The 56,875-nt window shown below is 61.9% G+C and carries 51 protein-coding genes and 3 pseudogenes (1 of these 54 running past the window's edge); 32 read left to right on the forward strand and 22 right to left on the reverse strand.

Annotation, left to right across the window (positions count from 1 at the left end; genetic code table 11):
* Positions 1-647 carry the 5' portion of an FUSC family protein gene (locus PQR27_RS28525; protein ID WP_408526938.1) on the reverse strand. 523 nt of this gene lie to the left of the window's left edge, so only the first 647 of its 1,170 coding nucleotides appear in the window; the start codon lies at positions 645-647; its stop codon lies beyond the left edge, outside the window.
* Between the two features lie 230 nt (positions 648-877).
* Positions 878-1,507 (reverse strand): TetR/AcrR family transcriptional regulator, encoded by a 630-nt coding sequence (locus PQR27_RS28530; protein ID WP_408526939.1) that lies wholly within the window; start codon positions 1,505-1,507, stop codon positions 878-880.
* Positions 1,508-1,750: 243 nt separating this feature from the next.
* Here PQR27_RS28530 and PQR27_RS28535 point away from each other — a divergent pair, with 243 nt between their 5' ends.
* On the forward strand, positions 1,751-2,152 hold the full coding sequence (locus tag PQR27_RS28535; protein ID WP_408526940.1) for a nuclear transport factor 2 family protein: 402 nt from the start codon (positions 1,751-1,753) through the stop codon (positions 2,150-2,152).
* A 30-nt stretch (positions 2,153-2,182) separates the two neighbouring features.
* A complete protein-coding gene (locus tag PQR27_RS28540; protein WP_408526941.1) occupies positions 2,183-2,929 on the forward strand; it encodes an SDR family oxidoreductase in 747 nt (248 codons plus the stop codon).
* A gap of 111 nt (positions 2,930-3,040) precedes the next feature.
* Here PQR27_RS28540 and PQR27_RS28545 read toward each other — a convergent pair whose 3' ends face one another.
* The 7 genes and pseudogenes from PQR27_RS28545 to PQR27_RS28575 form a co-directional block, all read right to left on the reverse strand.
* A complete protein-coding gene (locus PQR27_RS28545) occupies positions 3,041-3,412 on the reverse strand; it encodes a hypothetical protein (protein WP_408526942.1) in 372 nt (123 codons plus the stop codon).
* 247 nt (positions 3,413-3,659) lie between these two features.
* Positions 3,660-4,259, reverse strand: coding sequence for an NAD(P)H:quinone oxidoreductase (gene wrbA / locus PQR27_RS28550; RefSeq protein ID WP_408526943.1), 600 nt, complete (start codon positions 4,257-4,259; stop codon positions 3,660-3,662).
* A gap of 1,099 nt (positions 4,260-5,358) precedes the next feature.
* Positions 5,359-5,490, reverse strand: a pseudogene (locus tag PQR27_RS28555) (SDR family NAD(P)-dependent oxidoreductase); the annotation flags it as partial.
* A gap of 261 nt (positions 5,491-5,751) precedes the next feature.
* Positions 5,752-6,606 (reverse strand): 3-hydroxybutyryl-CoA dehydrogenase, encoded by an 855-nt coding sequence (locus tag PQR27_RS28560; protein WP_408526944.1) that lies wholly within the window; start codon positions 6,604-6,606, stop codon positions 5,752-5,754.
* Positions 6,607-6,638: 32 nt separating this feature from the next.
* A complete protein-coding gene (gene bktB, locus PQR27_RS28565) occupies positions 6,639-7,835 on the reverse strand; it encodes a beta-ketothiolase BktB (RefSeq protein WP_408526945.1) in 1,197 nt (398 codons plus the stop codon).
* Positions 7,836-7,863: 28 nt separating this feature from the next.
* The gene (locus PQR27_RS28570; protein ID WP_408526946.1) at positions 7,864-9,561 is read right to left on the reverse strand and encodes an electron transfer flavoprotein-ubiquinone oxidoreductase; all 1,698 of its coding nucleotides are present in this window, start codon (positions 9,559-9,561) and stop codon (positions 7,864-7,866) included.
* Positions 9,562-10,106: 545 nt separating this feature from the next.
* Entirely contained in the window at positions 10,107-11,057 is a 951-nt protein-coding gene (locus PQR27_RS28575; protein WP_408526947.1) for a LysR family transcriptional regulator, read from the reverse strand.
* Positions 11,058-11,331: 274 nt separating this feature from the next.
* Here PQR27_RS28575 and PQR27_RS28580 point away from each other — a divergent pair, with 274 nt between their 5' ends.
* The 4 genes from PQR27_RS28580 to PQR27_RS28595 are packed head-to-tail and all read left to right on the forward strand — an operon-like array spanning position 11,332 to position 16,031.
* Positions 11,332-13,404, forward strand: coding sequence for an FUSC family protein (locus PQR27_RS28580; protein ID WP_408526948.1), 2,073 nt, complete (start codon positions 11,332-11,334; stop codon positions 13,402-13,404).
* Positions 13,394-13,603, forward strand: coding sequence for a DUF1656 domain-containing protein (locus PQR27_RS28585; protein ID WP_408526949.1), 210 nt, complete (start codon positions 13,394-13,396; stop codon positions 13,601-13,603). Before PQR27_RS28580 ends, PQR27_RS28585 begins: the two co-directional genes overlap by 11 nt.
* Positions 13,600-14,505, forward strand: coding sequence for an efflux RND transporter periplasmic adaptor subunit (locus PQR27_RS28590; protein ID WP_408526950.1), 906 nt, complete (start codon positions 13,600-13,602; stop codon positions 14,503-14,505). The genes PQR27_RS28585 and PQR27_RS28590 overlap by 4 nt, the downstream gene beginning before the upstream one ends.
* Entirely contained in the window at positions 14,502-16,031 is a 1,530-nt protein-coding gene (locus PQR27_RS28595; protein ID WP_408526951.1) for an efflux transporter outer membrane subunit, read from the forward strand. The genes PQR27_RS28590 and PQR27_RS28595 overlap by 4 nt, the downstream gene beginning before the upstream one ends.
* A 239-nt stretch (positions 16,032-16,270) precedes the next feature.
* Here PQR27_RS28595 and PQR27_RS28600 read toward each other — a convergent pair whose 3' ends face one another.
* Entirely contained in the window at positions 16,271-17,143 is an 873-nt protein-coding gene (locus tag PQR27_RS28600) for a LysR family transcriptional regulator (protein WP_408526952.1), read from the reverse strand.
* 251 nt (positions 17,144-17,394) lie between these two features.
* Here PQR27_RS28600 and PQR27_RS28605 point away from each other — a divergent pair, with 251 nt between their 5' ends.
* The 3 genes from PQR27_RS28605 to PQR27_RS28615 are packed head-to-tail and all read left to right on the forward strand — an operon-like array spanning position 17,395 to position 21,106.
* Entirely contained in the window at positions 17,395-18,720 is a 1,326-nt protein-coding gene (locus PQR27_RS28605; RefSeq protein ID WP_408526953.1) for an MFS transporter, read from the forward strand.
* Positions 18,721-18,760: 40 nt separating this feature from the next.
* A complete protein-coding gene (locus PQR27_RS28610) occupies positions 18,761-19,954 on the forward strand; it encodes a M20 aminoacylase family protein (RefSeq protein ID WP_408526954.1) in 1,194 nt (397 codons plus the stop codon).
* Positions 19,955-19,996: 42 nt separating this feature from the next.
* Positions 19,997-21,106, forward strand: coding sequence for a M14 family metallopeptidase (locus PQR27_RS28615; protein WP_408526955.1), 1,110 nt, complete (start codon positions 19,997-19,999; stop codon positions 21,104-21,106).
* Between the two features lie 324 nt (positions 21,107-21,430).
* Here the strand turns inward: PQR27_RS28615 and PQR27_RS28620 are convergent, their stop codons facing one another.
* Positions 21,431-22,327 carry a LysR family transcriptional regulator gene (locus PQR27_RS28620; RefSeq protein WP_408526956.1) on the reverse strand — a complete coding sequence of 299 codons (897 nt, stop codon included), beginning with the start codon at positions 22,325-22,327 and terminating at the stop codon, positions 21,431-21,433.
* A gap of 112 nt (positions 22,328-22,439) precedes the next feature.
* Here PQR27_RS28620 and PQR27_RS28625 point away from each other — a divergent pair, with 112 nt between their 5' ends.
* Positions 22,440-23,861, forward strand: a complete 1,422-nt coding sequence (locus PQR27_RS28625; RefSeq protein WP_408526957.1) for an aldehyde dehydrogenase family protein — start codon at positions 22,440-22,442, stop codon at positions 23,859-23,861.
* A 127-nt stretch (positions 23,862-23,988) separates the two neighbouring features.
* On the opposite strand, the gene PQR27_RS28630 is transcribed toward PQR27_RS28625, so the two are convergent.
* On the reverse strand, positions 23,989-24,666 hold the full coding sequence (locus PQR27_RS28630; RefSeq protein ID WP_408526958.1) for an RraA family protein: 678 nt from the start codon (positions 24,664-24,666) through the stop codon (positions 23,989-23,991).
* Positions 24,663-24,965 (reverse strand): annotated as a pseudogene (locus tag PQR27_RS28635) (RraA family protein); the annotation flags it as partial. The pseudogene PQR27_RS28635 and the gene PQR27_RS28630, both read right to left, overlap by 4 nt.
* Between PQR27_RS28635 and PQR27_RS28640 the strand changes: the two are divergent.
* Complete coding sequence (locus PQR27_RS28640; protein WP_408526959.1) at positions 24,901-25,320, forward strand: porin; 420 nt, start codon at positions 24,901-24,903, stop codon at positions 25,318-25,320. The pseudogene PQR27_RS28635 and the gene PQR27_RS28640 overlap by 65 nt on opposite strands.
* A gap of 136 nt (positions 25,321-25,456) precedes the next feature.
* On the opposite strand, the pseudogene PQR27_RS28645 reads toward PQR27_RS28640, so the two are convergent.
* Positions 25,457-25,632: pseudogene (locus PQR27_RS28645) on the reverse strand (ISKra4-like element ISBte2 family transposase); the annotation flags it as partial.
* Between the two features lie 914 nt (positions 25,633-26,546).
* Between PQR27_RS28645 and PQR27_RS28650 the strand changes: the two are divergent.
* Together PQR27_RS28650 and PQR27_RS28655 are read left to right on the forward strand one after the other, a co-directional pair.
* Positions 26,547-26,849, forward strand: a complete 303-nt coding sequence (locus PQR27_RS28650; RefSeq protein WP_408526960.1) for an ArsR/SmtB family transcription factor — start codon at positions 26,547-26,549, stop codon at positions 26,847-26,849.
* An 84-nt stretch (positions 26,850-26,933) separates the two neighbouring features.
* Positions 26,934-27,995, forward strand: coding sequence for an alkene reductase (locus PQR27_RS28655; RefSeq protein WP_408526961.1), 1,062 nt, complete (start codon positions 26,934-26,936; stop codon positions 27,993-27,995).
* Between the two features lie 152 nt (positions 27,996-28,147).
* Here the strand turns inward: PQR27_RS28655 and PQR27_RS28660 are convergent, their stop codons facing one another.
* Positions 28,148-28,675: a GNAT family N-acetyltransferase gene (locus tag PQR27_RS28660; RefSeq protein ID WP_408526962.1), complete on the reverse strand. Its 528-nt coding sequence runs from the start codon at positions 28,673-28,675 to the stop codon at positions 28,148-28,150.
* 120 nt (positions 28,676-28,795) lie between these two features.
* Between PQR27_RS28660 and PQR27_RS28665 the strand changes: the two genes are divergently transcribed.
* Positions 28,796-29,446: a VTT domain-containing protein gene (locus PQR27_RS28665; RefSeq protein ID WP_408528329.1), complete on the forward strand. Its 651-nt coding sequence runs from the start codon at positions 28,796-28,798 to the stop codon at positions 29,444-29,446.
* A 41-nt stretch (positions 29,447-29,487) separates the two neighbouring features.
* On the opposite strand, the gene PQR27_RS28670 is transcribed toward PQR27_RS28665, so the two are convergent.
* Complete coding sequence (locus PQR27_RS28670) at positions 29,488-31,428, reverse strand: hypothetical protein (protein WP_408526963.1); 1,941 nt, start codon at positions 31,426-31,428, stop codon at positions 29,488-29,490.
* A 398-nt stretch (positions 31,429-31,826) separates the two neighbouring features.
* On the opposite strand from PQR27_RS28670, the gene PQR27_RS28675 reads away from it, so the two are divergent.
* The 6 genes from PQR27_RS28675 (at position 31,827) to PQR27_RS28700 (ending at position 38,987) form a co-directional block, all read left to right on the forward strand.
* Complete coding sequence (locus tag PQR27_RS28675; RefSeq protein WP_408526964.1) at positions 31,827-33,095, forward strand: TIR domain-containing protein; 1,269 nt, start codon at positions 31,827-31,829, stop codon at positions 33,093-33,095.
* Positions 33,096-33,135: 40 nt separating this feature from the next.
* Positions 33,136-33,627, forward strand: coding sequence for an RT0821/Lpp0805 family surface protein (locus PQR27_RS28680; protein ID WP_408526965.1), 492 nt, complete (start codon positions 33,136-33,138; stop codon positions 33,625-33,627).
* A 65-nt stretch (positions 33,628-33,692) separates the two neighbouring features.
* Entirely contained in the window at positions 33,693-34,424 is a 732-nt protein-coding gene (locus tag PQR27_RS28685) for a S1 family peptidase (protein ID WP_408526966.1), read from the forward strand.
* A gap of 145 nt (positions 34,425-34,569) precedes the next feature.
* Entirely contained in the window at positions 34,570-35,775 is a 1,206-nt protein-coding gene (locus PQR27_RS28690) for a multidrug effflux MFS transporter (protein ID WP_408526967.1), read from the forward strand.
* A gap of 63 nt (positions 35,776-35,838) precedes the next feature.
* A complete protein-coding gene (locus PQR27_RS28695) occupies positions 35,839-37,224 on the forward strand; it encodes a hypothetical protein (RefSeq protein ID WP_408526968.1) in 1,386 nt (461 codons plus the stop codon).
* Entirely contained in the window at positions 37,221-38,987 is a 1,767-nt protein-coding gene (locus PQR27_RS28700; protein ID WP_408526969.1) for a tetratricopeptide repeat-containing protein, read from the forward strand. The genes PQR27_RS28695 and PQR27_RS28700 overlap by 4 nt, the downstream gene beginning before the upstream one ends.
* Positions 38,988-39,023: 36 nt before the next feature.
* Here PQR27_RS28700 and PQR27_RS28705 read toward each other — a convergent pair whose 3' ends face one another.
* Both PQR27_RS28705 and PQR27_RS28710 read right to left on the reverse strand, forming a co-directional pair.
* The gene (locus tag PQR27_RS28705) at positions 39,024-39,485 is read right to left on the reverse strand and encodes a VOC family protein (protein ID WP_408526970.1); all 462 of its coding nucleotides are present in this window, start codon (positions 39,483-39,485) and stop codon (positions 39,024-39,026) included.
* A gap of 143 nt (positions 39,486-39,628) precedes the next feature.
* Complete coding sequence (locus PQR27_RS28710) at positions 39,629-41,005, reverse strand: MFS transporter (RefSeq protein WP_408526971.1); 1,377 nt, start codon at positions 41,003-41,005, stop codon at positions 39,629-39,631.
* A 135-nt stretch (positions 41,006-41,140) separates the two neighbouring features.
* Here PQR27_RS28710 and PQR27_RS28715 point away from each other — a divergent pair, with 135 nt between their 5' ends.
* From PQR27_RS28715 to PQR27_RS28730, 4 genes are read left to right on the forward strand one after another with little or no spacing between them, the layout of a single operon-like run.
* The gene (locus tag PQR27_RS28715) at positions 41,141-41,893 is read left to right on the forward strand and encodes an ArsR/SmtB family transcription factor (RefSeq protein WP_408526972.1); all 753 of its coding nucleotides are present in this window, start codon (positions 41,141-41,143) and stop codon (positions 41,891-41,893) included.
* 54 nt (positions 41,894-41,947) lie between these two features.
* Positions 41,948-42,406 carry a MarR family winged helix-turn-helix transcriptional regulator gene (locus tag PQR27_RS28720; protein WP_408526973.1) on the forward strand — a complete coding sequence of 153 codons (459 nt, stop codon included), beginning with the start codon at positions 41,948-41,950 and terminating at the stop codon, positions 42,404-42,406.
* Between the two features lie 16 nt (positions 42,407-42,422).
* Entirely contained in the window at positions 42,423-42,995 is a 573-nt protein-coding gene (locus tag PQR27_RS28725; protein WP_408526974.1) for an isochorismatase family protein, read from the forward strand.
* A 52-nt stretch (positions 42,996-43,047) separates the two neighbouring features.
* Positions 43,048-44,373: an MFS transporter gene (locus PQR27_RS28730; protein WP_408526975.1), complete on the forward strand. Its 1,326-nt coding sequence runs from the start codon at positions 43,048-43,050 to the stop codon at positions 44,371-44,373.
* 59 nt (positions 44,374-44,432) lie between these two features.
* Here PQR27_RS28730 and PQR27_RS28735 read toward each other — a convergent pair whose 3' ends face one another.
* Positions 44,433-45,956, reverse strand: a complete 1,524-nt coding sequence (locus PQR27_RS28735) for a CoA-acylating methylmalonate-semialdehyde dehydrogenase (RefSeq protein WP_408526976.1) — start codon at positions 45,954-45,956, stop codon at positions 44,433-44,435.
* A gap of 317 nt (positions 45,957-46,273) precedes the next feature.
* Entirely contained in the window at positions 46,274-47,230 is a 957-nt protein-coding gene (locus tag PQR27_RS28740; RefSeq protein WP_408526977.1) for a LysR family transcriptional regulator, read from the reverse strand.
* 272 nt (positions 47,231-47,502) lie between these two features.
* Here PQR27_RS28740 and PQR27_RS28745 point away from each other — a divergent pair, with 272 nt between their 5' ends.
* The 3 genes from PQR27_RS28745 to aroQ are packed head-to-tail and all read left to right on the forward strand — an operon-like array spanning position 47,503 to position 50,503.
* A complete protein-coding gene (locus PQR27_RS28745; protein ID WP_408526978.1) occupies positions 47,503-48,909 on the forward strand; it encodes an MFS transporter in 1,407 nt (468 codons plus the stop codon).
* A 40-nt stretch (positions 48,910-48,949) separates the two neighbouring features.
* Positions 48,950-50,014: a Gfo/Idh/MocA family protein gene (locus PQR27_RS28750; protein WP_408526979.1), complete on the forward strand. Its 1,065-nt coding sequence runs from the start codon at positions 48,950-48,952 to the stop codon at positions 50,012-50,014.
* A 51-nt stretch (positions 50,015-50,065) separates the two neighbouring features.
* Positions 50,066-50,503: a type II 3-dehydroquinate dehydratase gene (gene aroQ / locus PQR27_RS28755; protein ID WP_408526980.1), complete on the forward strand. Its 438-nt coding sequence runs from the start codon at positions 50,066-50,068 to the stop codon at positions 50,501-50,503.
* A gap of 56 nt (positions 50,504-50,559) precedes the next feature.
* On the opposite strand, the gene PQR27_RS28760 is transcribed toward aroQ, so the two are convergent.
* Positions 50,560-51,633 (reverse strand): hypothetical protein, encoded by a 1,074-nt coding sequence (locus tag PQR27_RS28760; RefSeq protein WP_408526981.1) that lies wholly within the window; start codon positions 51,631-51,633, stop codon positions 50,560-50,562.
* A gap of 198 nt (positions 51,634-51,831) precedes the next feature.
* On the opposite strand from PQR27_RS28760, the gene PQR27_RS28765 reads away from it, so the two are divergent.
* The 3 genes from PQR27_RS28765 (at position 51,832) to PQR27_RS28775 (ending at position 54,694) form a co-directional block, all read left to right on the forward strand.
* On the forward strand, positions 51,832-52,737 hold the full coding sequence (locus PQR27_RS28765; protein ID WP_408526982.1) for a LysR family transcriptional regulator: 906 nt from the start codon (positions 51,832-51,834) through the stop codon (positions 52,735-52,737).
* A 129-nt stretch (positions 52,738-52,866) separates the two neighbouring features.
* Positions 52,867-53,553, forward strand: coding sequence for an HAD family hydrolase (locus PQR27_RS28770; protein WP_408526983.1), 687 nt, complete (start codon positions 52,867-52,869; stop codon positions 53,551-53,553).
* A 4-nt stretch (positions 53,554-53,557) separates the two neighbouring features.
* Positions 53,558-54,694 carry a DSD1 family PLP-dependent enzyme gene (locus tag PQR27_RS28775; RefSeq protein ID WP_408526984.1) on the forward strand — a complete coding sequence of 379 codons (1,137 nt, stop codon included), beginning with the start codon at positions 53,558-53,560 and terminating at the stop codon, positions 54,692-54,694.
* Between the two features lie 46 nt (positions 54,695-54,740).
* On the opposite strand, the gene hpaR is transcribed toward PQR27_RS28775, so the two are convergent.
* Positions 54,741-55,148 (reverse strand): homoprotocatechuate degradation operon regulator HpaR, encoded by a 408-nt coding sequence (gene hpaR, locus PQR27_RS28780; protein ID WP_408528330.1) that lies wholly within the window; start codon positions 55,146-55,148, stop codon positions 54,741-54,743.
* Between the two features lie 179 nt (positions 55,149-55,327).
* Between hpaR and PQR27_RS28785 the strand changes: the two genes are divergently transcribed.
* Positions 55,328-56,098 carry a fumarylacetoacetate hydrolase family protein gene (locus PQR27_RS28785; RefSeq protein WP_408526985.1) on the forward strand — a complete coding sequence of 257 codons (771 nt, stop codon included), beginning with the start codon at positions 55,328-55,330 and terminating at the stop codon, positions 56,096-56,098.
* On the forward strand, positions 56,095-56,853 hold the full coding sequence (locus PQR27_RS28790; RefSeq protein ID WP_408526986.1) for a fumarylacetoacetate hydrolase family protein: 759 nt from the start codon (positions 56,095-56,097) through the stop codon (positions 56,851-56,853). Before PQR27_RS28785 ends, PQR27_RS28790 begins: the two co-directional genes overlap by 4 nt.
* Positions 56,854-56,875 lie beyond the last annotated feature (22 nt).

The raw sequence follows: 56,875 nt of genomic DNA on the forward strand, positions 1-56,875 counted from the left end.
GGAGACGGCGGCAGAACTGCTGCGTCAGGCGCCTCGGATTCGACGTTTGCGTGAGCGGTTGCAGGCACCGATGGCGGCCCGTTCTTCCCATACCACTTCGGCCCGAAGTGAAACACGCTCGCCACGAACAGGCAAGCGAGCGTTCCAACCATGACCTCGGCAACTCGCAGCGCGGCAAATAATGCCGTTGATCGGACTGACACGAGCCCATGCGCTTCGTACGTCACCATCAGGGCAGTCACTCCGCCCAGGACCCAGGCGTACGCCGCTCGGGAGCCGTTGGCCTGATAGATCGCTACACCGCCGATCGCCCCCAATGCGGGCACAAACAGCCACGGCCGGTCGCCGATCCAGGGCCCCACCATGGTTCCAAGCGCGGCACCGATCAGTGTGCCCACAATGCGGTGTGCGGCACGCTGCACGGAGCCGGCGAAACTCGTTTGCATGACGGCGAAGCCGCTGATTGCGGCCCACCATGTGTCTGAAAGATGCAATGCGTTTGCGAGCGCCACCGACAGCGCGACTGACAACATCGCTTCCGCACCAAATGTCGCGCGCTCACTGGAAGGCTTCCAGGCCGCCAATTCACGTCCGAGCGACGATATGGCCATCCGGCAGGTCTGAGCAAGCGTGCCCACGAGCATCATCCACACCTCCGCAGTCTCGTGCGGGTAAAGCGAGGGACCTGGACCAGCGGATCTGCCAGCCCAATGAGCAAGCCTAAGCAGCGGATCATCGGTGACCGTCGTCGCTGAGTTCCACGTTTCGTTCGTGTGCCGTCATATCCATTTAGCGAGGTGTTGGCCGGAGGTCTACGGTGTCGCCCGCCGATTGTCGGCGATCCTGGCAGATGTGTCGAATGCCCGAAATCTCCGCTTCAGCGCCTGCCCTGCCCCACCTCCAGTGCGAAATTCCTGAGCAGCATCTCACGGCTCGCGTTCAATATTTCCTCTCCGAGTTGGGGATTGGCATCGGCTACCGCCCGCGACAGGATGAGCGCGCCGACCATCTCGCTGTAGAAAGCGATCGCCTCCCGGCGCGCTTCGTGCGTCTCTCCGGATTCGCCGCGTTGTTCGGCGACGAGGCCGGTCAACGTTTCAATCATCGTCTGCAGGCCGCTTGCAAAATGCAACTGCGCCTCATGGCCGAGGCGGCGCACGTCCGCGGTGAGGCCGGCCACTGCGCAACCCTGCTCGATGTCGCCGCAATGCGTGCCGGACAGGTAAAAGTCCACCTGTCGCTTCAGGCGGTTCCCGCCCGGCTCAAGCGGCGCGGCAACCGCTTCCTTCAGGTCGCCGTTGGCCTTGTCCATCGCCGTCGCCACGACTTCAGCGGCCAACGCCTCTTTCGATTCGAAATGGTTGTAGAACCCGCCCTGCGTAAAGCCGGCGGCTTTCATCAGCGCGCTCAGGCCGACGCCATCGATTCCATGCTCACGGAACAACTTCTCCGAGGCGGCAACGATGGCCCTGCGGTTCTCCAACGTCTGCTGTTTCGAGACTCCCATCGTTCAATGCTCCACGCCGTTGTTAGGCCGATTATAGCCGTTTGCGGAAAACACAATGGTGATTGACATTGACTTTCCAGAATCGACCTGCCAAACTCAATGTCAATCACCATTGTGATTCGGTGAATCGGTAATTTCGTAGGAAGATTTCATCAACGTCGAGAGCAATCAGCCTGTGCTCCCGCCTTTCAGGCTGTGCCGGCATCACGCGCCGCCGCGCCACTCAAATCACAGGAAGCCATCATGACCCGCACCACCGACGACGCCAACAAGGCCCTCGTGCTCGAAGCGTTCGATACGCTCTTTAACCAACGCGACTACGCCGCCGCCGAGCGTTTCTGGTCGCCCGACTATATCCAGCACAGCGCACATATCGCGCCGGGGCGCGACGGTCTGTTCGACCTGATCAAAAGCCTGCCCCCGACCTTGCGATACGAGCCCGGCGTGATCGTCGCGAATGGCGATTACGTGATCGTTCATGGGCGCTTTTCAGGCAATGGACGCCCTGCCGCATGGATCGCAGCAGACATCCTGCGCATCGAGGACGGCGTGTTCGTCGAGCATTGGGACGTGCTGCAGGACGAGTCAACCGAAGCCGAATCGAAAAGCGGCCTGCCCATGTTCGGGACCCGCTTCCCGCGCTAACGCCAGCCGACATTTCCATCTGAGCCAATCATGAAACTCACGGGTAACACAGTCTTTATCACCGGCGGCGGCTCGGGCATCGGCCGCGGTCTCGCCGAAGCGCTCCACAAGCTCGGCAATCAGGTGATCATTTCCGGCCGACGCGCGGAGCGTTTGCAAGAAACCATCGATGCGAACCCCGGCATGCGCGCGGTTGCACTCGACATCACCGATCCGGCGGACATCAAGGCAGTCGCCGCCAGGCTGATTGCCGATCATCCGCAGTTGAACGTGCTGATCAACAACGCCGGCATCATGTTTCCCGATGGCGCTGACGGTCCGATCGACGACGAACTACTGAGCGCGACCGTCGACACGAACCTGCTTGGGCCGATCCGCATGACATCGGCGCTGATCGAGCACCTGAAGACTCGGGACGGTGCCGTCGTGGCAAATGTCACATCGGTACTTGGCTTTGTGCCTATGGCAATCGCGGCGGTGTACAGCGCGACCAAGGCGGCATTGCATTCGTACACGCTCTCACAACGCTATCTGCTTCGCGACAGCAAGGTCTCGCTCATCGAGATCGCGCCGCCCTGGGTTCGTACCGAGTTGATGAACAGCAGCGAGGAAGCGCGCGCGATGCCGCTAGATGCGTTCATCGCGGGCGCGATCGAACAACTGGGCATGGTGGCCATCGAGATACTCGTGGGTCCAGCCGTGGACATGCGCGCCAATCCGGGACCTGACGAGCACGCATGGGTCAACCAGTTCAACGACATGATGGCTGCCGGTTAAGCAACGCGAACCTGATCCGGTCAAGCGTGTCATGGGATGGTCGTCGGCGGGGCGTGAATCACAACCCGGCCGACGAAAGGGGACGATTACGAATTGAAGAATCAATTGAGATCAACGGCGTTTCATCTTGATCACGCGCGAGATCTGACCAGGCGTAAAGCCGGTGTCCTCCACATACTTTGCGTAGTCAACCGGAGCGGTAAGCGATTCGTCAGTGACGTACTCGCCTACGTACCGGAAGCGGTCGGTTGCCGTTCGGATAAAAACAGGAATCGGATTGCTCTGTCGCGCAAGCGTTCGACCAGCCGCACGTGCAGCGGCGCTGCCATCGCAGACAATGATATCCGGGGCAAAGGGATTAAGATCTTGCCGCAATCGCGCGGCGACGACCTTTCCACCTTTCACCGGGAGGAACGCCTGTTTGCATCCGCCCGTCACCCTGTGAATCTCTTCCCGAGAATATTCTTTTCCAGTTTCAAACATGATTTTGCTCCCAAGAATGACGCCTGTTGTAAAGCAGCGGCGTCAAGCGGAGCGATCATATCGACCTTCATCTAAATCCATTGTAAAAAGCGCGAGCTTGTTGATAAACGCGGCATGCGAATTGAGAGGAACAGCCGGTTGATCCGTCACGCAGTGCTCTTTATAAAACGTATAGTTTGCATAACGATCTATATCGGGTGAGCTGGGCGACGACACCAGCTCACCCGAAGATCTGCCAGCGAAGGCGTTAGCCGAACAGCTTTGCCGCCGTCTTCGCCACCAGTTCGCCCTGGTGGCGTGCGCCGGTCAGATCGATCTCGCTTGGCTGGCGCGACCCGTCGGTGGAAGCGATGGTGGTTGCGCCATAAGGCGCGCCGCCGACGATCTCGCTCATGTTCATCTGCCCCTGATGGCTATAAGGCAGGCCGACGATAATCATACCGAGATGCATCAGGTTCGTGATGATCGAAAAAAGTGTGGTTTCCTGTCCGCCATGCTGAGTGCCAGTCGATGCGAACGCGCCACCCACTTTGCCGTTCAGTGCACCACGCATCCACAAGCCCCCGGTCTGATCGAGGAAGGCTGCCATCTGCGACGACATGCGACCATAACGGGTGCCGGTACCTACAACTATCGCATCGTAATTCTCGAGGTCGGCGACCGTTGCGACCGGCGCTGCCTGGTCGAGCTTGAAATGCCCATTTTTGGCGACCTCTTCAGGCACAGTTTCCGGCACGCGCTTGACGTCGACCTGCGCACCCGCGCTGCGGGCGCCCTCCGCGATAGCCTCGGCCATCTGCTCGATATGTCCGTACGACGAATAGTAGAGAACAAGAACCTTTGCCATCGCAATCTCCTTAGTGTGATGAAGCGGGCCATCAAGGCGCCGCACGGGTGCAACAGGTGTCCTGCCAGGACGACCCCGGGTCGTCCGGTGCGTCGTTATTGTGAGGTACCCGCGGCGGGCAACTCGCGACGGTTGTCAGAGCTGAATGCGCCTGCTCCATAAGCCACGACCTGGATCAATCCGCCGGCCATCGGGAAACAGCTTGGCCGGCCGGACAATGGGAGTGGGCACTTCGGGTAGATCGGGGCTGGGTGTCATGACAATTTCCTTCTGGAAATGACATGCCTGAAGGTTACACGCTGGCCAATCCCAGGGGAAGCCTATATGTTTCGATGGAACCCTTCGTCTCGCGTTATGGATCCCCGGCGACGAACGTCTGCGCACGACTCGTATTGCAATACCATCGCTACAGGTGCGACCGCCGTCCAATGATTAAAAATAACGACACAATCTATAAACACCATCACCAACGCGTTGCTTTCGATGCAAACTCCGATGCCGGACTAGCCAACGGAGCGGGTCTTTGCCCGCATCTTGCCCGGCCCATCTCAACCGAAGTCGGTCGTGGCAATTTGAAACCGGGTTGGTCGACGGTACTCCGACGCCTGGCGCGAGTCTCCATGGCGCATTCGCGTCTTCGACCACGAAGGGAAAGAAGTGCGGAATTTTGTCTTCGCGATCAGACTAAAGTTAATCCTGCCATTCGGCGCCTGGGCGACACTGATGTTGGCGCTCGGACTAGCGTGCACAGTTGAGCTATGGCGCCTCGATGCGAATATCGCTTCGCACGATCGCCTGCCTATGACAATTCTTGCCGTGGTGGCGTCTTTGGGATGCGCCTTCGCGATCTACTGCGGCCTCCATCTGCACCGTGTCGTCTGCGGGGGATTGAACCGTATGGGGATGAGATTCGAGGAAATTGCGACTACCCTCGATCTGTCAAAGCGGACTGCAAGTCCGAGCATGGACGAATTCGGTCGGGGGGGCGTGTCATTCGACAAACTGATGCGTCGCGTAGCTGAGACGGTATCCGCCGTGCGTTTAGCGACTGATTCAGTGTCCACATCTACACGTGAACTCGCTGCGGGAAACCTTGAACTTTTCCCTGCGCTTCCATTACCGGCAAGACTGCCGCGATCCCGTGCAAAACGCTGCGAATGTTAACGTCGATCATCTGATTCCACTCGTCGACCTTCAGCGACGAAAGCGGGGACAGCGGCATGACAGCCGCCAGCTTCGACCAGGCTGTGTCTGCTGCGAAGCTTCGATTCGAATCCGCTCACGGTCATTCAAGCAATCATCCAGCCTGAGCTTTCGAACGAATTAACTTTAGTCGGCAAGATGAACCGAATACAAATCTACTAACCATTCGATAAAAATGTCGACCCGCTTTGGCCTGCTGTCCGCGCACATACTGCCTCTGTTGCAACGACCCGGATGGTGCGCTCGGGCCGCATAGCCTGCTCAATGTGATTACCTACTGCAGCAGCGATTACACAGCGTAATCGTACACTCCCCGCCCGGTTTTGCGGCCTAGCCGTCCTGCCGCAACCAGTTCGCGCAGTAATGAACACGCGCGATATTTTGGGTCACCGAAGTCTCGTACAAAAACTTCCATCACGGACAGGCATACATCGAGCCCGATAAGATCGGCAAGCGCGAGCGGCCCGATCGGATGGTTCGCACCAAGCTTCATGCCTTCATCGATTTCGTGGGCGGTCGCGACACCCTCGTTCAACACAAAGAACGCCTCGTTGATCATCGGAATCAGGATGCGATTCACGACGAAGCCCGGCGAGTTCCGCACACCAATCGGTGATTTGTCGATACGTTCGGTGAGCGTCCGGACAGCCGCCGCTGTTTCATCGCTCGTCTGCAGACCCCGAATGATCTCGACGAGCGGCATCATCGGTACAGGGTTGAAAAAATGCATGCCGACAACGCGCGACGGATCAGCGAGTTGCGCGGCGAGCGCGGTGATCGAAATCGACGACGTATTCGTCGCGATGATCGCGTCCGGCCGCGCGGCCGCCTCAATCTGTTTGAGAATGCGTCCCTTCAGTTCGACGTTCTCGGTCGCCGCTTCGATAACGACATCGACCGAAGCAAGCTGAGCGTAGTCGACCGACGTCACAATGCGCTCAAGTGCCGCCTTTTGCGTTGCCGCGTCGAGTTTGCCTTTGGCCACGAGCCGCTCCAGGCTGGATGCCAGCGCCGCGCGTCCCTTGCTGAGGGCAGCGTCGCTCACGTCGATCATCACGACGTCAAACCCGGCTACGGCCGCGGTTTGTGCGATTCCGCTGCCCATCGTACCGGCGCCTACTACGCCAATCGATTTAATATTCATGAGTGCCCCTGGTTTAGATCCTTGCTCGTCGCTCACTGAAGGTTTTCGAAGATCGCCGCGATCCCCTGTCCACCGCCAATGCACATCGTGACGAGCGCGTACCGGCCGCCGATCCGTTTGAGCTCGTAAAGCGCCTTGACGGTGATCAGCGCACCTGTGGCGCCGACGGGATGGCCGAGCGAAATGCCCGAACCGTTCGGATTGACCTTGCTCGGGTCCAGCCCGAGTTCCTTCGTCACCGCACACGCTTGCGCAGCGAACGCTTCGTTTGCCTCGATCACATCGAGCTGATCGACGCGGAGACCGGCTCGCTCAAGCGCCTTGCGTGTCGCCGGCACCGGACCAATCCCCATGAAGGCCGGATCGACCCCCGCATGCGCATACGACACGAGCCGCGCGAGGGGCTTCGCGCCGCGCCGCTCGGCAACGCTGCGCTCCATCATGAGCACGGCTGCCGCTGCGTCGTTGATACCCGACGCGTTGCCGGCTGTCACCGTGCCGTTTTCCTTGACGAATACCGGCTTGAGCTTCGAGAAATCGTCAGCGCCTGCGTCGTGGCGCACATGCTCATCGGTGTCGAAGAACGCTTCGCCTTTCTTCGTGCGCAGCTTGACCGGCAGAATTTGATCGCGGAATCGACCCTCAGCGATGGCATGCGCCGCGCGTCGATGCGATTCGAGCGCGAGTGCGTCCTGCTCATCACGCGAAATGCCGTACTCGCGCGCAACGTTCTCGGCCGTCACACCCATATGAATCGTCTGAAACGGGTCGTGCAACGCGCCGAGCATCATGTCGACGAGCTTCCCGTCGCCCATGCGTTGCCCGAACCGTGCGCCCGGCAAGGCGTACAACGCACGACTCATGACCTCGGCCCCGCCGCCGATCGCGACATCCGCATCGCCCAGCAGAATCGTTTGCGCGGCCGAAACGACAGCCTGCAGGCCCGAGCCGCATAGGCGGTTCACAGTCAGCGCTGGCACATGCTGCGCCACGCCGCCGTTGATCGCCGCGACGCGCGCGAGGTACATGTCCTTCGGCTCTGTATGAACCACGTTGCCAAACACGACGTGCCCCACTTCATCGCCTCTGACATTCCCGCGCGCCAGTACTTCTTGCACGGTCATCGCGCCCAGTTCGGTCGGAGAGAAATCCTTGAGACCGCCGCCAAAATCACCGATCGCAGTCCGCACCCCGCTCACCACCACAACTTCACGCTTTGTTTCGCTCATTGATCTGCTCCAGTTCGTTATGCGCCGATTACATATTCGGATAGTTGGGTCCGCCGCCGCCTTCCGGCGTCACCCATACGATGTTCTGCGTCGGGTCCTTGATGTCGCAGGTCTTGCAATGCACGCAGTTCTGCGCGTTGATCTGCAAGCGGTCTTTATCTGCATCGTCCTTCACGTATTCATACACGCCCGCCGGACAGAAGCGCGCTTCCGGTCCTGCATAGGTGTGCAAATTGACGGCGACGGGCACGCTCGCATCCTTGAGCGTCAAGTGCGCGGGCTGATTCTCTTCATGGTTGGTATTCGATATGAAGACGGAAGACAGCCGGTCGAAGGTCAGCTTGCCGTCAGGCTTCGGATAGATGATCGGCGCACACTGAGCGGCGGGCTTGAGTGTCTCGTGATCCGCATGGCGGTGATGCAGCGTCCACGGCACTTTTCCGCCCAACAGCTTCTGTTCGATGCCAACCATCAGCGTGCCGAGGTATAGGCCCTTGCCCATCCATTGCTTGAAATTGCGTGCCTTATGCAGCTCGCCGTGCAGCCAGGAATGTCTGAACGATTCCGGATAAGCCGCGAGTTCGTCTGACTGCCGCCCGGCCTGCAACGCGTCGAATGCGGCATTGGCGGCGAGCATGCCGGTCTTGATCGCCGCGTGCGAGCCCTTGATGCGCGACGCGTTGAGAAAGCCCGCGTCGTCGCCGACGAGTGCGCCGCCTGGAAAAACCAGCTTCGGCAACGACATCAGACCGCCTGCGGCAATTGCCCGCGCGCCGTATGACACCCGCTTGCCGCCCTCGAGGAAGGGGCGAATCGCCGGATGCGTCTTGTAGCGCTGAAATTCCTCAAAAGGAGAAAGATAGGGATTCGAATATCCCAGGCCGACGACAAAGCCGACCATCACCTGGTTGTTGTCCATGTGATAGAGAAACGAGCCGCCGTAGGTGTCGGTCCCAAGCGGCCAGCCCGCCGTGTGGATCACGAGACCAGGCTTGTGCTGCGCGGGATCGATCTCCCAGAGCTCCTTGATGCCGAGGCCGTAGACCTGCGGATCGACGCCTTCGCGCAGGCCGAAGCGTTCCGACAGTTGCCGCCCGAGGTGCCCGCGTGCCCCTTCGCAGAAGAGCGTGTACTTCGCGTGGAGTTCCATGCCGAGCTGAAAGGCTTCGGTGGGCTGGCCGTCACGGCCCACGCCCATGTTGCCGGTCGCCACGCCCTTGACCGAGCCGTCATCGTGATACAACACTTCGGCGGCGGGAAAGCCCGCGAAGATCTCGACGCCCAGTGCTTCGGCCTGCTGGCCCAGCCAGCGCGTCAGGTTCGCGAGGCTGATCACGTAGTTGCCGTGGTTCCTGAAGTTATCCGGCAGCGCCCAGTTCGGGACGGTGCGCGCGCCTGACTCCGACAGAAACAGAAAGCGGTCTTCGGTCACGGCGACATCGAGCGGCGCGCCCAGGGCTTTCCAGTCGGGCAGGAGTTCATCGAGCGCGCGCGGGTCCATGACGGCGCCCGACAGGATATGCGCGCCGATCTCTGAGCCTTTCTCCAGCAGGCAAACGCCAAGCTCGACGCCTTGCTCGGCCGCACGCTGTTTCAGGCGGATTGCAGCGGCCAGTCCAGCGGGTCCCCCGCCGACGATCACCACATCGTATTCCATCGATTCCCGCGGACCGTATTGCTGAGTCAAGCTCGCTGCCGCCTCTGCGCGGGCAGTTTCCAACGTCATACCTCCTCCTTCTTTCAGTCTCAGGACACGCGTGCGCGTCAGAATTGCGCTTCGTTTAATGCAACAGCGGATCGTCGCCGCGCGCGAACACGCTGGCCGTCTCAAGCCCGCGGGCTTGCGCCAGTACGTAATCGGAGAAGCCGTGCGCGGTCGCGATCTTCGCCTCGTAGAATGGCGGGCTTTCGGCCCTTGTCCACGAGCGCCTGCTGTTCAACGCCCTGCGGCTGAAAATGTTGATCTGTTGCAGGGGATGGTATCAATGGTCCCGGATATTCCCGTTATCGAAATCTGCCCTTTCACTGACATAATCTGCCAATTGGCCGAAAGGGGTCGGCTACGGTCCTCTGCGTGACGCCCGGTTTTGGAGTTCATGCGTACGGCGGCGTCCGGCAAAGGTCGGCCATGAGCAGGTATCGGCATCGCATCAGCAAATTGACTGCTTTCGACGCAAGAGCAGTCAGTGCGCCGGAGCAACGGGAATGCGCATGCAACGGCAAGGTGAGACTCGACGAATGCCCCTCGACCGCGTGGCTCGTAGATTCTATTTATAACGACGTTGTACGCCTACGGCGCAGTTGCGTGCGCGACCCTTCCGTACGCGGTAGACCGAGCCTTTCGCGAAGTCGCGGTGCGACGAAATCGATAAATGCGCGCAGCTTCAGCGGAATCTGTCCCTGCGCCGCGTACATCAACGTGACGGGCTTTGGATCAGGTTCAAACGCTTCGAGAAGCGTGACGAGGCGGCCGGATTTTACGTGCTCGTCTATCTGGTACGACACAACGCGTGCAATACCCGCCGCCTCGACAGCGGCAACCAGCGCCCCCTCCACCGTGCTCACGACAATCCGGGAAGGTACCTCGATCTTGCGCGACTCGCCGTTTGTCATAAATTCCCAACTGCTGCCGCCGGCGTACGCTTCGTATGTCACGCAGTCGTGTGCGAGGAGATCTTCAGGCTTACGCGGCTTTCCGCGCCGTTTTAGATAGTCTGGACTGGCACACAATACCTCGCGATGCACTCCGACGCGCGTTCCGATCAAGCTGCTACTGGGTTGTTCGCCTATCCGCATTACAAGATCAATGCGTTCTTCGAGCAGATTTACGAGCCGGTCCGTCAGCTGCACCCGCATGCGAATTTGTGGAAACGCACGTAGAAACTCGACGATCACCGGCATGATGTGGATGCGGCCCATGATCGGCGGCACGCTGACAACGAGCTCTCCCTGCGGGGCGTGATATTCGCCGGAGGTCGTACGCTCGATTTCCGCGATCTCCTCCATCACTCTTCGGCACGACACTACGTAGCCATGCCCGGCTTTGGTCAGCGTCAATCGTCGAGTGCCACGCACCACCAATTGAACGGTGAGGTGCGCTTCCAGCTCTGATATTCGTCGGCTGATCGTTGCCAGAGGAATACCGAGTCTACGACTCGCGGCGGAGAGACTCCCGTGATCTATCGCCGCCAACAAAATGCCCATCGCCTCGAGCCGGTCCATGGCCTTCCACCAATGAAAGGGTAGTTCCCAATTCTACCGGCTACTCAAAGGGTCAGGGAACGCCTAAATTCTGTGTCGTAGCTGCAGGGCACTTGTCGGTTGCTTCTGCATCCGACGGGTCGATCCGCGCGACCGACGCTGAGCGTTGGCTGCGCACCTCTTGCAGCGCGATGGCCTATGCGCAGAACCCCCAGCGACGAACGTCAGGGCGTCAGATTGCTGACGCATGCAGAAGCCCTCACGCAACCGCATTTCTCCAATTGGGCAATCGCACATGGTCATCAATGCTTTCTCCTTTATGTCGATTGTATCGGCGCTGCGCGCGTGGCGATCGAAGCGACACTGGCTGTTCTCGGTCAAGGTCTTTGGCGCCGCCATGTCTGCGCTATATATCGCGTTGGCGCTTGGCCTGGATCACCCGTATTGGGCAATGGCGACGGTCTATCTTGTTTCGAACCCCCTCGACGGCGCCACACGCTCGAAGAGCGCCTATCGAGTCGCAGGCACGGTGTTAGGCGCAGTTGCGGCCGTCGTATTGGTACCACCGCTGGTTAATGAACCATTAGCCCTAATGGCTGCCATCTCGTTCTGGACGGCGACGCTGCTCTATCTCTCCTACATGCAGCGTGGCCCGCGAAGCTATGTGTTCCTCCTGGCCGCCTTCACGCTGCCAATCGTGGCATTGCCGACGGTGACTGACCCGACTGCCGTGTTTGACATTGCGTTGGTGCGTGTGGAGGAAACGGTCATCGGCATCGTTTGCGCGAGTTTGGTCGCCAGCCTGGTTTTCCCAGCCCGTGTGGCGTCGGTATTGTGTGCACAGTCGCAAACGTGGCTCGACGACTCAGCGATGTGGATTGATGACATGGTGTCCGGCGTTGCGCAAAACGTCACGCGTCACAGCAGTCGCCAGAAGCTGACGGCCGATCTCGGTGCAATTGAGCAACTCATCAATCACCTCTCGTACGAGGCGGGCAATCTGACTACGGTCGCCAGCGCGCGGGCGCTTCATAGCCGGATGACCATGCTACTTCCCGTGCTGTCCGCACTGGCGCAAGCCGTGAGCGCGCTGCGCGCAACGCGTGACGGGATGCCACGGGCACTCGCGATGAGAATCGCGGCGCTCGATACGCGCGTGACGGTAGAGGCACGCGTAGCGCAACACGATTCCAGCGTTCCTTCCTGCGTTGACACGAGCGGCCATTCAGGCGCGGACCGTTGGTACGCCGACCTGGTCACGACGGCAGAGCGCCACCTCGACACGCTCGCTGATCTTTGGCATGACTGCCAGACCCTGCAACAACGCATCGGCAACGACAAGGTCAAGGGCACGACGCCGAGCTTGCGCTATCGCGTCGAATCGACCACGCGCATCTATCACCACGATCACATGCTGCTGCTGTTTCAAGCGGCCTCAGCGGGACTGGCCATATTTTGCGTAGGCGGATTCTGGATTCTCTCGGGTTGGGAGAACGGCGCAGGCGCGGTCGGCATCGCGGCATCGACGATCAGCCTCCTCTCCGCTGTCGATCAGCCCCGCAGGGTGGCACTGCGCTTTGTGGGCTGGAGTGCATTCTGCCTGCTGGTGGTGTGGTTCTACCTGTTTACGGTATTGCCTTGGGCCCATGATTTCGAAATGCTTGTGGCATTGCTCGCGATTCCGTTCGTCGTCGTCGGCGCCTTGATTGCGCGCCCGGGTTTCAACCTGTATGCCGTGCTGTTGTCGGTGAATGCGGTCTCGTTTGCAAACGCGCAAACACTCTTCGACGTGCATTTCGATGATCTCTTCAACACGAGTCTGGCGATTTTCGCGGGAATGTCATTCGCGCCGCTTTGGTTCGTCATGACGCGTCCATTCGGGCAGCACATTGCAGCGAACCGTTTGATTCGAGCGAACTGGCGGGATATTGCGCACGGCGTCGATCAGGGCGGATGGGTTGCGTCTGCGCTGCTGCGTGCTCGCATGTTCGACCGATTGGCGCGGCTCGTCCCCATGCTATCCAACGGGCAAGAAGCGCCTTCCTACGACGGTTTCGTTGGGGTCCAAGTGGGCTTCGACACGCTGGCATTGCAACGCGATGCGGCAGACATGGCGCCGCCGACACGGCGCGCCGTGCAACGCGTGCTATCCGCCCTCGCCATTTACTCAAGGCGTCGAAAGAGTCGAGGGAGTCCGACCGAGGCGCCCCGCGCGCTGGCCGCACGCATCGATGCGGCGTGCCATTCCCTCGCCGTGGCAGCGACACCTGGCGCGCGCGAGGCTGTGGCTGCGCTCGTGGGACTACGCCTGACGCTATTCCCGAATACTCGGCCTGGAGACACAGCGCAGGCTTGCGATGCCAGGTGAAATCGACATCTATGGTGTGTTCGTACCGACGCTGTTGGTACTGATGCTAGCGGCGTTCGGCTTGACCTCGATTCTGCGGGGACTGTTGGTGCGGTGCGGCCTTTACCTACGCGTCTGGCACCGCTCCTTGTTCAACGCTTCCCTCTACATCATCGTGCTCGGCAGCTTGCTGGCGCTTGCACAGAGAATCTCACTATGAAACGCATTGTTTTTCATCTCAGCCCGGTCTTGCTCACGCTGGTGGCCCTGGGCATCGCTGCATTCGTCGGTCTGCATATGTGGCGCTACTACACGACCGCACCGTGGACCCGTGATGGCCATGTACGGGCCGATATTGCCGAGGTCGCCCCCGACGTATCGGGCTTAGTAAGCGAGGTATATGTCAAGGACAACGCGCCGGTGCAACGCGGACAGGTGCTTTTCGCTATCGATCCGCAACGATTCAATCTTGCGCTGCGCCAGGCCGAGGCGACTGCCGCTGACCGACGTGCCGCATTGGCCGAGGCCCGCCGCGAGGCCGTGCGCAATCGTTCGCTGGTCGACGTGGTCGCGCGCGAGACGGTCGAGGCTACGCAGACGCGTGTCGAACAGGACGAGGCCGCGCTCGCGCAGGCCGAGGCCGCCGTCGACGTTGCACGCCTCAATCTCGAACGCTCGCGCGTCGTCAGTCCCGTGAACGGCTTCGTCAGCGACCGCATGCCTCGCCTCGGCGATTACGCCAACGCCGGCAAGGCGGTGCTGTCGGTGGTGGACAGCGATTCGCTGTACGTCGAGGGGTACTTCGAGGAAACCAAGCTGCCGTGCTTGCGTGTCGGCGACCCGGTCGATGTGCGCATCATGGGTGAACACATGGAGTTGCACGGTCACGTCGAGAGCATTGCCGCGGGCATCGAGGACCGCAATCGGAGCGCTGGATCGAACTTACTGCCGAATGTGAACCCGACTTTTAACTGGGTCCGTCTTGCGCAACGTGTACCGGTTCGTGTGATGCTCGACAACGTGCCTGCCGGCGTGCTGCTGGTGTCGGGGCGCACGGCCACAGTCAGTGTGCGCGGCACGCGTGCGTCAGCCGAGACAAGCAACAGCGAGGCACGGTTATGAGAATCCACTTCTGGTTCGCTCGTGCCGCCGGCTTGGCGATGCTCGCGTCGTTGGTCGGCTGCGTGAGCGTCGGCCCCGACTATCATGTGCCGGCCAATGCAGTTGTCCGATCGCCGTCTGCCAATGGCACTCTGCATGGCGCCGACGATCCGGCGATCTCACTCGCTCCCCTGCCGGATGACTGGTGGCGGCTCTACGACGATCCGAAGCTAAATGAATTGGTGCAACAGGCTTTGCATGCCAACACGGATCTGCGTGTCGCCGCCGCCAACCTGCGGCGTTCTTTTGCGAACCTCCAGGAGGTTAAGGCGGAGCATCTAGTGCAGGGCGATGTTTCGGCTCAAACGGGTCACCAGCAATTCTCCGGCGAGGCTTACCTGAGCGATGAGAAAGTCCCAGTGTTGAGTGTTGGAAGCTACGGCATCTCGGCGTCCTATCTCATCGATATTTTCGGCAAGCTCGAACGCGCGGACGAGGCGGCGCTCGCTGCGGCGCAGGCCAGCCAGGCCGCGCTCGACTCGGCCCGCGTGATGGTGGTGTCGCAGACCGTCCTTGCCTATGTGCAGGGTTGCGCAGCCACGCATGAGCTTGAAGTGGCCGAGCACCAACTCGCGCTACAGGAGAGCGCCGTGGCGTTGACGCGCAAACTGGTGGACGCCGGCCGCAACCAGCCGGCAGAGTTGCCGCAAGCCCTCTCGCAAGCGGAAACCTTGCGCGCGGGCCTGCCACAATTTCGTGCCGAACAGGCCGCCGCCGCATATCGGCTTTCCGTCATGTTGGGACAGCCGCCGGGCGCTTCGTCGTTACCGCAGGCCGAGTGTCGCGAGGAGCCCAGGCTGACGCAGCCGCTTCCAGTGGGCGACGGGGCCGCCCTTCTCAAACGGCGCCCGGATATTCGGCAGGCCGAGCGCGATTTAGGGTCGGCTACCGCGAAGATCGGCGTGGCAACGGCGGATCTCTATCCATCGATTCGCCTCGGCGCCACCGGCGGTGTCACGGGTACGTTGGCCGATCTGGGCATGGGTAGCACACGCCAATGGAGTTTTGCGTCGGTGGTGACGTGGAACTTTCCGACTAATGGCGCCCGAGCTCGCATCCATGGCGCGGAGGCCGGCAGCGATGCGGCGCTCGCCCGATTCGATGGCGTCGTGCTGAAGTCTCTGGAGGAGACTCAGACCGCGCTGGCACGCTATACCAACGAGCTCGGCCGCAATCGCTCGCTGCGCGATGCGCGCGACCAGGCTCAGGTTGCCGCTCGTGAACAGCGCAGGCTTTACCAAGGGGGACGCGTGCCCTATCTGATGAGTCTCGACGCTGACCGCACGCTCGCCAATGCGGAAGCGGCGCTCGCCAACTCGGACGCGCAAGTGGCGTTCGATCAGGTGAGCGTATTTCAGTCGCTGGGTGGTGGATGGCAGTCCAGCGACCCATCAACGCACGACGCACAGGCTGAAAGTGTGCTTCGACAAACTTCGGCAGAGGCGCTTCCGACAACGCCTGGAGGTGTGCCACAGCATCGCGAATGACCGCTTTCAGCCGTCACCTGCTTCGAAATGAACTCGGCCTGCACCTTTGCCAGCAACGACCGCCCTTCCGCGAGAGTCAGGCCCAGTTCGACAAGCCAGCAGTCAGGGCGCTCAATCACAGCTAGAACTCCGTCACGTTCCTCGAACGTATCATTGTCTCCGTCGGCCAACCTTGATTCGATGATCAACCGCATGGCTTGCTTCCACCGTTGCGAGGTGCGCTCTACGCCCAACGCTCCTCAAATCATATCCTTCAGGTGCCTCACGATAGCCGCTGTCACGGCCATCTTGCCGTGCTCCGCGCGCTCCAGCATGCCCACGATTCGCCTCGCATCTGTCTGGGGCAACGGCATCACCCGCAACGCGTCATCGCGCGTCCACGACGAGCGCCGCAGCAGCGGCACCACCGCGACGCCGATCCCCTGGCGCACCAGTTCCGCAATGCCTTCCAGCGAGTTGAGCTCCAGAAATTCGTTCACCTTCAGGCGCTGCTTGCGTATTGCGCGATCGATGACCACGCCGGTTCGCTGCGTCCGGTCAAATCGCAGGAATCGCTGCGACTTGAGCAACTCGGACACCGATCCTGGAGCCATGGTCGCATTGGCGAGCAGCACGAGCGGTTCCGAATAGATGGGTGTCCATTGCACGCTGGCTGGCCGGCGCCCAACCGTGTCGATGATTACGGCCGCATCGATCTCGGCCGAGTCGACGCGCGCGGCAAGGTCAACGGATTTTGCCGCCATGATCTTCAGATCGAGATTCGGCCGCGAGATCTTCAGATGCGCTGCGGCCTCGGCAAGCGCGCCCACGACCGATTCGACGGCCCCGATGGAGACCGGCCCGACGTCTTCTTCGAGGCCGCCCGCCGTCATCCGCATGGCGTCATACAGCGATAGCAACTGCTGCGCATGCGGCAACAGGCTTTTGCCCATCGCATTCAGCATCACCTTGCGCCCACAGCGATCGAACAGTTCGTGTTTGAACTCCGTTTCGAGTGCGCGCATCTGCATGCTGACCGCCGATTGCGTGAGCGCCATCTGCTCGGCGGCAACCGCAAACGAACCGTAGCGTGCCACGGCCGCGAAGGTACGGAGAAAGCGTAACGTGCTCAAGTCAACCTCGACGACACCGGAAACGAATGCGTCCGCAACTGATCGGACACGATTGATACATCAAAAATTTTGAAGCGAATAACAAGAAATTTTAGCTTTCTTTGATGATAACGGCTATGGACAATGAGCAGTCGAAAGACGAATCGGTATCAGGCACACGGCATGGCAGTGACCCTTTTGCGTTTCGGTGCTGACGGGGCCGCTTGATTCACCCAGAAAACAGACTATTGGCCGTGCTCAAGGAGACATAAATGGATGTACCCGTTCAACGAGGCGAATCTGATGCGATGTCTCTCGCTCCCACAGGCACGAGGCCGTTCGACGCGCGCGTGATTGTCGTTGCAACTATCGGCAATGCGCTCGAGTGGTTTGACTTCACCGTCTTCTCGTTCTTTGCCGCGATCATCGCGAAACAGTTTTTCCCGAGCGACAACGCCACCGCCTCGCTGTTGGCGGCCTGGACGACCTTCGGTGTGGGCTTCCTCACGAGGCCGCTCGGCGGCATCATTCTCGGCAACTATGCCGATCGTCACGGGCGTAAATCCGCACTGGTGATGACGATTTCGTTGATGGCGGCCGGCGTGGGGATCATTGCATTTTCGCCGACCTATGCGCAGATAGGCATCTTTGCGCCAATCCTCATGCTGATCGGCCGCTTTCTGCAAGGCTTTTCCGCTGGCGGCGAAGTGGGAAGTGCAACAGCGTTTCTCGTCGAACATGCACCGGTGGAACGGCGCGGCGTCTACGGCAGCTTTCAGATGATCAGTCAGGCGTGCAGCATGCTGCTTGGCGCACTGACCGGCGTGGCCCTGACCCAGTTTCTGAGTCCGGAGCAACTCGACCAGTTCGGCTGGCGCATTCCATTCATGCTCGGATTGCTGATCGTGCCGGTGGGGCTCTATGTGCGTTCGAAGCTTGATGAATCGCCAGTTTTCAGGCATCAGACGAAACGGTTTCCGACGGCAAAATCGCCGTTCCTCGAATCAGTCGTGATTCACTGGCGAGCGATTCTCGCCGGGTTTGGTCTGACGGTGTACGGCACGATCGGCACCTACATCTTCTATTACTTCATGCCGAGCTACGCGACAAAGACGCTGGGCATCCCGTTCTCCAGCAGCGTCATTGCTTCGTGCTGCGCGGCCATTGCTTATATCGCCTCGACGTTCGCTTCGGGGCATATCTCGGACGCTGTCGGCCGCAAAAAACCAATGATGGTCTCTACCGTTCTGAGCCTGCTGGTCTCATATCCGCTGTTCGTGCTGCTGACAGGCCATCCGACACTGCCTGTGCTGATTCTTGTCCAGTGCTGCCTGATGGCATCGCTCGGTCTCTTTCAGGGGTCGTACTGTGCATTCGTGTGCGAACTGTTTCCGGCGCATGTGCGCTCGACGGGCATGGCCATTGGCTACAACTTTGCCGTAATGATATTCGGCGGTTTCGCAGGCGCGATTGCGACGCTGCTCATCAAGGTGACCGAAGACAAACTCGCGGTCGTCTATTACGGGCTGTTCGGCTGCGTCGTCGGATTTGTCACGATTGCACTGCTGAAGGACCGCTCGAAGCAACCCCTGATTTAGCCGGTCAAACGAATCCCTTCTCAAGAAAGCAGGAACACTTATGAAAATCATTCCCGAGATTACTCAGGCTCAAACCGAGATCCAGGCCATTCGTCGCGACATTCACGCGCACCCGGAACTCTGCTACGAAGAGAACCGTACCGCGGACGTCGTCGCTCAGAAGCTCGCGTCCTGGGGAATCGAAGTCACGCGCGGACTCGGCAGGACAGGCGTGGTCGGCGTGCTGCGCAACGGTTCCAGCCGCAAGGCGATCGGCTTGCGTGCCGATATGGACGCACTTCCGATCCAGGAGCTCAACACGTTCGCGCATGCGTCCCAGCACACCGGCAAGATGCACGCGTGCGGCCACGACGGCCATACCGCCATGCTGCTCGGCGCGGCGCAATATCTTTCCCAACACCGGAATTTCGATGGCGCCGTCGTGTTCATCTTTCAGCCCGCCGAGGAAGGCGGCGGGGGCGCAAAGGCCATGATTGAAGACGGACTCTTCGACCGCTTTCCGGTCGATGCTGTGTTCGCGCTTCACAATTGGCCAGGGATGGCGGCCGGCGAATTCGGCGCGCGGGTTGGCGCGACCCAGGCCTCGAGCAACGAATTCCGCATCCAGGTGAAGGGTGTCGGCGCGCACGCAGCCATTCCGCACAACGGCATCGATCCGGTATTCACCGCGATGCAGATCGGCACGGGCCTGCAAAGCATCATGACGCGCAACAAGCGTCCGATCGACGCAGCGGTCCTGTCGATCACGCAGATCAACGCGGGCGAAGCCGTCAACGTGATTCCCGATACCGCGACGCTTGCCGGCACGGTGCGCACGTTCTCGGTGGACGTGCTGGACCTGATCGAAACCCGCATGAAGCAGCTCGCCGAAGCGACGGCGCTCGCCTATGGCTGCAGCGTCGAGTTCTCGTTCAGGCGCAATTATCCTCCGACCGTCAACACGGAGAAGGAAACGCATTTCGCATTGGGCGTGATGCAGGATATCGTGGGCAAGGATCGAGTGGAGACGAACATCGATCCGACCATGGGCGCCGAAGACTTCTCGTTCATGTTGCTCGAGAAGCCGGGCTGCTACGCGTACATCGGCAATGGTCACGGCGACCATCGCGATCACGGTCATGGTCTTGGCCCCTGCATGCTGCATAACACGAGTTATGACTTCAACGACGACGTCCTGGCGCTCGGTTCGACCTACTGGGTGCGCCTCGCCGAATCGTTCCTGACGCCCGCGTAAGTGTCAGGCCGCCCGCAGACACACGTCTCACGAGGAGAACCGATGAACGGATCACAGTATTTCCAGCGATCTTATGCGAACGCCCGGGAACGCTACAGGCAGGCCGCTGAGGCTATCCAGACACGCGTGGAAAGGCACGTGATACCGGGGCACCGGGGTCTCGAAGGCGAAGACCTGTCGACCGATATCGTGCGACTCGGCCCCGCCATGGCCCGGCGAATGCTCGTGCTGACATCCGGCACACACGGGGTCGAGGGTTTCTGCGGGTCGGCAGCGCAGATTGCGTTGTTGCATGACCGACCGCTACAGGCGTTACTCGACAAACTGAATGTCGCGATCCTGGTGGTCCACGCGATCAATCCGTACGGCTTCTCGCATTTGAGCCGCACGAACGAGGACAACGTCGATCTGAACCGCAACAGCATCGATTTCTCTCTGCCCCGGCCGGCCAATCTCGCCTATGACGATCTGCGCGCATTGCTGGTGCCGTCGAGCTGGCCGCCGTCGGACGAAAACGCGGCGGCCATTGCGGACTACATCTCACAACGCGGTGAACAGGCCTATCAGCAGGCTCTTACAGTGGGACAATATCAGCATGCCGACGGTATGTTCTTCGGGGGCCATCGTTCTGTCTGGAGCACGCGGATATTGCAGACGGTGTTCGAGCAGCATGGCACAGCATGCGACAGCATTGGCTGGATCGATTTTCATACGGGACTGGGCCCGTACGGACACGGCGAGAAAATCTGCGTGGGGCAGCTCGGTAACGGTGAACTGCAGCGCGCCCGCGACTGGTGGGGCGCCGACGTGACGAGTCCGCTGGACGGCACGTCGGTTGCGGCAAACGTAGCGGGACCTGTGCTCGACACGCTGCGCCGGACCTGCACGCATGCCGACACCACGGCGATCGCAATCGAATACGGCACGATTGCGCTCGTCGACATGTTGCACATGCTGCGTGCCGATGTCTGGCTGCGCCAGCATCCCCAGGCGGAGCAGCAGCAGATTAACGCGATCCATCAGGCTATTCGCGCAGCTTTCTACTGCGATGACGACGCATGGCGGGGGATGATTCTCGGACAGGCGCGCACGGCGATTCTGCAAGCTGTCATGGGGCTGTCGCGCGAATCGGCGAGCGGCGGGTCAACGTGATCGCGGTGTCGGGATGCGAGGCACTGATGGTGGCGTTCCATCTGATCGGAGCTGGTCAAATGGCCGCTTTCGGAAAAGGGGCAACAAGAGACGGTCGCACCATCCTATAGCGGCCGTTCGCGAGCGTTGTGCGCGCGGGGGGACGCGTCGGTCCACCCAAATATGACCCTCGCCGTTACCACACATCAAGCGTTGAATAATTCTGCACGTACAGATCTCTGCGGGGAGCGGGGAGCAATCCCCGTCGCTAGCGCAACCGGCCAGGCGTCGCCGTACTTCATTTCATGCCGGGTGGCGGGAAGAACGCGAACAATGCCAGGCGCACTATCGCTCGCCAAGTTCATGAATGAGATCAACAAAAGCGCGAAGTCCCGCTGGTAGCTGCCGCCCAGGGGGATAGTAGAGCGCCAGACCACGGTAGCTGGGCGTCCAGTCCTGCAGCACGCGCACAAGCCGTCCAGCCGCCAGGTCGTCACGCACATACCAATCGGAGAGATAGGCCAGGCCCGTACCGCCTAAGGCGGCTTCACGCATGAGGCCCGGGTCGTCGAGCGTGAGTGGCCCGCTTACCTCGATATTCATTGGTTCGCCATGACGGGAGAACTCCCAGCGCGACGGCGCACCACTGGGAAACCTGGCCCGTACACAGGGGTGCCCGGCAAGGTCGGCCGGTGAAGTCGGGATCGGGAAGCGTGAGAAGTGCTCAGGCGAACCCACCACCGCCATCCGGAGATCACCGTCGATCGGGATGCGGACCATGTTTTGCGGCACCGTCTCGCTCAGGCGAATCCCCGCGTCGAAGCCCTCGGCCACGATGTCGACCATTTGCCCCTCGGTCACGATCTCCACCTTCATATCGGGGTAGCGGCTCAGGTACACCAGCACGATGGGCGCAAACACCATGCGGACTGCGCCCAGCGAGGCGTTGATGCGGAGCGTGCCAATAGGCGAAAGGCGATGGAGGGTAGTTTCCTCCATGGCGCCGCGAATCTCCGACAAGGCCGGCCCGATTCGGGCCACGAAGTGCTCGCCAGCCTCGGTCAGCGAGACACTACGTGTGGTCCGATGAAACAGGCGAACGCCGAGTCGCGTTTCCAGTCCCGCAACAGCGTTGCTCAAGGCCGTGGTCGAGATGCCGAGTTCATTCGCTGCGCGGCGAAAGCTCTGGCAGCGGGCAACAGCAAGTGCGGCCTCTAAGCCGACTAACCCAGATTTCTGCATTATCCCGATTTTCGAATCAAAATATCAACTTTTATCTATCTTATCAGAACAATTAGGACGGCATAAGCTGCGTGCACCACCTCCGGATAGTCCGGGAAACACAGGAGCGAGCATGCAAACCATCCACGAGACCTACATCGACGGCACCTTCGTGACATCGCACGGCACCGAGACCGTTGAAATCATCAACCCGACCACCGAAAGGCCTCTCGCACGCGCGACCCTCGCCGATGCCCAGGACACGCGTCGCGCCATCGCTGCGGCAAAAAGGGCGTTGCCGGCGTTTGCGCAAACAACAGTCGGCGAGCGCCTCGCCATGCTGAAGCGGCTGCACGCTGCCGTCCTGAAATGCAGCGATGCACTGCGCGATGCGACGATTGAAGAATATGGCGCGCCTGTTTCACGGGCCACCTGGATCTCTCACTTCGCGGCGCAATCATTTCTTGACGCCGCAGTGACGCTGGAGGCCTATGACTTCACCCGCGTGATGGGTACCTCAACCGTAGTGATGGAACCTGTGGGCGTTGCTGCCCTCATCACTCCGTGGAACAGCACTGCCGGTTCGATCTGTAGCAAATTGGCGATGGCCATCGCCGCAGGTTGCACGTCCGTGATCAAGCCAAGCGAGCTGAGCCCGATACAAAACAGGATCGTGACGGAAGCAATTCATGCGGCAGGGCTGCCGGCAGGCATCGTCAATATCGTCACCGGACGCGGCGACGTCGTGGGCGCAGAATTGAGCACGCACCCGGATGTCGCCAAGATTTCCTTTACTGGCTCCACGGCGGTGGGCAAGATCATCCAGCGCGCGGCGACCGACACCATGAAGCGTGTCCACCTTGCCCTGGGCGGGAAATCCCCGTCCATCATCCTTGACGATGCGGACCTGACGAAGGCAGTTCCGCTCGCGCTCAATGCGGCGTTCATGAACAACGGGCAGGCATGCATCTCAGGGAGCCGATTGCTGGTACCTGAGCGGCGCCTGGCAGAAGCGATCACGGTGATGAAAGAGACGGTGGCGCAGATGAAGGTGGGCGACCCGGCCGATCCAACCACCGTCATTGGACCCCTGGCCAATCGCAACCAGTACGAACGCATTCAGAACTACATCAGGCTCGGTCTCGCCGAGGGCGCTACGCTTATCACGGGTGGCGAGGGGCGTCCGGCGGGGCTAGAGCAAGGCTATTTCGTCAAGCCGACGGTATTTGCCGATGTGCGCAGCGAGATGACCATCGCACGTGAGGAAATCTTCGGCCCCGTTCTGTCCATCCTGACATATGGCAGCGAGGAGGAAGCGATCGGCATGGCCAACGACACGGTGTTTGGCCTGCACGCCTACGTCATGTCGTCCGATCCGGCACGGGCAAAGGCTGTGGCGACAAGGCTGCAGGCTGGTCGAGTGATGATCAACACGCTACAGCACGATCCTTTGGCACCGTTCGGCGGATTCAAGCAGTCGGGCGTCGGGCGCGAGTACGGCGTGCTTGGTCTGGAATCGTACCTGGAGGCCAAGACGTTGCTTGGGGTGTCGTGAAGCCCTGGCGAAGAGCCGTGGCCGCAGGCGCTCCATGCTCGCAAGCGGCCTCACTGCTCTTCTCGTAGCGTATGAGCATTTTGACGTGCATCCCATTGGAAGGCGTACGCGCGTTTCGCGCGCCACCTCAACGGTCCAGACCAAATACTTGCAAGGTCGACTCTCCAGCGCGCAGCCTCGTCAGAATTTCCCTCTCCGCCGCCTCACGTTTCTCGGCGGCAAGAAGCACCTCACTAATCCGCTCATTGGGGATAGAGACCACTCCGTCAATGTCACCTACGATCAGGTCGCCAGGACTCACGAAGATGTCACCCATCAGCACAGGCTTGTTAAGCCATCCCGTCGCACCAAAATCTTTCCCGGTACCGCGGATGCATAAGCCTCTTGAGAAAACAGGAAACCCAACTTCCTCAAGCAGAGCACCATCTCTCACGCACGCATCTATGATCAGGCCGCCCAGTCGGGCCACCATTCCTGCGGTCGACATGACCTCGCCCCAATATCCTGCTTCATAGTGGCCGCTCGCATAGACGACCAGGATATCGCCCGGGCTGGCCGCCTTGATGGCTCGATGAATCCACAGATTGTCGTTCGGCGGGCAATGCACAGTAAAAGCCGGCCCTGTCAGCCTGAAACTGGCGGCTGTCGGCTTGATCGACGACGGTAACGCCCCGATCCGGCCTCCAGCTTCGTGAAGTGTCGCCGAGCCGAGCCTCGCGGCTCGTTTGATCTGGTCTGCAGGGAGAGCTACCGCTTTGCGCACCGGGATTGACGTATCGGCGAACGGAACGTGTTCGTCACTCATGCTGAGTCCTTCAAAGACTGAAGACGGTGGTACCCAAACTGGCGGCGAGCCTCGTCTAGCCGGGTACCCTCTCGTGCGAGAGCGCGAATTGCGTCTTCGGCACGCGAAATCTCCTCAGCCGCATCAAGGATGGCGTCCTCATGGGCGCAGGGTAGGACCACTACACCGTCCGCATCGCCGCGCACGAGGTCACCTGGCGCGACGCGCACCGATCCAATTGAAACAACGACTCCAGTGGCCTCCACCTGCACACGATCCTTGCCCGTTCGCATCCAATGTCCGCGAGAAAACACCGGGTACGCATTCGGGCCGCTTAAAGTCTTTGCTGCATATCACAACGCAAAAATCACAGGTCTGGTTGATAGGGACGTTTATTCGCTATCGGCCAACTATCAATTCAGCGTTGCGACAATGCTTTCTTTCGGTGGCGCTCACGCTCACGACAGGTCTGGCATGGGCAATGGAGGTGACCAGGTTGGCCTGATGTACTGGTATTTCGTCTCGAAGCGTACCACCCTGTATGCAAGCGCCGCATTCCTGGACAATCACAATCACGCAACTTTCACGATTAACGGTGCTCCGGTGGGGATCCCGGTGGCATACCCCGGTGCCAACCCTAGAGGCATACAACTAGGTATCCAGCATCGGTTCTAATGATCGGCCGGTGCTCCATGCAAGGCCGTCTTCAGACAAAACTCGCCTGAAAATCGAGCTCGACTTCACATTAGCGCCACTACTTGCAAATTGTATTCGGGAGCGTTAAAAACCTTGGGTTGTAACTCCGATGCTAGCCCGAACTGCTCCATTAACTCGGCTGCTTCGCGCGACAATGGTTTGCTTGGCGGCTTGTCTCGCAAGTCGTTCAACAAGGTCAGCGTTGATCACAGCACATCGGACCTGAGCAAGCAGATAAGCTCCGATCGGCGACCAGCGCATTCGCTGACGCTTGCACACCCTAGGCCGAATTCCGCTCCACGCGGACAAACCTGCCAAGACTTTCCGAAGACCGTACAATATTTCTGGCGGATTTAGTGGGACGCGCCAGTCGCGCGTCCGAGCAACGCGCACGAAAACAGCGGCAAAGATTCGACGGTGATTTGGCGCCGACGCCGCGGGGACTTGCATCGACTAGCCCGTGCACCAATTTTCCCGCTAGCCGAACCGAACCGCCGGTTCAGATCCGACAGCGCCCGACAGACGGACGTGCGAGCGGGCGTCACCGTCAGTGCCCGTTCAAGCTCGTCCAACAGTTCCGGCAGACTCACTCCCCCGGCTCTCTTTCGTGCGAACTTCCGCTTCTGCATAACGTCGGCTCCCTGTAGCTGTCGAGATACGCGCTGGCATCGCCGTCACCACAAATCCTCAAGATCCAGCGACATTTGCTTCTTCGTGTTTGCGCCAGGATACGCGATCCCGCGGATCAATTATGTCGAAAAAGCGCGTCGTCTCGACTGTTGTGACACCGCCGAAAAGAGGCAGTGCCTGCAGCAGGCGCTCATGCTGTCGGCGCGCGCTGTCGCCGGGCAGTCACTGAAAGATCACCGCGAGCAATCGTGGCATCAACGGCGATCAAAAGCATTTTCGCGGCGATTCGCTCCAATGACCTCGGTTCAGGCTGGCCGCCGCTTACGTCCGTCTGTGGCCAGTTCCCGCGCAGCATTTCATCTTGTGGAAGCGGAAGTGCGTTCTTTTTTGTGCGAAACAAAGCCACTGCGGGAAGTGCAGACTTATTTGTGCCTCCACAGCACCGTGCGTGCCCTTTGGAGTGCCCGTCACACATATCGTCAAATTACGATATATAATTCGTCCCGTAGCGATGCAGACACCCAGGCGCCAACCGGCGCTGCCTCTGCCGTTGCTCATGAACTGAACGCATCCAGATGACGATCGATATCGACGCGATCCACAAAGCGCTTGCCAACCCGGTGCGCCGGGAGATTCTCGGCTGGCTGCGGGAGCCGTACGCGCATTTCTCCGACCAGGACCTGCCGCTCGATTACGGCGTCTGCGCCGGCAAGATCGACGCGCGCTGCGGCCTGTCGCAGTCCACCGTGTCGGCGCATCTTGCCGCCTTGCAGCGCGCGGGGCTCGTCACGTCGAAACGGGTCGGTCAATGGGTGTTTTTCAAACGCAACGAGCCCGTCATCCAGGCGTTTCTTGCGCACATGAACAGCGAGCTCTGAGCACTTCATCCGCATCGCTTCGCTTCTTTCATCGCACTGTTTTTAAGGCTTGGGCCGCGTGCCCGCCACCAAAGGTGACCACTTATGCCGACTCTTTTTGACCCGCTCCAGATTGGCGACATCACGTTGTCCAACCGCATCATCATGGCGCCGCTGACGCGCCAGCGCGCCGAGGAAATCCGCGTGCCGAACGCGCTGATGGCGAAGTACTACGCCGAACGCGCCACGGCCGGCCTGATCATCAGCGAAGCCACCTCCGTGACGCCGCAAGGCGTGGGCTACGCCGAAACGCCGGGTATCTGGTCGCAGGAACAGGTCGAAGGCTGGAAGCTCGTCACTCAGGCCGTGCACGCCGCCGGCGGCAAGATCTTTCTGCAGTTGTGGCACGTCGGCCGTATCTCGGACCCGCTGTTCCTGAATGGCGAACTGCCGGTTGCGCCGAGCGCGATTCCCGCGCAAGGCCACGTGAGCCTCGTGCGTCCGGAGCGTGCCTACGTGACGCCGCGCGCTCTGGAACTCGATGAAATCGCCGGTGTGGTCGAGGCGTTCCGCAAAGGCGCCGCGAACGCGAAAGCCGCGGGTTTCGACGGCGTGGAAGTGCACGGCGCAAACGGCTATCTGCTCGACCAGTTCCTGCAGGACAGCACCAACAAGCGTACCGACGCCTACGGCGGCCCGATCGAAAACCGCGCCCGCCTGCTGCTCGAAATCACGGATGCCTGTATCGACGTGTGGGGCGCCAACCGCGTCGGCGTACATCTTGCGCCGCGCCGCGACGCGCACACCATGGGCGATTCCGATCCCGCCGGCACGTTCGGTTACGTGGCGCGCGAGTTCGGCAAGCGCAAGATTGCGTTCATCGCCGCACGCGAAGCACTCGGCGACGACCGTCTCGGCCCGCAACTGAAGAAGGCATTCGGCGGCCCATACATCGCAAACGAAAAATTCACCAGGGACACCGCGCAGCAGGTGCTCGACGCAGGTGAAGCGGATGCGGTAGCGTGGGGTCAGCTGTTCATCGCGAATCCGGACCTGGTGCGCCGCTTCGCAACGAATGCACCGTTGAACAAGCCGAATCCGGCAACGTACTATGCGCGCGGTGAAGCCGGTTACGTCGACTATCCGGCGCTGGAAACCGTGGAATAAGCTGATGGAATAGGCAGACGCAACTGGCGGGGAAACAGGCAGAAGCACACGCCACTGCTGTAGAACCGCCGGCTGCCAGAAGTACGCTGCCAAACAACGCGGCGGGTGTGACCGGAGCAACATCGGGCCGCACCCGCCGCGTTTTTCATACGTCAGCCAAGATCCCGTCGCATGAACACGCGCTTCGATTCGTCGAGCCCTCGAGCGATATGCGCGTCGCGCCGCTCGATCAACACCGGATCGAGTTCAGCTTCCTCGATATCGCGAAAGCCGAGCCGCCGATAGTACGGCGCGTTCCACGGCACCTCGCGAAACGTCGACAAAATGAGTTGCGTCACCTGCTGCGCGAGCGCGAGTTGCGCGACCTTCTCGAGCAACGCCGCGCCGATACGCTGCCCGGCATACGTCGTGAGCACGTCGAGTTCCTGCACATAGAATCGCGCGGGCTGCGGCTCGAACATCACGAACCCCACACACGTCTCGTCGGCATTCACAGCGACAACAATCTGCCGCGCGGCGATCTTGCGGTTGACGAGTTCGATCTCCATCGACGGGGCGTCGGCGATACCCGTCATGTCGACGCTGACGAAGCGTTGCGCCGCCTCGAATTCGATCGAACGGATGGTCTGCGCATCGTGCGGCTCGGCAAAACGGAATGTCACGGTAGAGGCGTGTTGCATAGGCAGGCGACAGCAAGCGGAAACAAAGTCCCGATATTGACATCATCGAGGTGAAATAAACAGGTGGCCGCGCCGCCGCGGGACTACACTCCTGAACACCTGAATTTTCCTTCGACCATGATGGATCTGATGCATGTGCTGCAGGTCGCCCTGCACTTCGACCAGCACCTGAGCGGCCTGATCGTGCAATACGGCACTGCCGTCTATGCGCTGCTGTTTCTCGTCGTGTTCGTGGAAATCGGCTTTCTGCCACTCTTCTTTCTGCCCGGCGATCCACTGATTTTCATTTGCGGCGGGCTCGCCGCCACCGGCGCGCTGAATGTGTGGCTGGTGATCCCGGTGCTGTTCGCCGCCACGGTGGCGGGCAGCATCGTCTGTTATGCGATTGGCCGCGCGATCGGCGAAAAAGTGTATACCGCGGACTATCGCTGGCTCGACAAGAATGCGCTGCGCAAAGCGCACGCGTTTTACGAGGCGCGCGGCGGCCTGACCTTTCTGCTCTCGCCGTTTATTGCCGTCGTGCGCACCTTCGCGCCGTTTGTCGCCGGCGTGTCGCGCATGACCTTTGCGCGATTCGTTTCGTTCGTCACGGCCGGTGCCGCATTGTGGATCGTCTCGCTGGTGGCGGCCGGCTATCTGTTCGGCAACGTGCCGCTGGTGCGCGATCATATGAGTTCGATCGTGCTGCTTGGCGTGGGGCTCGGCGTCGGGTCGCTGGTGGTGAGCGCACTGTGGCGCTTCATCAACCGGCGGCTGCGCGCTGGTTCGTGATATCTGTCTGCTTGCGGGTTGCCGGCGCGGCGCCCAGCGCGCTAGACCACTTCCGATTCCTTCACCTCGAAAATCTCCGCCCACGCGCGCGAATCGTCCTGCATGATATTCGCGCTCTTCTGCACCGCCAGTCGCAATGATTTGCTGGTGAGACGGTCGCCCGTGAGTCTTTCGATGTTCGCCTTCTCCACGGCAAGCAACCCGATCAGGCGTGCCGAACGATGAACCACGATCTCGAACTCGGCCTGATTGCGGATGCCGAAGCTCGCCGCTCCCAGCGCGGGTAAAGCACCCGCAAAAAATCCCAAAAAGGCGCCAGGAGAAAGACTCGCCAACCAGACCGGGCAGTCAGCGAGGAACACACTTTCTACCCAGACCACCCAGGCAATCGGCAATAGGTGCAATACAATTTCGATCACCACTGCGGCCATGGTCAACTTGAAAACACGGACACTAAACCTTCGCAGACGTTTGCTTATCGTTGCATTGCGCCGCACCGTCGCTTCGTTGTACGCAAGCTGATCGCTCAATCTCTGTTTGACTGCCCAGTCGCGGATCTCTGAAAGGTACGCCGCGTCATAGCGCGCGCCGACTATCCCCACCGACCGCGTAACCGCTGCGGCGAACCAGGGCACCCAGCCGCGCATTGGATGAATCTCGCTGTTGCGATTCATACAGCCACACGGCTCCGAGCCTCCAAGGGTCGCCAGTAGATCCGCCTGTCGAAAATGTTCCGCGAGTGTTCGGTAATCGAGCCATCGCTCCCGCCAGCGGCATCGCGAGTCCGCCACCACGAGCAAGGCAACACAGCCGAGGGCCGCCAGTTCCGCGCCAGTGGCCAAAGCGTCGAGTTCCGGCTGGTCGAATTTCACGCCTCTGATAGACAGCGCCATAAACGCGGCGAAGAGCGATATCGAACCGAGAATATAGATCAGCACAAAGGCGCTTCGATGTATGTTGGCGTAGTGCGTGGCCAACGCATCGGCCCTCTGGAAGTGTGCGACGTAGGTCACGGCCGCCTGACTGCCCGCGCTTGCCGGCTGCTTCAGTTCAGAGGCGTTGACCGGCGAGGCGCCCCCCAACCATCGTTGCAGGCGCGGAAACACGCCGCCCAACCACGCTACGAGTCTTGGCTTCAACCCGGACCAGGACAGTTCCATTTGATCGGCATAGGCGCTTTCCGGTTCGTCCACATACTCCGCAACAGCCCTGGGATGATGACGGGTGCTGGTGGGGTTCGTCGAACCGGTCCGCCATGCCGGCAACACGATCTGGCGAACCAGCGCTTCAAGCGTCAGGCTGTCTTCAGCCTCGCCGCACGATGGGTCCAGCCGCAGTTTGACGGCATGCGGCGCGACCGAATGGATATGAACGACCGGCAGACCCAGCCTCAGCGCTGTTTCCACGATCTCGCCCGTGCCGCCTTCTCCGGCCGCTTCGAGACCGTCCCAGATCGCAATCAGCACGTCGGAATGCCGCAGAACGAAGTGCCCTGCTTCGAAATAGGCTGCGCCTTCCACTTCGCGGCGGCCGTCGAGTTCGACCACCTCGTCGATCGCTTTCGCGCATGCCAGCAGGCTGCGGAACTCATCGACACTGTCGGCGAAGTCTTTTTCGTATTCGTGCTGCGGGAAAGGCAGCGACGCCGAAAGCAACCACTGTCGCGCGACAGCCTGCCGGGCGACCACCCGGTCCGCGCCCGCCGCCAGCGGCGAAATAACCCGCAGAACTGGCTTGTCGTCCGCATATAGCGGATGCAACGTGCCATCGCTGGCGAGCCCGTGCATGGTGGCGCCGATCGTATCGAGGATCTTGCCGACCGCCTGGTCGAGCAGCGCGAGATCGGCTGCGGGGAACGTGCGATGTCCGGTGACGCCGACACGCAGGCCTGGCGCCGGGCGGCCGGCGCTCGCCCGCGCATTCGCCATGCTCCCAGGCGTGACGCCCAGTTCACCTTGCGCAACCGCTTCGCACTCCGCCATTTCTTCGCCTCCGGCACAAAAAGGCGCCATCGCGCCCCGGCCGGTGCCGGCTGCCACGACGGCCAGGATTCCCCGCAAAGCTGACAACAAGATTGCTAATGCGTATTTAGTCGGCGCAATTCTGTTTGCGTATGTGCGGTGCGCCATATCCGGGCCCATTACGGGCGCATTCCGCGTCGATTAAGCCGGGCCGTAAGTTCCGCTGGATTGAGTCGTCAATGATTGCGACTGTACGTTAGCGTACATACTGGAAAAGCCGCTCACAGAGAATAAGGAGCGGTATCGCGTCTGTAGGTTTTCGCGGATGTGCACCAGCATGAAAAGAAATCGACACGTCCGGGCGCCAGGCCCGATTCCGCTGCCATGCAAGATCGGAGTAGTCGTACGGATTTTTACCCATGGGCTACGACGCATTCATCAGCTTCTCCTCCAAGGACAGCATCGCGGCAGACAAGCTCAGACATGGGCTGGAGTTGCGCGGCCTGTCCTGCTGGATCTCGTCGCGCGACGTGGCGCCGGGTGCCGACTTCGCGGACTCGATCGTGAAGGCGCTCGAGACCTCTAGCGTGATGGTGCTGGTCTTTTCCGCCAACGCCAATAACTCCGACGAAGTCAAAAAAGAGCTGGTGCTCGCAGGCGAATACAAGATGCCCGTGATGCCCGTGCGCATTGAAAACGTCCTGCCCTCCGGGGCTTTTCGCTATCAACTGACGATTCGGCAATACCTCGATCTATTCGAAGACTGGGACACGAACCTCGCGAAGCTGGCCGAGCAGGTCAAGCTGATGGTCGCGAGCCGTGTCGCGTTCATGGGCAGCCCGTCTGCCGATCCAAAGCCGTCGGGAGCAGACGCGGCTCAGGCGCGTGAGCAGCAGGCGCCGCAATCGGCGGCCCGTTCCTCGCCTGCGGGTCAAATGGGTATGCCGGGGCAGTCCGTTTCGACCGCGATTGCTCTCCCGCGAACCGTGCCAATGCGTCGCCCCTCGCGCATCGTTCCTGTTGCGGCTGGCGTATGCGTCGCGTTGGCGATTGCCGGGTTCGTCGCAATGCGGTACGCAGGGCACTCCGATTCCACGCCTGCGCCCGCCATTTCCCAGGCGCCGACGCCCGCTCCGACGCCCGCGCCCGCCGTTGCGCAATCGCCGACGCCCGCTCCGACACCTGCGCCCGCTCCGACGCCCGCGCCCGCCGTTGCCCAAACGCCGACGCCAGCACCGACACCAACACCAACGCCCACATCCGCGCCTGTTCCCTCGCTTGCGAACAACACGAACAACACGAACACCGCCACCCAGCCCAACACCCCGATCACCCCGCCCGCTGCCAGCAACACAGTCCAGCCCGCGAAACCCGATCTCGACGGTCACGTCGATCAGGTGCTCGACTCCGGCGCGCTGATCGTGTCCGGAAAGATCGTCAATCTGTTCGCGATTCGCGGCGACGACGGGCGGCCCGCGCAGGCCATGCGCCGCTATCTGAAGAGTCAGGGCAGCCACGTCGAATGTTTCGCCAAAGGCACCGCGTACCAGTGTCTGGCAAATGGCGAAGACGTCGCCGAGCATGCCGTGCGCAACGGCTGGGCACGCACGCGTGACGGCGCGCCCGCCGACTATGCAGCCGCCGAACAGGAAGCAAGGCGCGCACACGCCGGGGTATGGGCAATGTAGCGAATCTGGCGCTAGCGTCGGATAAAAGAGGAGATACGTAATGAATAACTGGCTCTTGGTAATCGCCTGCACCGTTGTGTCCGGCGCCGTGTTGACCGGTTGCGCGGACAGCAACGGCTCCGGTGGCATGAACAAAACGACTGGCGGCGCATTGATCGGCGCGGGCGCGGGCGCCACGCTCGGCGGCCTGTTCGGCCACGGCAGCGCGGGTGCGATCGTCGCGGGCGGGCTCGCGGGTGGTCTGCTTGGCGGCGTGATCGGTCACGAACTCGATGAGCGCGACCGCGAGGCGCGCGCCGCCGCCTTGCAACAGGCGCTGCAGACCTCACAGGACAACCATCCGAAGCCGTGGCACAACCCGAAGACCGGCAACTCAGGGGCGATCAAGCCGCTGAACGGCTATACGAAATCGGCGAACGCACAGACCTGCCGGCAATTTAGCGAGACGTACACGAAGGAAGGCAAGACCTACGAGCAGACGTCGCGCGCGTGCCGGGATGCGAATGGCGAGTGGAAGCTGGCGAACCAGTAGCGCAGGCATGAAGGGTGGACGGCAAAAGTCCACCGTCACGCCACGGAACGTGCAGGACGCGAACGATGAAACGACGCACGGCGCGCCGGCACCGGCGCATGGATCGACACGGTCACGCCACGCTGCGGATGGCCGTCGGGATGATGATGATCACGTGCTGCATCGCGCCCAGCGGCGCCGCCGCGCAAGCGGATTCACCCAGGCTCCTGCGCAGCGGCACGGCATTTTTCGTCACACACACCGGCAATATGCTGACGAGCGCGCATGTCGTGCGCGGCTGCAAGGCGATCGTCGTGTGGCCGCGCAGTGAGGCCGGCTTGCCGGCTTCGCTGATCCTCATCGACGACCGACTGGACGTCGCGCTGCTCGCCACGCGGCACGCCGTCGACGCGATCGCAGTGCCCGCAGTGCGGCCCGTGGCGGCCGGCGCGCCGGTGTATACGATCGGCTTCGGCCTGACGCCATCGTCGCCGCGCGTGCCGGTGTACACGCGCGGCTACGCCGAGGGCGTCGCCTACGTGAACGGCCACCGCTTGCTGGTGCTGCACGCCGAACTCCGTGAAGGCAACAGCGGCGGTCCGGTGATCGACGCTAGCGGCCGGCTCGCCGGGATGATCGTCGGGCGCTATACCGACGCGCCGGGATCCAGCGTGGCGGTGCGCGCCGAGGATCTCGCCAGTCTGGCCGGCATGGTGCCGGACCGTGGCGCGCGCCCAGCGCAACCGCGTGGCGGAGGAAACTGGCGCTCCCGGCTCGAAAGAATCGCAGCGCTGGTTCAATGCATCGACGACAGCTAAACGCTGTGCCGCGCGAGTCCGTGTGCTGTCGAACAGCCGAGACCAAGACGCGCCCGTACGATAAAAACCGCCGGATCACGGCAAGCCGCCCCGCTTACGACACCTGCCGGCGAAGTCCGGATTGAGCGGTCCACTGGAGTTCGCCATGGACAATCTTCAAGACCTGCGCGTCGACCCGACGCCCGATCTGAAGTATCTGCTCGGGTTCATCATCGCGATTGGCCCGGTATCGGTGGACATGTATCTGCCCGCCGCGTCCGCGATTGCGCAGGAGTTCGGCCGCTCGACGCCGCAACTCACGCTCGCCGCCTACTTCGCCGGCTTCGCAGTCGGCCAGTTGACCCAGGGGTTGATCTCGGACCGCTTCGGACGGCGCGCGCCGCTTGCTGCCGGCCTCACGATCTACACACTCGCATCGATCTGCTGCGCCCTCGCGCAAGGCACGACGAGCTTCTGCGTGTTCCGGGCGCTCGCGGCCTTCGGCGCCGCGGCCTCGATCGTGGTGCCGCGCGCGATGGTCCGCGATATCGCCGACGGCGCGAAAGCCGCCGCGCTGATGTCCGGCGTCATGCAGGTCATGTCGGTCGCGCCGGTCGTCGCGCCGGTACTCGGCAGCCTCGTGCTGGAGGTCGCCAACTGGCGAATGATCTTTGTCGTCGCGGCACTGTATGGCGCGGTGAGCCTCGTGCTGCTGTTCTATTTCCTCCCGGAGACGTTGCCGCCCGAGCGGCGTTTGTCGATCGACGTCATCGCGTCGCTGCGACTCTTTCGCGGCGTACTACGCGACCGGCAGTTTCTCTCGAACGCGCTGGTCGGCACCTGCGGCATGGGCGCGCTGTTCGCATTTCTCGCCGGCTCGCCCACCGTGTTCATGACGCAGTACGGCTATACGCCGACTGCCTACGGTCTCATTCTCGCGTTGATCGGCGTCGCGACGGTCGGCTTCTTTCGCCTCAATACGCGGCTCGTGCAACGGCGCGGCGCAGCACGGGTGATCAGTCTGGGCGTTGTGATCTGGCTGGCCGCGAGCGGCTATCTGATGGCGTGCGGCTTGCGGCCGCCGCTGCACGCGTGGCCTGTGTTCGTCGCGTTGCTGGTGTTCACGCTCGGATACTGCTTTATCCCATCGAACACGCAGGTCGGTGCGTTGTCGCGGCACGCCGGTCACGCCGCCAGTGCAACAGCGCTCATGAGCACGATGCAATATTCGGGTGGGGCTGTCACCGGCGCGCTGGTGGGCAAACTCGCGGACGGCACGGCCAGACCGATGGCGGCCGTGATGCTGGGTTGCGCGCTCGCGGCCGCGATCGCGGCCAGCCTCAGACCACGTATCGTCTCGCAACACGTCTGACCGATCGAGGCCGTACACGTCCGTCAGCACGAACAACACTATCAGCACGATAACAAGGGGAACATGATGATGCGCCGGCTGCTGGTACTCTCCGCCCTACTCTGTCCGCTGCTCGCGGCCTGTTCGCTCGAGCCGATCATCAACCATCAGGTCGTCGATTATTTCGAAGCCAACGACATCGCGTCGAATCAGGTGATCCTGCAGAACATCCTGCGGGCGAAGGACGGCGCGCCGCTGCACTTCAGCGAGCTCGCGAGCATTCGCGGGTCGCTGTCGAACGGCGCGTCCGTGTTGGCGACCTTTCCGTTCATGGCGCCCGATCACGCCACGACCTTGCCACGCAAACTCGGCACCGTCGGCATGACCATCTCCAGTTCGCCGAGCTTCGATATCGACAGTCTGGATACGCAGGACTTCACGAACGGTGTGATGCGACCCATCACGCCCGAGACCGCACAGTTCTTTCTGAACGAAGGCATCGATTACAGAATGGTGCTGCTGTTGCTGGTTTCCGGCCTGCGCTCGGGGGGCAGCTCCGAAATGCTGTTGAACGCGCCGAACAGCTCGCGCGTGGTGTGTTACCACGAGCTGCCTGGCCTGAACGCGCTGCCGACCCATTACTCGATCATCGAAGCCGACGAGCCTTGCGACGGCAAGTCGGAGCCCGAGTTTTACGCATTCCTGCGCAACATCAACAATCTGGGACGGCTCTATCCGCTGAGCGTCACGCAGACGCCGAGGCCCGTCGGCGAACCGTTCGAGCTCGACATGCGCCGCGACCTGACGGCGGTCGCCAGCATCGATCCGAACCGCTATTCGCTCGCCGCCCTTAAAAAGGGCAAATATCAGCTGATGAGCGCGGCGCACGGCAGCTACGTGGTCCTGTGCCGCGACGTCTCGGACCACCCTGCTGTCGCCGGCGTGCTGGCCACCGAACGTGACGAATCGACGTCGGTCCCAACCGACGCGTGTTCGCGCAAACACGGCGGCGCCGCCGATCACAGTGCGTCCAGCGATCAGGCAGGCACCACGCCGCAGACAGTGATCGGCGAACAGCCCAATACCGTCGTATTCAAGCTGCGCTCGACGCTCGAAGTGATTCAGTACATCGGGCAGATTCTCGCGTTGCAGCAGGAGGAAACGGAGGAGAATCCGCAACTGCCGGAGCGTTGCGTGACCCTGGAATACGAGGACTACAAGGGCGGCAATACAACCTGCAACTTCGGCGTGCTGTTCCATTTGCAGAGAACAAGCGCCGCCCTCAGTTCGCCGCTCAATACGGTCTACTACAACGGCGTGAGCTGGTCGCTGCCCGCGCCGAAAGTCTGCAGATCGCCGGTGCGCTGCGATCACACGCTCGAAACCATCTCCGTCATTTCGCTGCTGCTCAACCAGAACAAATCCTCGAAGGACATCGCGAAAACGCAGGCCGTGCAGGTGGTTCCATGACGCCATCCGTCACGGAAAGCGCAGACCCGTTGACGTCGAGCGTCGCGCAGTGGCTGGAGCGTATTCAGCGCGCGAACGGCAATGAAGGCAACTATCTCGCCGCGTACGACCTCTGCATGAAAGCGCTCGCAGCGTGGCCGGACGCGATGATATTCGAGCATCAGGCGATCCTCGCGCTCGCGCGGGCAGGCGCGCTCAACCGTGCGCTCGAGCGCTACCGCAGACTCGATGAAGCCGGCCGGCTCGCCGCGCTCACCGACCTCGATCTGGCGGCGGAATTCGCTGGCCTGTTTGGCCGTTTGCTGAAGGACTGCGCCGCCGGCAGTTCCATCGAAGATGCGAAAAAACACCGGCTGGGATCGGCAATCGCCTATGCGAATGCGTTCGAACGGCTCGGCAAGTACTATCTCGCCATCAATGCCGCATCGATGTATCTGTCACGTGGCAAGTCCGCCAAGGCGCGCCACTACGCGCAAGTCGCGCTCGACCTGGCCGCCGCGCAACCCGATCAGGATTACTGGTCGCATGTCACGCAGGCGGAGGCCTCGCTGATCCTCGGACACTTCGACGTCGCGATCGAGATGTTGAAGGCCGCCGCCAACGACCGGCTTACGATCATCGCCACCACCGGCGCGGAAAATCTCGACGCCGTGGCGAGCACGCGCCGTCAACTGACATGGGTTGCCAGCCTCACGCATGCACCCGCGGACGTCGTCGATCATCTGCCGAAGCCCCGCGTGCTCAACTGGATCTCGCGGCCGGATGTGCTGCTGTCGCACAACCCGTTTGTTTTCGCGTCCGGGCAGACTGTCATTGCGTTCGGTCCGTTGATGTCCACTGCCGATCTGCTGATCGCCAACGCCTTGCTCGAAGTCGGCGCGAATGTGCATCTGGTACTGCCGTGCGAGCCCGATTCGCTCGCAACACGAACCTTTGTGAACCAGTCCGAGTCGCTGGACATGCTGGCCCGTGTCCTTGCTAGCGAGCGCGTGCGCGTGACGCTCGTCACCAAGGAAGGTTCGCCCGACGAGCCCGCGGGCGCGCTTCTGTGTCAACAGCAGGCGCGCGGCCTCGCGCTGCTGCGAGGGCATAGCCTCGTGGTCGACCCGGAGCTGTTCATGTGCGGCGACGGCACGATCTCGTTCGGCGCGATTCCTTCCGGCAACCGGGACATCGCCGGGATTGCACTGCCCGGCGGCTCGCGAACGAATGGGGTTCGCAAGCCGCACGCCATCGTGTTTGGCGACGTGCGCGGCTTCAGTATGTTGAACGAGGCGGAACAACTGACGTTTCTGGAGCACGTGATCGGCGGATTCGCCAACGCCCTTCAGGCGTGCGACGGCGTCGAATACGCCGAAACCGCCGGCGACGGTCTGTTCATCGTGCTATCGGACGTGATGGCCGCGATCGACTGCTGCTTCAGGCTTCAGAAAGTGCTGCGCCCGGAGAAGACGGCCAGGCTCGGCTTGCCTGCTCATCTGGGTATCCGCCTGAGCGCGCATGTCGGACCACTTTACCGGCGTTACGACAAGGTGATTCACCGGCATAAATTTGTCGGGATGGAAGTTGTGCGCACAGCCCGCATCGAGCCCGTGACGCCCGTGGGTGAGATCTTCGTCACCGAACAGTTTGCGGCCGCGCTAGCTTTCACGACACGCGATGCTTACGTCTGCGAATACGCCGGCATGCAGCCAATGGCGAAGAACTTTGGCGAATGCCGGATGTATTCGTTGCGACGCGCGGGGCGGCATTTTCCTGCGTAACGGGCGGCGCGAGTGTTCAAACGCCCGCTTGATGCGCTACACCCAGCCTTCGATTTTCAGGCCGCTCACCCGCTCGGCTTCCTCGCGCGATACCTCGCGAACCGTCTGGCCGAAGCTCCACACGTGGCCCTCGGGATCACGCGCCGCATACACACGGTCGCCGTAAAACTGATCCGCCGGTTCGCGCGTAATCACGGCGCCCGCGGCACGCGCGCGGGCACAATGTTCGTCGATGCCCTCACGCAGTTGCACATGCACCGACTGCGTGTTCTTGCCGCCAAGCGACGCCGGGCTTGCTGAATCCTCCGACACTTCGCGGCAGACCATCAGATAGCTGTCGCCGAAACGCATTTCCGAATGACCCAGTTGGCCGTCGTTGTCCGTGACGACCAACTGCCGCTTGAAGCCGAACGCCTTCTCGAGCCAGTCGAGCGCGGCAAACGGGTCTTTGTAAAACACCGCCGCACCCAGCGAAGGACGATGAAACGAATCGCTCATTGCAAGCTCCCTTGGCTAAAACCCTTCGGTTGATACCAAACACTAAAGCGGAACAAACCGGAATGGCAAGCAATGAGAGCGACGCTACGAAAGAACGTAGCGACACCCAACGTCTATACCGAGTCCAAAAAAAGCGGCAAATCCTACGCGGTCTCACGTGCTTCGCGCGCGGCCAAAGCCAATGCAATGCTCCAGGCCAGCGCCGCGAGTAGCGACAGGCCCGTTGCCAGATAGACCGCCGCGCGAATCCCGGCCTCGTGTGGCTGGATCGCGCTCATCAACGCGCCGAAAATCGCGACCCCGAACGCGGAACCGGTTTGCCGGCTGGCGTTCAGCACGCCTGCTGCGACGCCTGCACGCGCCTTGTCCACCGTCGTCATTAACGCAGCGGTTGCCGCGGGCGTAATCGCACCCGCGGCAAAGCCGATCGCGGGAAAACACAACGCGATCCACCAATAGGGCGCGTTGCCCGCCAGTGCGAGCAACCCCGCGAAACCCAGCGCGTAGAGCAGGAAGCCCCCGCTCACGAGCCGCTGCGCGCCATATGTCCGGTTCAATGCCGCCGATGCAAAGCTGCCAATGGTCACCATCGCGGTCAGCGGCAGGAATGCCAAACCAGTCTGCAACGGCGCCCACCCGCGAGCAGACTGGAAATACAGACTCAGCAGAAAGAACAGCCCATAGAAAATCAGGCCCGAGACCAACGAAGCAAATGCCGACGCGGAAAATACCGGACTCCGAAACAAAGCCAAAGGCAGCATCGGCTGCTTGTGTTTTGTTTCGACCCAGGCGAACGCGATCCACGCGGCGATAGCGACTGCAGCGCCGGCCTGCAGGATGCGCGCATGCCATCCCAGCTTCGCCGTCTCGATCAGCACCGCCACCGACACGCCAAGCGCGACGATGGCGAGGATCTGACCCGCCACATCCATGGGCCGGCCCGCTGAGCCCGCCCTGCCCGACTCAACGCGCGTGGTGAGCCATGCGGCCGCCAGCGCGAGCGGCACGTTCACGAGAAAAATGCTCCGCCAGCCCAGCAGATGAATCAGCAGACCGCCGGCGAGCGGCCCAGCCGCCATCGCGATACCCCCGCATCCGGCCCACACGCCAATTGCGCCGGCCCGCTGCTGGGCAAGGGGAAAAGCGCCGTTGATCAGCATGAGTGAACAAGGCACGAGCAGTGCAGCACCGACGCCCTGCAAGACCCGCGCAACCACGAGCATCGGCAGATCGATTGCCAACCCGCATAGCGCCGATGCGCAGGCAAAGATCAGCAAACCGGCGAGATAGACCCTTTTTGCGCCGATGCGATCGCCTAATGCGCCCCCACTCAGCAGCAGGCTGGCGAAGCTCAGCGTGTAAGCGTTGACCACCCATTGCAGACCCGTGATATCCGCGCCGAAACTCGCCGCGACAGGCGCGAGCGCGACATTCACGATCGATGTATCGAGTATGACAATCACGTAACTGAGGCTCGTCGCCATCAATACCCGCTTTTGATATCGGCTTTCGTCAGTCATCCGTGATGGATCCCTTGAGCAGTTCGGTTTGACTATAAGGCGGCCCGCGCCGAGAATGCTTCGAGGCGTATCGAAGTATGCATTCGAGCTGATGAGCGGCAGCCAGACCGCCTGAACGCTGGAGATTGATGGCAGATGGGCCAGCACACTATCGCGACCGTTGCGCATCTCATCGCCGAACCGGTTCGCGCCACGATCCTGATCACACTGGCCGACGGCGGCGCGATGTCGGCGAGCGCGCTTGCTGAAGCAGCAGGCGTGACCGCGCAAACCGCCAGTTCGCACCTCGCCAAGCTGCTGGACGGCGGCCTGCTGAGCGTCGAAAGCGCGGGGCGTCATCGTTACTACCGGCTCGCCGGCGCGCACGTTTCCCATCTGCTCGAAAGCCTCGCCTCAGTCGGGCCGGTCACACCGGCCTGGCGCAAAACGCCGAACCGCTCGGCGCGCGAGCTTCGTTTCGCGCGCTGCTGCTACGACCACCTCGCAGGACAGATCGGGGTCGCGGTGACGCAAAGCATGCTCGAGCGAGGTTTCGTGATCGGGGCACCCGAGCGTCAATACGCGCTCACGGTTGCGGGTCGCGAATGGCTGCAGCAACTCGGCATCGACATCGGCGATCCCGCCTTCGACGAAACCGGACACGCGCGCCAGTGTCTCGACTGGACCGAGCGGCAATACCACCTTGCAGGCCCGCTAGGCGCACGGCTGATGGACGCTTTCGTTGCGTGGGACTGGATGCGTAAATCGCCCGCTGGGCGCTCGGTGAGTATCACGACGCATGGGTGGGCCGCGCTCAAGGACCATTTCGGCATCACCCGCAATGCTGGCGACGGCGCCCTTCTGCGCCGCCAAACCGACCCTGAATCCCCGCCAGCGGCGTCAATTTGACCGCCGCCAGATATGAAGGTAACCTTAGCAGGTAGCCTTCATATCTGAACGGACATGTCCAGCAACACCTCCCCGCCCGAATTCGACCCTGACGCGGTGCACGCCATGGCCGAAGACATTCGTGTCCTGATCGGCAAGTTGCGCCGCCGCTTGCGCGAAGAAGCGCACGTAGGCGATTTCACGCCGTCGCAGGTGCAAGTGCTTGGCCTGCTGGAACGCGAAGGTCCCGCCACCGTCACCACACTCGCGCGGGCCCAGGGCGTGCGTCCACAGTCGATGGGCGAGACTCTCTCCGTGCTGAAAGCGGCCGGCCTCGTCAGCGGCGCGCCTGATCCGAACGACGGCCGGCAAACCGTGCTTTCCCTCACGCCCGCCTTCCGCAAGAAGGTCAAGGTCAGCCGCACGGCACGCGAAGACTGGCTGTTCCGTACCATTCAGACCCGACTCGCGCCCGCCGAGCAGGCGCAACTCGCGACCGGCGTGGACTTGCTCAAACGCCTCATCGATATCTGATCCGCAGGAGAACACCATGGCACTCACCACACTCGACGCGAAGACCGCGCTCATCGTGATCGACTTGCAGCAGGGCATCGTCGCATTGCCCACGGCTCATCCCACTGGCGAAGTCGTGCAGCGCGCGCGCGTGCTCGCGGACGCGTTCCGCCAGCGCGGTCTGCCCGTGGTGCTAGTCAACGTCGCAGCCGGCGCACCGGGCCGCACGGAACAACAGCCGCGCGGCCACGGCGATTTCCCTGCCGGATTTGCCGATCTGGTACCCGAACTGAACCAGCAGCCGTCGGACCACGTGGTGACCAAGCGCACCTGGGGCGCGTTCACCAACACGGATCTTGAAGCGTATCTGCGCGAGCAAGGCGTCACCCAGGTGGTGATCGTCGGCGTGGCGACCAGCATTGGCGTCGAGTCGACCGCGCGTTACGCGAACGAACTCGGCCTTAACGTCACGCTCGCCGTCGACGCCATGACCGATCTGAACGCCGACGCGCACGCCAACAGCATCGCGCGCATCTTCCCGCGCCTCGGTGAAACCGGCACGACGCAGGACGTGCTCGACCTGCTCGAAAACGAAAACACACGCGCATGAGCCCTCGTTTGTGCCTGCGCGCCGCCCATATCGGCGAGACGGACACGCTCCGGTGAGCGGCACGTTCCGTTCGCTGCGCAATTTCAACTACCGGGTCTGGGCCAGCGGCGCAATCGTCTCCAATGTCGGTACATGGATGCAGCGTACCGCGCAGGACTGGCTTGTACTCACGGAACTCACGCATCACAATGCGACGTCCGTGGGCATCGTCATGTCGTTGCAGTTCGGTCCGCAAATGCTGCTATTGCCGCTGACCGGTTACGCAGCCGATCACTTCGACCGTCGCAAGCTGCTGGTCGCCACCCAGGCGTCCATGGGCACGCTGGCGCTGGGCCTCGGCATTCTCACCGTGACCGGCCTCGTGCAGTTGTGGCAGGTCTATGTGTTCGCGCTGCTGCTCGGTTGCGTCACCGCCTTCGATTCACCGGCGCGTCAGACCTTCGTGTCCGATCTGGTGGGCGAGGAGGATCTGGCCAACGCGGTCGGGTTGAATTCCACTTCGTTTAACGCCGCGCGCATGATCGGCCCGGCGGTTGCGGGCTTGCTTATCGCCTCGGTGGGCACCGGCTGGGTGTTCCTGATCAACGCGCTTTCCTTCGTCGCCGTGCTGTTTTCGCTGCGCATGCTGCGCGCGAACGAACTGCACCTGAAGCCCCGCGCGATACGCACGCGCGGCAGCTTCGTGGAAGGCTTCAAATATGTGTGGAAGCGGCCCGATCTGAAGGCCGCGCTGTTGATGCTGTTTCTGATCGGCACGTTCGGGCTGAATTTCCCGATCTTCATCTCGACCATGTCGGTCACCGCGTTTCATGCGGGCGCGAGTCAATACGGCTTGCTGAGTTCGACCATGGCGATCGGCTCCGTCACCGGCGCGCTGCTTGCCGCGCGTCGATCGAAGCCACGCATGGCGATTCTGCTCGGTGCGGCAGGGATTTTCGGCGTGGGCTGCACGGTCGCCGCGCTGATGCCGAACTATGTGTTGTTCGGGCTTGCGCTGATTTTCATCGGCGCGTCGACGCAGACCTTCACCACCTCCACCAACAGCCTCGTACAGCTCTCCACCGAGCCGGCCATGCGTGGCCGGGTCATCGCGATCCTGCTGGCCATCGCGCTGGGCGGCACGCCGCTCGGCGCGCCGGTGGTCGGCTGGGTCGCGGACCGCTTCGGCCCGCGCTGGGCGCTGGGTGTCGGCGCCGCGTCGGGCTTTGCCGCAGCGGCGGTCGGCCTGCTCTACCTCTTCAAATACCGGCAATTTCGCGTGTTTGTCGAAGCCGGCCGTCTGCGCTATAGCATTGACGAACCGCACCAGGCTACGCCTTACGTCAGTGCGGCCACGGCCGTGCAGGACGCCGTGTTGAGCGAAGCGGAAGACGATTGAAAAAAAGCCGCGCCTGAATCAGGCGCGGCTTTTCTGTTACTGCGGCACGGCTTGAATGCTTACTTCGCCACCGGCATCGTGAATTCAGCGCCCTTCGCAATGCTATCCGGCCAGCGCTGCATGATGCTCTTGTAGCGCGTATAGAACCGCACGCCCTCTTCGCCGTATGCGTGGTGGTCGCCGAACAGCGAACGCTTCCAGCCGCCGAACGAGTGCCATGCCATCGGCACCGGGATCGGCACATTGATACCGACCATGCCCACCTGAATCTGCCGGCCGAACGCACGCGCCACGCCGCCATCGGACGTGAACAGCGACACGCCGTTGCCGAACTCGTGCGCGTTGATCAGCTCGACCGCGCTTGCGAAATCGGGCACGCGCACCACCGCCAGCACCGGGCCGAAAATCTCTTCCTTGTAGATCTTCATCTGCGTGCCGACGTTGTCGAACAGCGTGCCGCCGATGAAGAATCCCGCTTCGCTCGCCACCGGATGCGCGCGGCCATCGACGACCAGCTTCGCGCCTTCCGCCTCGCCCGAGGCGATATAGCCGGCCACCTTGGCCTTGTGCTCGGCAGTCACCAGCGGGCCCATTTCCGCGTCGAGGTTTTCGCCGTTCCTGATCACCAGCGATTTCACGCGCGGCACCAGCTTGTCGATCAGTTGATCGGCGACATTGCCGACCGCCACCGCGACCGAGATCGCCATGCAGCGCTCGCCGGCCGAGCCGTACGCGGCGCCGATCAGAGCGTCGACCGCCTGGTCCAGATCGGCGTCCGGCATCACCACCAGATGGTTCTTCGCGCCGCCGAGCGCCTGCACGCGCTTGCCGCGCTTCGCGGCTTCCGTATGAATGTATTCGGCGATCGGCGTGGAGCCCACAAACGACAGCGCCGCCACGTCCGGATGGTCGATCAGCGCGTCCACCGCCACCTTGTCGCCGTTCACGACGTTGAACACGCCATCGGGCAAACCCGCTTCCTTCAGCAATTCAGCGAGACGCAGCGAGGCCGACGGATCGCGCTCCGACGGCTTGAGCACGAAAGTGTTGCCGCAGGCGAGCGCGATCGGGAACATCCACATCGGCACCATCACCGGGAAATTGAACGGCGTGATACCCGCGACCACGCCGAGCGGCTGGCGCAGATTCCAGTTGTCGATGCCGCCGCCGATCTGGTCGGTGAAGTCGGTCTTGAGCAGATTCGGAATGCCGCACGCGAACTCGACCACTTCGATGCCGCGCACCACTTCGCCTTGCGCGTCAGTGAATACCTTGCCGTGTTCGCGTGTGATCAGCAGCGCGAGCTCGTCGTGATGTTTGTTCAGCAGTTCCTTGAACTTGAACAGAATGCGGGCGCGCTTGATCGGCGCCGTTTCGCTCCACTCAGGAAACGCGGCCTTGGCGGCCTGCACTGCCGCGTCCACTTCTTCAACCGACGCGAGCGCGACCGAACCGGTGACCTGGCCGGTGGCGGGATTGAACACGTCCTTGAAGCGGCCGCTAGCCGGCGCGGCCGGTGCGCCGCCAATGAAGTGGCCCAACTGCTGCACCGACAGCTTCGCTTGTTCGTTCACTGCATTCATTTCGTTACCTCGTGTTCGGGAGACCCGCTGCGGATCGGCATCGGGCCATGAGCAAATAAATCAGGCTACGTCGCGCTGCGCGTGAGCGGCAGGCGCCATCGAGACCTGCCAACTGTATCGACGCCGCCGGGCATATTCCCGATACAGCACAATAAAACCGCGCCTCACTGTATTGTTTTTTGCGCTGCAACTGTATTGGAACGGGACCGGGCGATTACGCGGAAGGCGCGGCATGTTGCAGTGCGGTGCGGTGCTTATTGCTTACCGCGCTGCCGGGCCGCCGAACCGCCGAACTGCCGAAGCGCCGGCCCGCTGGATCAAAAGCCGCCCACGCCGCGCGTGACGAGTGCGTACGGTCCGCTCGTCAGCTGTTCCCGCAGAAACTCGATGCAAACCTGGATCTTCGCCGACGACGACAACCGCTCCGCCGTCACGGCCCACACGTCCGCGGATTGCAGATACTCCGGCAGGACGCGCACCAGTTCGCCCGAGCGCAGGCTTTCGGCCACGTCCCAGATCGATACCATCACGACGCCGTAGCCGTCCTTGGCCCACTGCACGACGATGTCGCTGAGATTCGAGGCGACGGTGCCAGTCACCTTCACGCTCTTCTCGCCATTCGGGCCGCTCAGCCGCCAGACACCGAAGCGGTCATCGCGGCCGCGAAACAACAGGCAGTCGTGCTGGGCCAGATCGCCTGGTTCGACGGGCACACCGCGGCGCTCGAGATACTCCGGCGACGCGCACAGAATCCGCGCGCTTTCCACCATTTTGTGAGCGATCAGGTGCGGCTCCTGGACCTCTCCCACGCGCACGTCGATATCGAAGTTTTCACCCACCAGATCCGCGCGCCGGTCCAGCAACTCCAGCCAGATCTCCAGATGCGGGTGGCGTTGGCGCAGCATCGACAGGATCGGCGAGACGTGTTTGCGTCCAAGCCGCAAGCTCGTGCTGATGCGCAGCAGGCCGCGCAGTTCGGTGCGGCGATCGGCGAATGCGTCGGCCATGCCCTGCACGTCGTCGAGGATTTTCTGCGCCCACTGCAAAGCCGCTTCGCCGTCGCTCGTCACGCTGACTTTGCGGGTGGTACGCTGAAAGAGCTTCACGCCGAGACTCGCTTCCAGCATCGCAATCCGCTTGCTCACATGCGACGGCGACAGCCCCATTTCCGTCGACGCCGCGACAAAGCTGGCCCGGCGCGCGATATTGCAGAACAGTTGCAGATCGCGCAGGAAAGACTCATTGCTGGCTGTGAGCGCATTCTGATTTTCCATTTGGCCGCATTGTGTCCGTGCAGAAGCACATTACCCTAGCTGTAAGAGATTCGTCACGCAAGCACAGCAGGCCGGATCCATTGCTCCGGATACCAGAGCACTGGTTAACCCTGTGCCGGCGACCGATTGAATCACCCCGCAGCATGTTTCGACACGCGCACCGGATCGCGAATCACCGCTTCCCGGTAAGTCCTGGCTTGCAAAGATTCACATTAAAGACGCAAATGAATCGGCCACAGAAGCTGATCAAACATTTCTGTTCAGGAGACGACATGGAAAACAATGCATCGGCGAACAGCGGCGAGCATCGCTCGCAGGCTCGCAAAGCAACCGCCAGCGGCTGGATCGGCTCAGCGCTCGAGTACTACGACTTCTTTATCTACGCGCAGGCAGCGGCCCTCATCTTTCCCCAACTGTTCTTTCCATCGGGCAATCCGAAGATCGCCATCGTCGCGTCGCTCGCGACGTATGGCGTCGGCTATGTCGCGCGGCCGATCGGCGCGGTCGTGCTCGGGCACTGGGGCGACACCCACGGCCGGAAAAACGTACTGCTGGTCTGCATGTTCCTGATGGGTTTCTCGACGATGGCGGTCGCCTTCCTGCCCACCTATCATCAGGTCGGCCTGCTTGCACCGGCACTGCTGGTGGTTCTGCGTCTGGTCCAGGGTTTTGCCGTAGCCGGTGAAATCTCGGGCGCGAGCTCCATGATTCTCGAACATGCGCCATTCGGGCGGCGCGGTTATTACGCGAGCTTCACGCTGCAAGGCGTGCAGGCGGGGCAGATTCTCGCCGCCGCCGTGTTCCTGCCGCTCGCCTACTTCATGGAAGAGAGCGCGTTCAACTCGTGGGGCTGGCGGATCCCGTTTCTGCTCAGCGCGGTGGTGCTGATTGCCGGCTACTTCATTCGCCGCGAGGTGCACGAAACACCGGCATTCGCCAAGGAAGACGCCAGCGGCGCCATCCCCAAGTCGCCTATCGTCGAGGCCTTCCGTTATAACTGGGGGGATATGTTGCGCGTGATCGGCTGCTCGCTGATGAACGTGATCCCCGTGGTCGCCACGATTTTCGGCGCAGCGTATGCGGTTCAGGCGTCGTACGGCATCGGCTTTTCCAAGAGCGTCTACCTGTGGATTCCCGTCATCGGCAATATCGTTGCCGTGGTGGTCATTCCTTACGTAGGCAACCTGTCCGACCGGATCGGCCGGCGTCTGCCCATCATCGTCGGCGCGCTTGGCGCGGGCCTGCTCTCGTTCGGCTACCTCTACGCGATCAGCATCAGGAACGTGCCGCTCGCGATGGTCATGTCGATCCTCATGTGGGGCATCGTCTATCAGGGCTACAACGCCATCTTCCCGAGTTTCTATCCGGAACTGTTCCCGACCCGCTCACGCGTGTCAGCCATGGCGATCGGCCAGAACATCGGCACCACGATTACCGCGCTGCTGCCGGCGCTGTTCGCCTACGTCGCGCCGCCTGGATCGCACGACGTTCCGATGATCATCGGCAGCATCACCTTCGCGATCACCATTATTGCCGCCGTCACCGCATGGAGCGCACGCGAGAACTACCGCGTCAAACTCAGCGATCTGGGCGAGCGCAATGCTGTTCCGATCGAGAAGCACGCGTACGAAACGCTGCGGGCCCAGACCATGGCTGAGGCGAAAAAAGCGCTCGCTTGATTGACCAAGCTCTTCTTTCCGACGCCAGAGGATTTTATCCATGACCAGGACCCGGATCGCCGTCGCCGGCGCGGGCTACATTGGCCGCGCTCACATGAGCGTGGCGCAACAGAGCGACTCGTGCACCCTCTCGGCGATCGTCGATCCGTCGCCGGCGGCCGAGGCGCACGCCACCGCCGCCGGCGTGCCGCTCTACCGATCGCTCGGCGAACTGTTCGACAAGGACCGGCCCGACGGCGTGATTCTCGCCACGCCTAACCAGTTGCACCTCGAGCATGCGCTGGCCTGTCTGGCGGCGGGCGTGCCGGCCTTGCTCGAAAAGCCGATTGCGCCCACCGTCGAGGAAGCGGAGCGGCTTGTCCAGGAGGTCGACCGTACCGGCTCCCGATTGCTGATCGGCCACCATCGGGCGCACAGCCCGATCATGGCGCGCGCGAGGCAAGTGATCGAGGAAGGCAGGCTCGGCAAGCTGGTCGCCGTGATGGGCAGCGCGGTGTTTTTCAAACCGGATCAGTATTTCGCCGATGCGGAATGGCGGCGCAAGGCCGGCGGCGGCCCCATTTTGCTGAATATGATCCACGAGGTGCATAACCTGCGGATGCTGTGCGGCGATATCGTCGCGGTGCAGGCGTTTTCATCGCATGCCACACGCGGTTTTCCAGTGGAAGATACCGTTGCAATCAATCTGCGTTTTGCAAGCGGCGCGCTCGGCAGTTTCATGCTGTCGGACACGGCCGCGAGCGCGCGTAGTTGGGAGCAGACCTCGCAGGAGAACAAGGCGTACCCGACCTATCCCGACGAGGATTGTTACGTGATTGCCGGCACTTTCGGCTCACTTGCCGTGCCCACGATGCGGCTGAAGACCTATGGCAAGGCGGAGGATCGCTCGTGGTGGAAACCGTTCGAGGTCAGCGTCGCCGCCATGACACGCGACGATCCGCTGCGACTCCAGCTGGAACACTTCAATCGCGTGATTCGCGGGGAAGCCGAGCCGCTCGTGAGTGCCCGTGACGGCCTCCAGAATCTGCGTATTACCGAGGCGATTGCGCAGGCCGCGATGGCCGGCAAGATTGTCGACACGACACCTGAAACAGCGGCGGCTTGATCACGTCGCGCTCATGCGCTGACGCCCCCCCACTCTCACCATGGAAGATCAATGAAAACCTTCGTCATGCTCCACGGCATCAACCACAATATGTTCGGCAAACGCGACCCCGCGCAATACGGCACCGTGACGCTTGCTGAAATCGATAGCAGCTTGCAGGCGTTGGGCAAGGAACTCGGCGTGCAAGTGGAAAGCTTCCAGACCAACAGCGAAGCGCAAATGTGCGAGCGGATTCACCAGGCCTTTATTGACAACGCCGACGGCGTGCTGATCAATGCGGGGGCATGGACGCATTACAGCTACGGTATCCGCGACGCGCTCGCCATTCTCACGGTGCCGGTGGTGGAGATCCACATGTCGAATATCCATGCACGGGAACCGTTCCGCCATCTATCCGTGTTCGCGGAGATCGTCAAAGGGCAGATCTGCGGCTTTGGTGTCGACAGCTATCTGCTCGGATTGCGGGCAGCGGTGTCGGCGGCCCAATAGATATTCCGCCGCCGCGCGCGCTCATGGGCGCGCGCTACCGTCTCGTTGCGAGTCGTTCAGGACCATGCCTCGGTCAATTCATTGGCCAATACCATTTTCTCGCGGACTATTTCAACCAGCGCCGCGTCCACGCCGCTCTGCGACTTGATGAATTTCAACGCCGCGGAGTGAACGGCGCGCATTGAGCGGCCATCGATTCCGATCATACGCCCCGCACTTCGCCGCGTCTCCTCGACAAGATCACGCGCACTGCTGAAATCCGGCGACAAACCACATTGCGCCTCGAACCCGGCACGCAAGCCGGCCGCGTATTCGCGCGACTGCCCCAGCCGGTCGATATCGATCAGCAGATCGACGCCATCCGACATACGCAACGCGCAGAGCGTCCACAACGCGATGAAGGCCCGATAGGCGTTATTGCCTTCCGCGCTGCGCGCATAGTGCTCGCAGGCCATGGCATAGGCGTCGTCAGAAGCGGGCGCGGTGGGCGGCAGCCTCACGCCGCACGCTTCGATCGCCTGCCTGACCACCGGTTCGGACTGGTTCAGTCCCAGCACGCGAAACGGCGCGGCGACAAAAAACGGATTGTTCCATTGCTGATTGAGCAGCCACCCGGAAGCAAACTGCGATGCGGGATTTCGAAGGACCGCCGCGTGCATGGCCTGAGGGAATGCGCGCTTGAGCCAGGGCAACCTGCCCGACGAGCGGCAAAACTTGAAGACCGGCACTTTGCCCTGTTCGGCGGAGCAGTCGCTCAGTGCCTGCAGATAAGCCTGCATGGCGGGGAATTCAGCGTCCGGCACGCTCGCGAAACGATCGATGCCAAACCGCTTCCGGTATCCGGCCACGCCGCGCACACCGTCCTGCAGCAGCGGACGGTATTCTTCGAAATAAGGCGCGGCCAGTGGCGGATGCCCCGAGGTCAGCGTGGGACGGGACGCGGATACATCGGCCACGCTCAGATCAGCCAGCACGTTGCTCAGCGGTTCATAGAATCCGGTCACCTTGTCCAGCGCCCGCAGACGCGACCAGACCCACGTTCCCGCGCTTCGCCAGCCGGTGTGCAAAAATACGCCCTGTTTCAGGGCACTTTCCTGCGTAGCGCTCGACGGACCATGTGACAGCGGCATTGCGTTCCTTTCTCCATTCTGCTTAAGCGCACACTCTAGTGCCTCAAGCTGTCGTCTTCGTTACAGAAACGTCACTGTACCTCGCGCAGACACATCGCGCCGGGCGCTCCTGGCCGGACGCCCCGATACCGTGCAAAACTGGAATCGCGCATCCAGACGCTATAAGCTGCCAGACTTCCGAACTCAAAAGTCGCTGACATGACTGACTCGGCCGATATCCGGTTCCTGTTGACCATCCGCGAGAGCGGCAGCCTGATCGCGGCCGCGCGAAAACTGGGACTGTCGCCCTCGGCGGTTACCCAGCGCCTGCAGCAACTTGAAAAGAAGCTGGACACGCAACTGGTGAACCGCACGGCGCGCCGCTTGCAGTTCACGGGAGAAGGCATGCTGCTATGCGAACGAGGCGCTGAACTCGTACAGAAGTTCGACGCGCTGTTCGAAGACCTGCAGACGCGCCGCGGCGGTCTGGTCGGCACCCTGAAAATCAATGCCCCGCTAGGGTTCGGCCGCCGCCATGTGGCGCCCGCCATCGCCGACTTCAGGCAACAGCATCCGGAAATCGACATCGCGCTCACGCTGTCCGACCAGCCATTGACCGAGACCATGGACCCCTTCGACATTGTCGTGCACATCGGCGAGTTGCCGGTCTCGAACCGGGTGGGTTACGCAATCGCCCCCAATGCGCGCTTCGTATGCGCAGCGCCCGCGCTGCTCAAGCGCTTCGGTGTGCCGGAGTCACCGGAGGATCTGAGCACGTTCCCCTGCATCGTGCTGCGCGAGAACAATGAAGATGTCTCACTCTGGCAGTTCAGCAAAGGCCGCACGCGCCGCAGCGTGCGCGTGTCTCCCGGTTTGAGTTGCAACGATGGCGACGTGATTCGTCAGTGGGCCTGCGAAGGGCGTGGCGTGATCCTGCGCTCCGAATGGGACGTTGCCGGCGACATCTCGACCGGCAGGCTGGTGCGCCTCCTGCCGACATGGAAAACGCCGGACGCTAACGTCATTGCGCTGACACATCAGCGGACGGGACTGCCCGCGCGTACGCGGCACTTCATGCAGTATCTGCAAAGCAGGTTCAGACCGGCGCCGCCGTGGCGGCGGTGAAAGCCACCTTCCGCCTGGTGTGGCATAAAACCTATGATTCAGTCATGCTGAATCTTTGAGTAAATCCACGTTAACTTCTCGCAGCAGCGGCAACTTTATAATCGGCTCACACCCACCGCCGGTTAAATCATGACTTCCGTTTCGGTCTCTGCCGCTTATCCGAAGGCTGTGCTCTTCGACCTTCTAACCGCCCTGCTCGACTCATGGAGCTCGTGGAATCACGCCGCCGGCTCCGAACCCGCAGGTCGAGCGTGGCGTGCCGCCTATTTGCGGCTAACCTATGGATGCGGCCGATACGTTCCGTATGAACAATTGGTGCGCGAGGCAGCGGTACAGGTGGGGCTGCCGGCCTCGGCAGCGCTTGCGCTCGAAACAGACTGGCTGAAGCTCGCGCCATGGCGCGGCGCCGTGGACGCACTGCAGGCGCTGCAGGCACTCGAACCGCGCTGCAAACTGGCAATCGTGACCAATTGTTCTATCCACCTCGGCACGCAGGCTGCCAACCTGTTCCCGATTCATTGGGACGCCATCGTGACTGCCGAGGAAGCCGGCATGTATAAACCCGACTCGCGCCCCTACCGGCTCGCGCTCGAAACACTCGGCATCGAGGCGCATGAAGCGGCATTCGTGGCCGGCTCAAGCTACGACATGTTCGGCACCGCTGCCGTCGGCTTGCGGACGTACTGGCACAACCACGTCGGGCTACCGCTGGTAGCGGGCGCCCAGCGGCCCGAGATCGAATCGCCGACGCTCGACGCGCTCGTTCCCTGGCTCAGCCGTTTCGGCTTGACCGACTCCCACTCCACGCCCCGGTGACAGCATGAACTTCGACAATATCGACACCCCCGCCGCGCTGATCGACATCACGCGAATGCAGAAAAACATCGCGCGAATGCAGGCGCAGATGAACATGCTCGGCGTGGCCTTCCGCCCGCACGTCAAAACCACCAAATGCATCGACGTGGTACGCGCGCAGATTGCCGCCGGCGCGCGCGGCATCACGGTCTCGACCCTGAAAGAAGCCGAAGCCTTCTTCGCCGCCGGCATCACCGATATTCTTTACGCGGTCAGCATCGCCCCGTCCAAATTACCCAGAGCGCTCGCGCTGCGCCGGCAAGGTTGCGATCTGAAACTGGTGGTGGATAACGCAGCGGCCGCAGCGGCCTTTGCGGAATTCGGTCGCGAACACCAGGAAACCTTCGAGGTGTGGATCGAAATCGACACTGACGGCCATCGTTCCGGCATCACGCCGGAACAGGACACGCTGCTGGAAGTCGGCCGGATTCTGCACGAGCATGGCGTCAACGTGGGTGGCGTGATGACTCATGCCGGCTCCAGTTACGAACTCGATACGCCGCATGCGCTCGCGGCACTCGCCGAACAGGAACGCGCGGGCTGCGTGCGCGCCGCCCAACGGCTGCGCGAAGCGGGCATTCCCTGCGCGGCGGTCAGCGTCGGCTCGACACCCACCGCGCTCGCCGCCCGGCAACTGGATGGCGTGACCGAAGTTCGCGCGGGCGTCTACGTGCTGTTCGATCTGGTGATGCGCAACGTCGGCGTATGTTCGCTCGACGAGATCGCGCTCAGCGTCCTCGCCACCGTGATCGGTCACCAGCCGGACAAAGGCTGGGCCGTACTCGACGCGGGCTGGATGGCGATGAGCCGCGACCGCGGCACGTCGAAGCAGTCGCATGACTATGGATACGGCCAGCCGTGCGCGTTGAACGGCACCCCGCTCTCGGACTACGTGGTCAGCGGCGCCAATCAGGAGCACGGAATTCTGTCGCCCGTCGGCGCGCAGCCGCCGCATGACGACATCATCCAGCGCTTTCCGATCGGTACGAAACTGCGCATCATGCCGAACCATGCATGCGCGACCGGCGCACAGTTTCCCGAGTATCACGCGTTTTCAGCGGATGGCGGGGTCGCGGTGTGGGCCCGTTTTCAGGGCTGGTGACGAATCGGCAAGGCGCCCAACCCCGGCGCCTGACTGACGCGCCATTTCACTCGTCGTCTTCTTCGAGGCCCGCCAGCAGATCGTCGACCGCCCGATACACGCGTTCGACGATTTCCGGCCCGACCTTGCGCTCCAGCTCGCGATAGTGCGCTTCGAGATCCTTCGAAATCACGCGCACCAATTCCACGCTCGTCTCCGTGAGCGACACCAGCACGCGGCGCTGGTCTTCCGCGAAACGCTCCTTCGTAATCAGTTCCATGCTCTCCATGCGCGCGAGCACGCCGGCCATGCTCGGGCTCGATATCGTGCAGAGATCGGAGATGTGGCGCGGCTCCATCGGACCATGTTCGTTAAGCGCGCGAATCACGCGCCACTGCTGTTCGGTAAGGCCGTGGGCAGTGATCAGCGGGCGGAAACGCTCCATCATTTTTTCTCTGGCACGCAGCAACAACATCGGCAGATTGCGGTGCAGCACTCGGTTAGCAGCGGAAGCGGACATGGCGGAAGATGAATTAAAAGCAGCTGTCAAAGCTTAAGGGAAAACCCGCGATCAGCCGACAGGCTATTGACCGTGGATGATATCAAGCGCAATACTACTAACATGTTAGTGTTTTCTCCGAGAGACAGCTGATTATGTTTGCACTTGCCGATCACCTGCTGCATCCCGAAGGCGACGCCCTGCCTCGCGACGTGGACGCGCATACCGCAGCCACGCTGCTCGCGCGCGGTATTACCTGCCGCGCGCCGGTTTCGGGCGCTGTCTATGCAACCCTGCTGAATGACCGCGCCGCGCTGCACGCATTGGGCGACGCGGTCAACGCCGCGCCTTACAAAGCGCCGCCGAAAGCGCCGATTCTCTACCTGAAGCCACGCAATACGCTGGCCGGGCACCGCGCCCGCGTGGCCGTGCCCGACGATACGTTGGGTGTGGAAGTGGGTGCGTCGCTCGGCATCGTGATCGGCCGCACGGCCACGCGTGTGAGCGTGGAGCACGCCTTCGACTACATCGCCGGCTATACGCTGGTCGCCGATCTGAGCGTGCCGCATGCGAGCGTTTACCGGCCATCGGTGCGGTTCCGGGCGCGCGACGGCTTTTGCGTGGTCGGGCCGGCCGTGGTGGCGGTGCGTCATGTTCCCACGCCGGATGATCTGACGATCAAGGTGTCGATTGCCGGACGCGAGACGTTTATCGCGAGCACAGCAACGTCGATTCGCAACGTGGCGCAGTTGATTGCCGACGTCACCGATTTCATGACACTCAGCGCGGGGGACGTGATTACGCTGGGCGTGCCTCATGGTTCGCCCGTCGCCCATATCGGCGACACCGTCACGCTGACGATCGGCGCGATGCCGCCGCTTGAAGTGTCGTTTGCCGGCAGCGAAGAACAAGGAGAACAGCCATGATGCGCGGCCGCGTTGCCTATGCAGGCGCCATTCACGAAGCGTATCCGGACGCGAACGGCGTGCGGCTCGCCGACGGCCGCGTGCGCCGGGAGGACGAAGTGGTCTGGCTCGCGCCGATCGAAGTCGGCACGATCTTCGCGCTCGGCCTGAACTACGCCGAGCATGCGAAGGAATTGCAGTTCAGCAAGCAGGAAGAACCGCTGGTCTTCCTCAAAGGCCCGGGCACGGTGATCGGCCATCGCGGCGTCACGCGCCGCCCCGCCGACGTCACCTTCATGCACTATGAGTGCGAGCTTGCTGTGGTGATCGGCCGAACCGCGCAGAACGTCAAGCGCGACAACGCCATGCAGTATGTGGCCGGTTACATGATCGCCAACGACTACGCGATCCGCGACTACCTCGAGAACTACTACCGCCCCAACCTGCGCGTGAAGAATCGCGACGGCGGCACGGTGATTGGCCCCTGGTTCGTCGATGCGGCCGATGTCGAAGACGTGACGCAACTGGAGTTGCGCACGTATGTGAACGGCACACGCCAGCAGCACGGTAATACACGGGATCTGGTCACCGATATTCCCGCGTTGATCGAATATCTGAGCAGTTTCATGACGCTCGCGCCCGGCGACGTGATCCTGACCGGCACGCCGGAAGGCATCGTCAACGTCAATGCGGGCGACGAAGTGGTGTGCGAGATCGACGGCCTTGGCCGTCTCGTCAATACGATCGCTTCAGACGCGGATTTTGGCCGCGCCTGAGCGCGGCTTTGGGAAAGGACAA

Source organism: Paraburkholderia fungorum (genome assembly GCF_046027215.1).
GTDB classification, from domain to species: domain Bacteria; phylum Pseudomonadota; class Gammaproteobacteria; order Burkholderiales; family Burkholderiaceae; genus Paraburkholderia; species Paraburkholderia fungorum_D.

Excerpts from the sequence above, each read along its gene's own strand:
- PQR27_RS28530 (WP_408526939.1), bottom strand. The coding sequence starts at position 1,507 with ATGGGAGTCTCGAAACAGCAGACGTTGGAGAACCGCAGGGCCATCGTT.
- PQR27_RS28535 (WP_408526940.1), top strand. The coding sequence starts at position 1,751 with ATGACCCGCACCACCGACGACGCCAACAAGGCCCTCGTGCTCGAAGCG.
- PQR27_RS28540 (WP_408526941.1), top strand. The coding sequence starts at position 2,183 with ATGAAACTCACGGGTAACACAGTCTTTATCACCGGCGGCGGCTCGGGC.
- PQR27_RS28545 (WP_408526942.1), bottom strand. The coding sequence starts at position 3,412 with ATGTTTGAAACTGGAAAAGAATATTCTCGGGAAGAGATTCACAGGGTG.
- wrbA (WP_408526943.1), bottom strand. The coding sequence starts at position 4,259 with ATGGCAAAGGTTCTTGTTCTCTACTATTCGTCGTACGGACATATCGAG.
- PQR27_RS28560 (WP_408526944.1), bottom strand. The coding sequence starts at position 6,606 with ATGAATATTAAATCGATTGGCGTAGTAGGCGCCGGTACGATGGGCAGC.
- bktB (WP_408526945.1), bottom strand. The coding sequence starts at position 7,835 with ATGAGCGAAACAAAGCGTGAAGTTGTGGTGGTGAGCGGGGTGCGGACT.
- PQR27_RS28570 (WP_408526946.1), bottom strand. The coding sequence starts at position 9,561 with ATGACGTTGGAAACTGCCCGCGCAGAGGCGGCAGCGAGCTTGACTCAG.
- PQR27_RS28575 (WP_408526947.1), bottom strand. The coding sequence starts at position 11,057 with ATGGACCGGCTCGAGGCGATGGGCATTTTGTTGGCGGCGATAGATCAC.
- PQR27_RS28580 (WP_408526948.1), top strand. The coding sequence starts at position 11,332 with ATGGTCATCAATGCTTTCTCCTTTATGTCGATTGTATCGGCGCTGCGC.
- PQR27_RS28585 (WP_408526949.1), top strand. The coding sequence starts at position 13,394 with ATGCCAGGTGAAATCGACATCTATGGTGTGTTCGTACCGACGCTGTTG.
- PQR27_RS28590 (WP_408526950.1), top strand. The coding sequence starts at position 13,600 with ATGAAACGCATTGTTTTTCATCTCAGCCCGGTCTTGCTCACGCTGGTG.
- PQR27_RS28595 (WP_408526951.1), top strand. The coding sequence starts at position 14,502 with ATGAGAATCCACTTCTGGTTCGCTCGTGCCGCCGGCTTGGCGATGCTC.
- PQR27_RS28605 (WP_408526953.1), top strand. The coding sequence starts at position 17,395 with ATGGATGTACCCGTTCAACGAGGCGAATCTGATGCGATGTCTCTCGCT.
- PQR27_RS28610 (WP_408526954.1), top strand. The coding sequence starts at position 18,761 with ATGAAAATCATTCCCGAGATTACTCAGGCTCAAACCGAGATCCAGGCC.
- PQR27_RS28615 (WP_408526955.1), top strand. The coding sequence starts at position 19,997 with ATGAACGGATCACAGTATTTCCAGCGATCTTATGCGAACGCCCGGGAA.
- PQR27_RS28620 (WP_408526956.1), bottom strand. The coding sequence starts at position 22,327 with ATGCAGAAATCTGGGTTAGTCGGCTTAGAGGCCGCACTTGCTGTTGCC.
- PQR27_RS28625 (WP_408526957.1), top strand. The coding sequence starts at position 22,440 with ATGCAAACCATCCACGAGACCTACATCGACGGCACCTTCGTGACATCG.
- PQR27_RS28630 (WP_408526958.1), bottom strand. The coding sequence starts at position 24,666 with ATGAGTGACGAACACGTTCCGTTCGCCGATACGTCAATCCCGGTGCGC.
- PQR27_RS28650 (WP_408526960.1), top strand. The coding sequence starts at position 26,547 with ATGACGATCGATATCGACGCGATCCACAAAGCGCTTGCCAACCCGGTG.
- PQR27_RS28655 (WP_408526961.1), top strand. The coding sequence starts at position 26,934 with ATGCCGACTCTTTTTGACCCGCTCCAGATTGGCGACATCACGTTGTCC.
- PQR27_RS28660 (WP_408526962.1), bottom strand. The coding sequence starts at position 28,675 with ATGCAACACGCCTCTACCGTGACATTCCGTTTTGCCGAGCCGCACGAT.
- PQR27_RS28665 (WP_408528329.1), top strand. The coding sequence starts at position 28,796 with ATGGATCTGATGCATGTGCTGCAGGTCGCCCTGCACTTCGACCAGCAC.
- PQR27_RS28670 (WP_408526963.1), bottom strand. The coding sequence starts at position 31,428 with ATGGCGGAGTGCGAAGCGGTTGCGCAAGGTGAACTGGGCGTCACGCCT.
- PQR27_RS28675 (WP_408526964.1), top strand. The coding sequence starts at position 31,827 with ATGGGCTACGACGCATTCATCAGCTTCTCCTCCAAGGACAGCATCGCG.
- PQR27_RS28680 (WP_408526965.1), top strand. The coding sequence starts at position 33,136 with ATGAATAACTGGCTCTTGGTAATCGCCTGCACCGTTGTGTCCGGCGCC.
- PQR27_RS28685 (WP_408526966.1), top strand. The coding sequence starts at position 33,693 with ATGAAACGACGCACGGCGCGCCGGCACCGGCGCATGGATCGACACGGT.
- PQR27_RS28690 (WP_408526967.1), top strand. The coding sequence starts at position 34,570 with ATGGACAATCTTCAAGACCTGCGCGTCGACCCGACGCCCGATCTGAAG.
- PQR27_RS28695 (WP_408526968.1), top strand. The coding sequence starts at position 35,839 with ATGATGATGCGCCGGCTGCTGGTACTCTCCGCCCTACTCTGTCCGCTG.
- PQR27_RS28700 (WP_408526969.1), top strand. The coding sequence starts at position 37,221 with ATGACGCCATCCGTCACGGAAAGCGCAGACCCGTTGACGTCGAGCGTC.
- PQR27_RS28705 (WP_408526970.1), bottom strand. The coding sequence starts at position 39,485 with ATGAGCGATTCGTTTCATCGTCCTTCGCTGGGTGCGGCGGTGTTTTAC.
- PQR27_RS28710 (WP_408526971.1), bottom strand. The coding sequence starts at position 41,005 with ATGACTGACGAAAGCCGATATCAAAAGCGGGTATTGATGGCGACGAGC.
- PQR27_RS28715 (WP_408526972.1), top strand. The coding sequence starts at position 41,141 with ATGGGCCAGCACACTATCGCGACCGTTGCGCATCTCATCGCCGAACCG.
- PQR27_RS28720 (WP_408526973.1), top strand. The coding sequence starts at position 41,948 with ATGTCCAGCAACACCTCCCCGCCCGAATTCGACCCTGACGCGGTGCAC.
- PQR27_RS28725 (WP_408526974.1), top strand. The coding sequence starts at position 42,423 with ATGGCACTCACCACACTCGACGCGAAGACCGCGCTCATCGTGATCGAC.
- PQR27_RS28735 (WP_408526976.1), bottom strand. The coding sequence starts at position 45,956 with ATGAATGCAGTGAACGAACAAGCGAAGCTGTCGGTGCAGCAGTTGGGC.
- PQR27_RS28740 (WP_408526977.1), bottom strand. The coding sequence starts at position 47,230 with ATGGAAAATCAGAATGCGCTCACAGCCAGCAATGAGTCTTTCCTGCGC.
- PQR27_RS28745 (WP_408526978.1), top strand. The coding sequence starts at position 47,503 with ATGGAAAACAATGCATCGGCGAACAGCGGCGAGCATCGCTCGCAGGCT.
- PQR27_RS28750 (WP_408526979.1), top strand. The coding sequence starts at position 48,950 with ATGACCAGGACCCGGATCGCCGTCGCCGGCGCGGGCTACATTGGCCGC.
- aroQ (WP_408526980.1), top strand. The coding sequence starts at position 50,066 with ATGAAAACCTTCGTCATGCTCCACGGCATCAACCACAATATGTTCGGC.
- PQR27_RS28760 (WP_408526981.1), bottom strand. The coding sequence starts at position 51,633 with ATGCCGCTGTCACATGGTCCGTCGAGCGCTACGCAGGAAAGTGCCCTG.
- PQR27_RS28765 (WP_408526982.1), top strand. The coding sequence starts at position 51,832 with ATGACTGACTCGGCCGATATCCGGTTCCTGTTGACCATCCGCGAGAGC.
- PQR27_RS28770 (WP_408526983.1), top strand. The coding sequence starts at position 52,867 with ATGACTTCCGTTTCGGTCTCTGCCGCTTATCCGAAGGCTGTGCTCTTC.
- PQR27_RS28775 (WP_408526984.1), top strand. The coding sequence starts at position 53,558 with ATGAACTTCGACAATATCGACACCCCCGCCGCGCTGATCGACATCACG.
- hpaR (WP_408528330.1), bottom strand. The coding sequence starts at position 55,148 with ATGTTGTTGCTGCGTGCCAGAGAAAAAATGATGGAGCGTTTCCGCCCG.
- PQR27_RS28785 (WP_408526985.1), top strand. The coding sequence starts at position 55,328 with ATGTTTGCACTTGCCGATCACCTGCTGCATCCCGAAGGCGACGCCCTG.
- PQR27_RS28790 (WP_408526986.1), top strand. The coding sequence starts at position 56,095 with ATGATGCGCGGCCGCGTTGCCTATGCAGGCGCCATTCACGAAGCGTAT.